This window comes from Variovorax paradoxus (assembly GCF_030811855.1).
GTDB classification, from domain to species: Bacteria; Pseudomonadota; Gammaproteobacteria; order Burkholderiales; family Burkholderiaceae_C; genus Variovorax; species Variovorax paradoxus_L.
Genome location: NZ_JAUSRN010000019.1, coordinates 56,146 through 112,442, shown reverse-complemented (window position 1 = coordinate 112,442; position 56,297 = coordinate 56,146). Strand labels below are relative to the sequence as shown.

The following is a 56,297-nucleotide window of genomic DNA, read 5'->3' as shown; positions in this document are numbered from 1 at the left end:
TCCTGCGCGAGCGCAGCGGGTGCGGCAACGGCCAGCATGGCCAGCAGCACGCTGGCGGCCAGCGGTTTCAGGGACGGGGCAGGGATAGCAGCACGCTTCACATCAACTCCTAAGGAAAGGACGGGCCAGGGCCCGAAGACGAAGGCCAAGGGGCCAAGGGAAGCGGTCAAGCACGACATGTGCCAGCCGCTGTTCCGGGCCCCCGATGCGACAATCGCCTTCTCATGACAGATACCCTCACCATCACCCGCCCGGACGACTGGCACCTGCACGTGCGCGATGGCGCAGCCCTCGAAGCCGTGGTGCCGCACAGCGCGCGCCAGTTCGGCCGCGCGCTGGTCATGCCCAACCTGCGTCCTCCCGTGACCACCGCGTCGCAGGCCATGGCCTACCGCGACCGCATCCTCGCCGCGGTGCCCGAAGGCACGGCCTTCGAGCCCGTGATGTCGCTCTACCTGACCGACAAGCTGCCGCCCGAAGAGATTGCGTTGGCCGCCCAGGCCGGCGTGCGCGCGCTCAAGCTCTACCCGGCCGGCGCCACCACCAACAGCGATGCCGGCGTGACCGACATCCGCCATACCTACAAGACGCTCGAAGCGATGCAGAAGCACGGCCTGCTGTTGCTGGTGCACGGCGAGGTGACCGATCCGGCCGTCGACCTGTTCGACCGCGAGGCCGTTTTCATCGACCGCGTGATGATTCCGCTGCGCCGGGACTTCCCCGAACTCAAGGTGGTGTTCGAGCACCTCACCACGAAAGAGGGCGCTCACTACGTGCGCGATGCCAACCGCTTCACGGCCGCCACCATCACCGCGCACCACCTGCTCTACAACCGCAACGCCATCTTCACCGGCGGCATCCGCCCGCACTACTACTGCCTGCCCGTGCTCAAGCGCGAGACGCACCGCGTGGCGCTGGTCGAGGCGGCCACCAGCGGCAGCGACCGGTTCTTCCTGGGCACCGACAGCGCGCCGCACCCGGCCCACCTGAAAGAGCATGCGCTCGGCTGCGCCGGCTGCTACACCGCGCTCACCGCCATCGAGCTCTATGCCGAAGCCTTCGACAGCGTGGATGCGCTCGACAAGCTCGAGGGCTTTGCCAGCTTCCACGGCCCCGACTTCTACGGCCTGCCGCGCAATACCGGCACCATCACGCTGAGGCGCGAAAGCTGGACCGTGCCCGAGACGGTGCCTTATGGCGACGCCACGCTAAAGCCGCTGCGCGGCGGCGAAACCGTGAACTGGAAACTTCTATGAGTTTTCCGTCACGCGATCAGTCGCCTAACGCGCGACATCTGAAGTTGGCACGATCCAGTCGAGGGACACCACGGTACCGGCTTTGCCGGGCCGTTGGTGTCGCCCCCGGTAAGGGGGAGGGAGAAGCGACACGAAGTGCGCGCAGCCTGGGGGTGGGCCAATGATTCGCGTGATGCTGCTGATCGATGCCGACAACGTCTCGGCCGACGTGATCGAGCAGGCCGTGCAGCGGACCATGGCCGAGCATGGCGCCATCCACGTGCGGCGTGCTTACTGCAATGCCGAAACCGCGCTCAAGCAGCAGACGCTCTTCAAGCGCCTGTCGGTGCGGCCGATGGTCAATCTCTCGGCCGGCAAGAACAGCACCGACATCGCGCTCGCGGTCGATGCCATCGACCTCGTGATTGCCGAGCGTCCCGACGTGGTGGTACTGGTGTCGTCCGATTCCGACTTTGCGCCGCTCGTGATCCGACTGCGCGAAAAGGGCTGCCGCGTGTGTGGCCTCGGCCAGCAGGGCAAGACCGGCGAAGAGACCGTGGCGGTGTACGACGAGTTCACCGACCTGCGGCACCATGGCGCACCGGTTGCGCCGGCCGCTACGCCGGCCAGGAAAGCTGCGACCAAGGTGGCCGCGAAGCGCGCACCTGCCGCCAAGACCGCCAAGAGCACCGCCACGCCAGCGCGTAAGACCGCAGCAGCTAAGACACGGGCTCGTAAAACGGCCAAGACAACGCCCAAGCCGGCGCAGCCGCCTTCCGAGGCGGCCGAGTTCATCCTGCAGGCAGCACCCGCATTGCGCAGCGGCGCCGACGTGCCGCTCAACGATGTGGCCCAGGCCTTGCGCGCGGCCGGGCTGCTCGGCAAGCACGGCAGTTCACTCAAACTGTTCGACAAGCTCCCGGCGGAGTTCGCCGTGCTGCAGCACCCCGACCGCATCCGCTGGACCGGAGCCCCTGCGCCTTGAGCCTGGAGGCGATCGACTGGGCACAGCCCTGGCTCGCGCCTTATCGCGTCATTGGCGAAGCGGCGGCGCACACCGCGCTCTGCACCTCCGTTGCAGCGGCGCTCGAACAGGGCGCCAAGCCGGCTTCCGCGCCCACCTTCGTGCCGCAACTGGACCTGCCCGCGGGCCGTGCCTACGAAGCCCACATCTTCCAGACCGGCACCGTGCCGACGCGTGACAACCTGCACGACTTCTTCAACGGGCTGGTCTGGCTGGCGTTCCCCGAAACCAAGCGCCGCCTCAATGAATTGCAAGCCGCGGAGATCGCCCGCAACGGCGTCACCTCCACGCGCGGCCCCGTGCGCGATGCGCTCACGCTCTTCGATGAGAACGGCGCGCTGCTTGATGCACCCGCTGCGTTGTGGAAGGCGCTGGCCGCGCGCGACTGGCACACGCTCTTCGTGACGCGGCGCGCTCTGTGGTCCGAGGCGCGCCTGATTGTGTTCGGGCACGCGCTGCTCGAGAAACTCACCGCTCCGCGCAAGGCGCACACCGCGCACGTGCTGCTGACGCCACCGTCTTCATCGAATGGCGGAGGACCCGAGGCGTTCGACGATCCGATGCTGGCGCGCAGCCTCGATGCGGAATACCTCGCGCAAAAACCTTTCGTCCCGCTGCCGGTGCTCGGCGTGCCGGGCTGGTGCGTGGACAACTCCGCAGCGGATTTCTACAACGATCCCAAGGTCTTCAGGCCCGGTCCGTAGAACTTTTGCTCCTATCATCGCTCTACCCGCCAGCCGCGGTGCGGCTCATCCAGAATCCAAACAACACAGGAAGAGCGTCATTTTCTGTACGGCTTGAAGAGGGCTATCCGGTCCTCATCTATGCGGCAGCATTCCCCACGGAGAATTCAACTTGAAACGTATCCTTCTGTTCGTTTTGACCAATGTGATGGTCGTTGCAGTGCTTGGCATCGTTGCCAGCTTGCTCGGCGTCAACCGCTTTCTGACGGCCAACGGGCTGAACCTTACGGCGCTGCTCGGCTTTGCGCTGATCATGGGCTTTGGCGGCGCGATCATTTCGCTGCTGATCAGCAAGCCCATGGCCAAGTGGACGACCAAGCTGCACATGATCGACAACCCCCAGACGCCCGACGAGGCCTGGATCGTCGGCACGGTGCGCAAGTTCGCCGACAAGGCCGGCATCGGCATGCCCGAGGTCGGCATCTTCGAGGGCGAGCCCAATGCCTTCGCCACCGGCGCGTTCAAGAACTCGTCGCTGGTGGCGGTGTCCACCGGCCTGCTGCAGGGCATGACGCGCGAAGAGGTCGAGGCCGTCATCGGCCACGAGGTGGCGCACATCGCCAACGGCGACATGGTCACCATGACGCTGATCCAGGGCGTGATGAACACTTTCGTCGTCTTCCTGTCGCGCGTGATCGGCTACGCGGTCGACAGCTTCCTGCGCCGCGGCGACGACCGTTCGTCGGGCCCCGGCATCGGCTACTACGTGAGCACCATCGTGCTGGACATCGTGCTGGGTTTTGCCGCCGCCATCGTGGTGGCCTGGTTCTCGCGCCAGCGCGAGTTCCGCGCCGACGCCGGCTCGGCCGCGCTCATGGGCCAGAAGCAGCCGATGATGAATGCGCTCGCGCGCCTCGGCGGCCTGCCCGCCGGCGAGCTGCCCAAGGCGGTGGAAGCCATGGGCATCACGGGCAGCATCGGCAAGCTCTTTGCCACGCACCCGCCGATCGAAGAGCGCATCGCGGCGCTGCAGAACGCGCGCGGCTGATCGATCCGCGCTAACAGCAAAAAAGCCGCCACGGTTTGGCCGTGGCGGCTTTTTTATTTGTGCGCGTTGCCGCGCTTCAGTACGAACGCGCTAGCAGGCCCTGTCAGGCCGCCGGAGGAACCTGCGGCCGCTCGGCGCGTGCGCGTGCGAGCGTGCGCGCCACCTCGTCGGTGTTCATGCCGTACATATCGGCAAATTCATGCTCGCTGCTGCGGCCGCTGGCCTCGAAGGCGCGCAACAGCGCTTCGCGCTTGGCGGCTTCGCGGGCCAGTTCGGCCAGCGCTTCATCGAGCACGGCATTGGTTTCTTCGTCGCGCGAGCGCACCAGCACGGCATAGGCTTCGCGGTCGAGGCCCGAGGCTTCCACTGCGCGGGCGATGCGCGCCACCAGCTGCGGGCGCAGGTCTTCGCCGGAACGCTGGGCGCGGCGGCGGTGCAGTTCGAGGATGGCGTGGTGCACGTGCTCCGGTGCCACGGCTTCGACCACGTTGCCGTCAAGGTCGTGGCGTGGATGGCCCGCTGCCACCGCTTCGAGGTAGCGCGTTGAGCGTGCGTGTAGGCCGAGCGCAACCTTGAGATCGTCCTTCTTGAAATCGTCGGGGTGCTTTTCGAGCAGGTCCTGGAACACGCCCAGCTTGAGCGGCAGGAAGCGCGCGCCGAACATGTTCGGGTAGAGCTCGAACAGTTTCTCCAGCGCGGGATGCACCTTGCGCGAGCGCGCAGGTTGTTGCGGCTGCTGGGCTGCCTGCTTCGGCTTCTGTTTTTGCTGCTGCTGCCGTGGCTGGCGCGGCGGGCGCGGCGACCGGGGCGGGCGACCGTCGGCGGCCGGCTGCTGCTGGGCGGCGCCCTCGGCTTCCGTCGGCTGGACTTCCTGGATTTCTTCTTGAGGCGTGGCAGTGTCGGTCATCGGTCGGTTCTTGTCAGGTTGGCAGCGGCGGAAAAAATGGAACTCGCTCGCTCAGCGCGGGCGGAACATCTTGAAGAGATTGTCGGGGCTGATCTCGAAGTAGTCGGCGGGGCCGCCTCCGCGCAGGATGGGCTGCGCCGCGGCGGTGTCGTAGATGCCGTCCTTCAGCAGGTGCCGTGCAATGTGCACGCCCACCACTTCGCCGAGGATGAGCCACGTGGGCACCGGCACGCCGTCCATGCCTTCGAGCTGCAGCACCTGCGTGAGCCGGCACTCGAAGGACACCGGGCTCTCGGCCACGCGCGGCACCGCGATGTGGCGCGACGCCGCGGGCGTGAGGCCGACGAGTTCGAACTCGTTCACCTCGGGCGGCACGGCCGCGCACGACTGGTTCATCTGCTCGGCCAGCGGCCGGGTGGCCAGGTTCCAGCCAAACTCGCGCGTCTGGCGGATGTTGTGCAGGCTGTCCTTGGCGCCAATGCTCGCAAAGCCGACGATCGGCGGCGTGTAGTTGAAGGCGTTGAAAAAGCTGTAGGGCGCGAGGTTGAGCGCGCCGTTCTCGTCCTGCGACGAGATCCATCCGATCGGCCGCGGACCGACCATCGCATTGAACGGATCGTGCGGCAGGCCATGGCCTTTGGCGGGCTCGTAGAAGTGGAAGTCGTCGTTGTTATTGCTGGACACCGCACTAGCTCCTTATGTTCCCGCGACGCTGCGCGCCACGGCTTCGGCCACCTTGATGCCGTCCACGCCGGCCGACAGGATGCCGCCCGCGTAGCTCGCACCTTCGCCGGCTGGGTACAGCCCACGCACGTTGAGGCTCTGGAAGTCGTCGCCGCGCGTGATGCGGATCGGCGACGAGGTGCGCGTTTCCACGCCGGTGAGCACCGCATCGTGCAGGTCGAAGCCCTTGATCTTGCGGCCGAAGGCGGGAAAGGCTTCGCGCATCGCCTCGATGGCGTAGGCGGGCAGCGCCTGGTGCAGGTCAGTGGGCGTGACGCCGGGCTTGTATGAAGGCAGCACGCTGCCGAGCGCGGTCGAGGGCTTGCCCGCGATGAAGTCGCCCACCAACTGGCCGGGCGCGCGGTAATCGCCGCCGCCAAGCACAAAGGCGTTCGATTCGAGCTCGCGCTGCAGCGCGATGCCTGCCAGCGCGTCGCCCGCGGTCTCGGCCGTCCAGCCGGGAAAGTCGCGCGGATCGATGCCAACGACGATGCCCGCGTTGGCGTTGCGCTCGTTGCGCGAATACTGGCTCATGCCGTTGGTGACCACGCGGCCCGGCTCGCTGGTGGCAGCCACCACGGTGCCGCCCGGGCACATGCAAAAACTGTAGACCGAGCGGCCGTTGCTGGCGTGGTGCACCAGCTTGTAGTCGGCGGCGCCGAGCAGCGGGTGGCCCGCGTGGCGGCCCCAGCGCGCCCGGTCGATCAGGCCCTGTGGATGCTCGACGCGAAAGCCGATGGAGAAGGGCTTGGCGTCGATGTGCACGCCGCGCGCGTGCAGCATCTCGAAGGTGTCGCGCGAACTGTGCCCGAGCGCCATCACCACGTGGTCGGCGCGCAGTTCGCTCGTCTGGCCGGTGGCCTGGTCGAGCACGGTCAGGCCGCGAAGCTGGCCGTTTTCGATCTGCACGTCGGTCACGCGTTGTTCGAAGCGGATCTCACCGCCCAGCGACACGATCTGCTCGCGGATGTTCTCCACCACCTTCACCAGCTTGAAGGTGCCGATGTGCGGATGCGCCACGTAGAGAATTTCGGGCGGTGCGCCGGCCTTCACGAACTCTTCCATCACCTTGCGGCCGAGGAAGCGCGGGTCCTTGATCTGGCTGTAGAGCTTGCCGTCGGAGAACGTGCCGGCACCGCCTTCGCCGAACTGCACGTTCGACTCGGGGTTGAGCACGCTCTTGCGCCACAGGCCCCAAGTGTCGCGGGTGCGCTGACGAACGGTCTTGCCGCGTTCGAGCACGATGGGCTTGAAGCCCATCTTCGCGAGCATCAGCGCCGCGAAGATGCCACAGGGGCCGAAGCCGATCACCACGGGCCGGGGCGCGCCTTTGGGCGCCTGTGCCGGCGGCGTGTAGCGCATGTCGGGCGCGGGCTGGATGTGCGGATGGCCGGCATGCTTTGCGAGCAGCGCGGCCTCGAGCTTCGCATCGGTGAGCTGCACGTCGACGATGTAGACCTGCAGCAGCTGCGGCTTGCGCGCATCGAAGCTGCGCTTGAACACCTTGAACTCGCGCACGCTGGAAACCGGCGTGTCGAGGGCGGTGGCAATGGCTTGGGGAAGAGCCGCGTCGTCGTGGTCGAGCGGCAGTTTGATTTCTGAAATTCGCAGCATGTCCTGGGGCTTGTGGTTATCAAGCAGACCGACGATTTTACGCGCCTGCGGCGCTATGAAAGAGATAGCTGGTCAGGCTGGGAGGAAGCCTTCTACTGAAAGGTAGCGCTCACCCGTGTCGTAGTTGAAGCCCAGCACCACCGCATCGGGCGGCAGCGTAGGCAGCTTCTGCGCAATGGCCGTGAGCGTGGCGCCGGAAGAAATGCCCACGAGGATGCCTTCTTCCACGGCGCAGCGGCGTGCCATTTCGCGTGCCGGTTCGGCGTCGACCTGCAAGACGCCGTCCAGCAGCGAGGTGTCGAGGTTCTTCGGAATGAAGCCCGCGCCAATGCCCTGGATCGGGTGCGGCGAGGGCGCGCCGCCCGAGATCACCGGCGATGCCACCGGCTCCACCGCGAACACCTGCAGCTTCGGCCACTTCTTCTTGAGCACCTTCGCCACGCCCGTGATGTGGCCGCCGGTGCCCACGCCCGTGATCAGGACGTCGATGCCGTCCGGAAAATCGGCCGCGATCTCCTCGGCCGTGGTGCGCATGTGCACCTCGACATTGGCCGGGTTGTTGAACTGCTGCGGCATCCACGCGCCCGGCGTGCCGGCCACGATTTCTTCGGCGCGGGCAATGGAGGCCTTCATGCCGCCGGCGCGCGGCGTCAGGTCGAAGGTGGCGCCATAGGCCAACATGAGGCGGCGGCGTTCCATCGACATGCTGTCGGGCATCACGAGGATCAGCTTGTAGCCCTTCACGGCCGCCACCATTGCCAAGCCGATGCCCGTGTTGCCGGAGGTGGGCTCGACGATGGTGCCGCCGGCCTTCAGCGCGCCCGATCTCTCAGCGTCTTCGACCATCGACAGCGCGATGCGGTCCTTGATGGAGCCGCCCGGATTGGCGCGCTCGGACTTGATCCACACCTGCTGCTTCGCATTGCCGAACAGGCGGTTGATGCGAATGTGCGGCGTGTTGCCGATGGTCTGGAGGATGTTCTGGGCTTTCACGGGATCTCCTTGGGCTTTGTTGGGGTCAGGGCAAGTCGGTCGAGGTGCCATTGTGGAACGGGCCGCCAGCGGATGCGAGGGGATCAGGCGATAATTGCGCCCGTGAAGCACGCCAGACCGCCGCTGGTGCAAGCCCGAAAGGGGCGACGCCGCAAGGCGCCGCGTCGAAAGACCGCACTGGAGGAACGTCCGGACTGCACAGGACAGCGCAGGAGTTAACGACTCTCCACCGTGAGGTGAGGATCAGAGCAACAGAGACGAGCCGATTCAGTTCGGGTGAAACGGGCAATCTCTGCGCGCAGCAACACCAAGTAGGCCAGTATCGAGGTGGTTCCGCTGAGCTGGCGGGTAGGTGGCATCGAGCCGTTTGGCGACAAGCGGCCCAGAGTAATGGCGGTCACGTTGGGGGCAACCTCAACGCACAGAATCCGGCTTATCGGCGGGCTTCACACTTTTTTCATTCGTTGGCGGCACGCGCAGCCGCCAGCGAAATCAGCGCGTGAACAGCCATCCTCCCTGCGGCTGGCGCATCAGCTCGTGCCGCCTGATGGAGCGCTCTTCGCCGTCGTCGCCCACGTACACCACGTCAAAGCGCAGCAGCTTCGGCGACACCATCTTCCAGTTCTGGATGCGCTTGACGGTCACGCAGGACGTCTTGTCGTGGTACTGCATTTCGGCCATGGGACCGCCCTGGAAACTGCTGCTGTCGAACAGCCGGCCTGGCGCCGCGAAGGGATTGAGCACGGCGCCGTTGCGCGCGGTGATGCAGCTTTCGGTGCGCAAGAAAGACTCGATGGTCGGCGCCGCGCTTCGCACGATCTTTGCCACGCCCGGCGTCGGCGGGTTGGTGGCGATTTCCTCGAGGATGCGCTCCACCTGTTCGTCGGTGATCGGCGCGAGCCCGCTGGGCGAGACCACCGGTGGCGGCGCAGCAGGCGGCGGCTGCATGGATGCGGGCAAGAGCGGTGCCAGATAACTGCAACCCGCAAGCGCCAGGGAGACGGTGCAGGCGAGTGCTGCTGCGGTCCTGGGTCCTCGGAACTTCATGGCTTTTTGCCTCCTTGTCGTCAATAGCCTCTTTGTTGTTCTTTCGTCAGAAGCGTTCGTGCGGCGAAAGATAGCGCCACTGCCCGGGCTCCAGCCCCGCCAGCGGCACACGGCCGATGCGTATGCGCCGCATCGCAAGAATGCGCAGGCCCGCTTCGTCGCACAGGTGCGCGATCTGCCCGGGCCGCGCACCCTTGAGCGCAAAGCGCAGGCCGGTCTGGTCCTCGGACTGGCGGCCGATGCTCACACGCGCGGGCGAGCGCTCGAAGCGCACCATCTGCTCGGGGCTGACCGTGCCCGTCACGTCGACCATGACTTCGTGCTCGATAACGCCCGCGTCTTCATGCAGCTTGCGCTCGATGCGCCAGTCTTGCGTGTAGACGACGAGTCCGCTGGCGCCGGTTTCCAGAGACGTCATGCAGTTCTGGCCCTTGGCGTGCGCCGGCAAGAAGCGCATGCCCGCGCGTTCGGGCTCGTGGTGGTTGGCGGCCACCAGCAGCCGGTGCGCGGTGTCGGTCGGCATGCCGGCGGGCTTGTGCAGCAGCAGCGTGACGGGCACCACCGGCTCGGGCTTGGCGCCGGGCTCGATCTCGACCTTCTGGTGGTCTTGCACGCGCGATTGCGGCAGCAACGCCGGCACGCCATCGACGCGCACCGCGCCGTTCTCGATGAGCAGTTCGGCCTCGCGCCGCGAGCAGCCGGCGAGGGCGGCCACGCGCTTGGCAAGGCGGATGCCTTCTTCGCTGGAACCGTTCATTGGGTGGATGCCAGTTGGCGGATGCGCGCCACGTGCGCCGCCAGCGAGCGGGCCGCCACCGGCCACATGCGCTGGGGCACGTCGTCGTAGGCAAGGGCCAGCCAGTCTTCGGGCGTGCCGTCGGGGAGTTTCTTCATGGCGGATGCAATCTTGGCTTCGCGTTTCAGGCGATGCGCTTTGAGCTGGGCGATGGCGGCGCGGGCGCTGCCGATCACGTAGCCGTGCGCGGGAAGGATGAAATCGATGCCGCCCGCTTCGCAGGCCGCATCGAGCTTGTCGAGCGAATCGAGATACGCATTCATGTCGCCGTCAGGCGGATCGACCACGGTGGTACTGCCGTTCAAAATGTGGTCGCCGGAGAACAGCAGCCCATCTTCTTCCAGCAGCAGGCACACATGATTGGCGGCGTGGCCGGGCGTATGGATGGCGCGCAACGTGTGGGTGACGCGCTCGCCTTGGGACGTGGTGCCCGAGAGTACCAGCCGCTCGCCATCGACCAGTTCGCGTTCGGCCGCAAAGCGTGCCGACGAGCGCGCCGTGGGCGCCGAAGACAGCCCGAGTATCGGCGGCTTCGTCTCCCTGCACAGCGCCTGCAGCGGCGCAGCGCCGGGCGAATGGTCGGCGTGCGAATGGGTGCACACGATCATGCGAATGTCGCCTTGGGTGGCGCGCCAGAGCCGGCCGATGTGTTCGGCATCGTTCGGCCCCGGGTCGATCACGAGGTAGCCCGTGGCCGCGTCGCCCACGATATAGCTGTTGGTGCCCGGACCGGTCATTGCGCCGGGGTTGGGTGCTGTGAGGCGTTGCACGTTCCCAAGCAGCGGCACAGGGCGCTCGCTTTGCCAGTCGAGCGCGTGCAGCATCTGGCCATCGGGGCACACCAGCGCGAGCTCGCCATAGGGCGACTCGGTTTCCATGTAGCGTGCTTCTTGCCCGCGCAGCAGCCCGGCGCGCGGGCAGCTGGTCCACAGCGGCTTCTCGGCGCCATCCTTGGGCGCGCAGGCCTGCAGCACCGCATCGACACTGGCATAGGTCGCCAGCCGCTGCAGCGTGCGAACGGTCGGAAAGATCATGAAGAAACTGCCGGCGTCGTGGCGTGCGAGTGCATCGGCCGGCCGCACCCAGCAGGGCTCGAACTGCTCGCTCTCGTCGGCGGTGGGCACCTGCCCCTCGGGCATGCGCGCAACGAGGAAGGGCACGTCGAATCGCTTGGGCAGGTCGCGGTCGGTGATCCAGTGCGCCAGGCTGAACACCTGGTCGGCCGCAAGAACCAACTGGCGCTCTTCGCATTGCGCAACAAACGAGATGGGCGACGTAGTGCTGCGGTCCATCGATGCGATGTCTTCCGTGCGCACGGGGCTGCCATCGGCATGGCGCGCGAGCAGCACGCCGAGCTCCTCGAAGCCTTCGCGAATGGCGGTGAGGGCCTGTGTCAGCTGGATGCCGCTTTGCGTAGGCCGGCGCGCGGCGATGCGCTTGGCGGCCTCGTCGGCTTCATCGATATGGCCGCCGGGGAATACATAGGCGCCTGGCGCGAAGCTTGCAGTGTCAGAGCGGCGCGTCATCAGCACTTCGACGCCGGCCTCGGAATCGCGCAGCAGCAGCACGGTGGCTGCCGCGCGCACGGGCACGGGCTCACGTGCGGGGTGTAGTTGTTGGGTGGGGCGGACCATGCGGCGATTATGGAGAGGTGGTGCGGTGCGCTTCTGCCGTGCATAAGCTCATTCCCGCTTTGGCATGAGCCGCGCGCCACAATCCGGGGCTGCAACGCCCGCATCGAGGAAAGACAGTCATGACCCATTCTCCCTTTTCGCACTCCTTCAAGCAGACCCTGCTGTTGGCCGGTGCCGCCCTGTGCGCAGCCTTGTCGTCCAGCGCCTTTGCACAGGCCGACTGGCCGCAGCAGCCGGTCACGCTGATCATGGGTTTTCCGGCCGGCTCGGGCGTCGACGTGGTGGCCCGCGCCATCCAGGAGCCGCTGTCCAGGCAGCTCGGCAAGCCGGTCATCATCGACTACAAGTCGGGCGCGGCCGGCAACATTGCCAGCGAATACGTCGCGCATGCCAAGCCCGACGGCTATACGCTCTCGTTTGGCACCGCCGCCACGCACGGCAGCAACGCCGCGCTCTACAAGAAGCTGCCGTTTGACGTGGAGGCCGACTTCGTTCCCGTGGCGCCAGTGCTCGACGTTTCGAACGTGCTCACCATCAACCCGGACGTGATCAACGCGCGGACATTGAAGGAGTTCGTCGATCTCGTCAAGGCCAACCCCGGCAAGTACAACTATGCCTCTACAGGGAACGGCGCGGGCACGCACATGGCCTTTGCCGAATTCAATTCGCGCCTCGGGTTGAGCATGGTGCACGTGCCTTACAAGGGCGGGCCTGAGGCCATCACGTCGGTGGTGCGCGGCGAGACCTGCTGCATCATGAACCAGGTGCAGACGGTGCTGCCGCACTACAAGGCCGGCAAAGTGCGTCTTCTGGGCGTGACCACCGCCGCGCCGGTGGCCGCCGTGAAAGAGGTGCCTACCATCGCGTCCAGCGGTCTCGCAGGCACCAAGGGTTTCGACAGCTCGATCTGGTTCGGCATCTTCGCGCCCAAGGGCACCGATGCGCACATCGTCGAGAAGCTCAACGCCGCCGTGAAGACGGTGCTCGAGCAGCCCGAAATCCGCGAGCGCTTCGAAAGCCAGGGCAACACCGTGCGCATCGAGTCGCCCGCCCAGTTCAAGAAGACCGTGCATGAGAACCGCGTGAAGTGGGCCGAGGTGGCCAAGGCCGCGAACATCAGCATCGACTGAGGACGGGAAGTTCGGGCTGCCTCTCTGCTGGCGCCGGGAGAGCTCCGGGCAAACAACAAAGCCGTTGACAGAAAGGTCTTGGGGCGCATTCCCGCCTCCAGGACGTATGCTGGCATGGCCGTCCGGACGAACGGGACGGCGAAAGGGCTTGATTTGGACGCAGACCTGGGTCGGGAGTGCAACCCGACGCTACCCGTGGGCTGGGCCTTCGAGCTTCGCCTGCACCGCGACACGGCTGGCGACTTCATCGGCACCGGGCTGCTCCGGTTGCGCGGGGTGGACATGTGCTATCTCACGTTGGCCAGCCTGGACAACGAGCGCGCAGAGGCCCTGCGGCGCATCAAGAGCCGCGTCGAAACGTGGCTGGACGAATGGCATTCCCGCTAAACCGGCGCCGAGCGTGAAAAACGGCCCTTTCGGGCCGTTGGGTTCTTCTTCTCCTGTACCGCTCGCGGCTCAGAGCCCGTCGCGGTCAGAGTCGCCCGGTACGGCGCGTTCCACGGTGTCGCTCACGCGCTGCCAGGCGTCGCGCGTTGCGTGCTTGGCGCGCTCCCATTCCAGCGACGAGCGTCCGCGGGCCGTGCCCCAATCGCGGCTCAACTCGGACTCGACGTCCTCGAACCTGCGATTCGGGTAGCGCGAATAGGCATCGACACCGTAACGGTACGCCGGTGCATAGTCGTCATAGCTCGATCCGCCCGTCACGTAGGAACGTCCGGCGTAGTTGTCGCGCCAGTAGGCATCCTCGGCATCGGGATCGATCTTTGCCATGCGCCTGCCGGCCAGGGCCCCGGCCGCTGCGCCCACGGCGGCACCTACGGCAGCACCCACGGGGCCGGTCATGCCGCCAACAGCCGCGCCTGCGGCCGCGCCGCCCGCCACACCACCGATGGTGCCGCCGATCACTGCCCCGGCGCCCGTTGCGGCGGGATGCGAATCTTCCTTGTCACTGGTCTTGCGGGTGTCTTTGAGATCAACCATTGAGTGTCTCCTTATCACGTTGAGGGGAGAACCAAAGTTGTACCGAGCGCCCCGCAGCCGACAGCGCCGATGCGCTTGTCGGCATGAAGGGGGCGGGCGGTACGGCGTGACAGCGCGCACCTACAGTTGCGTGGGTCGCGGGCGCGTCGGGCTGTGCTTACTACACTGGCCGCAATGAGCCCTCCCACTCCACCGCAGCGCGTGCGGGACCACCTCGTCTCCTGTTTCTGGAGCAGCAATGCCATGCGCAGCCGGAGCGTGAGCGAGGTGGTGCTGTCGGGCCGGGTCGATGTGCCCGTGCCTCCCGCGCGGCTGGTTGCCGATTGGGAACGGGAGATCTCGTCGCACCTGGGCCTGGAACCCGGCGACGTCGAGGCATTGCCCCTGGTCCGGGCGCAAGCACGTTGGCCGGACTACAAGCGCTGCGTGCAGGCGGTGGCGGACTGGACGCGAACGCTCGGTCTGGGCGACGTGCTTGGCTCCAGCGACGTTGCCCTCATGGCCTGCCGCGGTGCAAGGTACCACCACGACGGGGCGCAATATGGCGCCAAGGCGTTCTGCAATCTTTTCGTGAGCGAAGACAAGGGACTGGACGTGCACTTTCCCTGCACCGGCCACCGGATCCCTCTTGAGCGGGGCACGGTTCTCGTCTTCGACACGGGCCAGCCTCATGCCGTGGTCCGGCGCGGCAGCAGCGGTTTTCATGCGGCCGACTTCGGACCCGAGCAGGACTGCAGCCAGCTGTTCCTGACCTGGGAGCTTCCCATCGAAGACACCCGCGTTGCGCGCGCGCTTCAGGTTGGCTTCGATGTCGACGCGCCAACGCCGGCGCAGATGAATGAAGAGCAGGTGTGGGTGAACGGCGAGCAGGCCAGCGTGTGCCCGGAGTCCGGCCGGTGGTGCCGGGCCGGTTGAGCGTCCGTCCACAACGAGGTACGGCGTCGCTTGGTTGGAACAGGAAGCATAAAGACTTCTGCCTAAAACCCCATCTTGACAACGGATTGGCCTGCGCCCACTGTCGCGCCCAGTTGCCATCTTCCGGATTTGCCAAGCGCGACGCGTCGCCACGCCACGAACCTGATGAACACCTGGACCATACGACAGCGCATTCTTGCCAGCTTCGCGGCCGTGCTGGCACTGTTGATCGTCATGGGCGTTGTGGCTTACGCCTGCCTCGCGCGCGTGGCGGAGGACGCCACTGCCATCCAGAAGGATGCCGTGCCGGGGATGGCAGTCAGCGGACAGCTGAACGCCGCCTGGCTCGACAATTTCGCGCTCACGCAGAAGCACGTTCTCGAAACCGAAGATGCCGAGATGCGCAGTGTCGACACCCAGCTGCAGGCCAGCCGGGCCAATATAGAGAAGCTGTCCCGCAGCTATGAAGCCACCATCTTTACGGCCAAGGACCGGGAGAACTTCGACGCATTCCTGAGCCTTCGTGCCGCCTACCTGCGCGCTCAGGAGGACGTTCTGCGATTGAGCAGGGAAAACAAGAACCCGGAGGCTCGCGCGCTGCTGCACAGCCAGCTCGATTCGCAGTACGCAAAAATCCGCACCGCCCTTCAGGCCGTTGCCGACCTCAACACCTCGAGTGGCGAGGACGCGGCCCAACAGATCATGGTGGCGGTGAAGACCGCCATTGTGTCCATCGTGATCAGTGTTGCTGCAGCCCTGTTGCTCGCGCTGGTGCTCGGCTACGCGCTGCTGCAGTCGATCACCCGGCCGCTGGGCCGCTTGCTCACAACCGCCGATGCAATCAGCACCGGCGACTTCACCCAGCGCCTGGACCTGGAGCGGCGCGACGAGTTCGGCACCCTGGCGCAGGGCTTCAATCGCATGACGGAGCAACTGACTGTGCTGTTCGGCCAGGTGCAGAAGTCCGGCATCCAGGTGAACACCTCCGCGACCGAGATCGCCGCCACGTCCAAGGAGCAGCAAGCCACCGCCAGCGAGATTGCCGCCACCACCACCGAGATCGGCGCCACGTCGCGGGAGATTTCCGCCACCTCGCGCGAGCTGGTGAGGACCATGAGCGAGGTGTCGGAGGTCGCCGAAGAGACGGCCACGCTGGCGGGCGGTGGGCAGGAAGGTCTGCTGCGCATGGGCGAGACCATGCACAAGGTGATGGAAGCCGTCGGGTCGATCAACGCCAAGCTTGCGGTGCTGAGCGAAAAGGCCGGCAACATCAACCAGGTCGTCACCACCATCACCAAGGTGGCGGACCAGACCAACCTGCTGTCGCTCAATGCGGCCATCGAGGCCGAGAAGGCCGGCGAATTCGGGCGTGGCTTTGGCGTGGTCGCGACGGAGATCCGCCGGCTTGCCGACCAGACGGCCGTGGCCACCTACGACATCGAGCAGATGGTCAAGGAGATCCAGTCGGCCGTGTCGGCTGGCGTCATGGGGATGGACAAGTTTTCGGAGGAGGTGCGCCGCGGCATGCAGGAGGTGCAGCAGGTCGGCACGCAGCTGTCGCAGATCATCGCGCAGGTTCAGGCGCTGGCGCCGCGTTTCGTGGCGGTCAGCGAGGGCGTACAGGCGCAGGCGACCGGCGCCGAGCAGATCAGCCAGGCGCTCACGCAGTTGAGCGAAGCGGCCCAGCAGACCGTCGATTCGCTGCGCCAGTCCGGCCAGGCGATCGACGGCCTGCACCTGGCCGCTGGTGGCCTGCGCAGCGGCGTCTCGCGCTTCAAACTGGCGGAGGCGTGAGGCAAGCGAGGGCCGGCCAGATGCTGTTCCTCCTTTTTCAACTCGGCACTGAACGCTACGCGCTCGACGCGGGCCAGGTCGTCGCCGTGCTGCCGCGGCTCGGCGTGAAAGAGATCCCCCACGCGCCCCCGGCGGTGGCCGGCTTGTGCCACTACCGCGGGAGCCCGGCGCCGGTGATCGACCTCGGCCAACTGGCGCTCAACCGCCCCTGTGCAAACCGCCTGAGCACGCGCATCGTGCTCGTGCATTTTCCCGACCCGACCCACGGGCCCCATCTGTTGGGCCTCTTGGCCGAACGCGCGACCGAAACGCTGCGGCGCGATGAGGGCGACTTCGTTCCCGCAGGCGTCAGCATCGATGCGGCTTCCTACCTGGGTCCGGTCACGGCCGACGCGCGCGGTTTGATCCAGCGCATCGAGGTGCAGCACCTGCTGCCGCCGGCACTGCAGGCGCTGCTGTTCAAAAACGAGGCGATGCCCGCGTGATCGACGTCGCTCCGTTCGAGCAGCTGCTGAAGCAGGCGATGGGGCTTGACGCCGCCTCGATCGGCTCGGCGGTCGTCCGGCGCGCGGTGCAGGAGCGGTTGGCCGCCTGCCAGCTGCCGGACGCACAGGCCTACTGGGAGCGGCTCGGCAGTTCTGCGCCCGAGATGCAGGAACTCATCGAGGCTGTGGTCGTTCCGGAGACATGGTTCTTTCGCGATCCGGCGTCCTTCGCGGCGCTGGCGCGCCTGGCTGGCGAAGGCGAGCGCGCCGCGCAGGGGTCGATGGATCTGCGCCTGCTGAGCGTGCCGTGCGCGACGGGCGAAGAGCCTTACTCGATGGCCATGGCTCTGCTGGATGCCGGCTTTCCGGAAAGTGCGCTGCGCATCGACGCCGTCGACATCAGCACCCGCGCGCTGGAGCGGGCGCAGCGTGCGGTGTACGGCCGCAACTCGTTTCGCGGCAGCGACCTGTCGTTTCGCGATCGCTACTTCGTCGAAACCGCGGGCGGCCAGAACCCTGTGGATGCGGTGCGCCGGCCGGTGCGATTCCGGCACGGCAACCTGCTGGACGGCCTCATGGCCGAGGCGGAACTCTACGACGTCATCTTTTGCCGCAACGTGCTGATCTACTTCGATCGCGCCACGCAGGATCGTGCCATCGCGGTGCTGAAGCGGCTACTCAAGCCGCGCGGCTGGCTGTTCGTCGGTCCATCGGAGACGGCCTTGCTGTCGGACCACGGCTTCATCTCCGCGAAGCTTCCGCTTGCGTTCGCCTTTCACAAGGGGCCGGCGGATGTCGGCGACACGAAGATGCTGCGCGCGGTGCATGCGCCAGACACGCCCGTGCGCAGGCCGATGCCGGTGGCCGCGGCCCCATTTCCATCCGCCGCTCGGCCCCGATTGGTCCCCACGTCTGCCGCGATGCCGCGGGCTGCGGCGCCGGCCGAAGCGCCGACAGGCATCGACCGCGCGCGGCGTCTGGCCGACCAGGGGCATCTGGCCGAAGCTGCGGCACATTGCGAGGCGCACCTGCGCCAGCACGGCCCTTCGGCCGAGGTGTTCCACCTGCTCGGCCTGGTGCGCGACGCAAGCGGCAACGCGGAAGATGCCGCCGAGCAGTACCGCAAGGCGCTCTACCTGGAGCCCGACCATCACGAGGCACTGATCCATCTCGCGCTGCTGCTGCGCAAGCGCGGCGACGAGGCAGGTGCGCAGCGCCTGCAGCGTCGCGCGAGCCGGCAGCACCAGGCGGCGGGGCCTGACCGATGACAGCCGCACCGATGCTTGCCGAAGGCGCCGGGCATGCCGCCATCGACGATTGCTGGAATCGCATCGGCGTGCAGGGCGATGGCACCTGCCCGCAACTCAGGCAGCACGTGCACTGCAACCGGTGTCCCGTCCATGGCGCCGCCGCACTGGCCCTGCTGGACCGGGAGGCGCCGCCCGACTACCTTGCCGAGTGCACGCGCCACATGGCCCAGGCGCCCAAGGCCGGCCAGTCCGATGTGGAGTCGGCCATCGTCTTTCGCATCGGGACCGAATGGCTGGCCCTGCCGACGCAGGTCTTGCTGGAAGTTGCGGCCCTGCCTGCGATCCATTCGCTGCCCGGGCGGCGCGGAGGGATCGTGCAGGGCGTGGCCAACGTGCGCGGCGAACTGCTGGTCTGTGTGCTGCTCGGCAGCATGCTGGGTTTGGCGCGCGCCGCGGAGACGGGGCACGCACGGCAGCGCGAGGCGTTGCGGCGCCTGGTGGTGATCGGCCTCGACGGTCAGCGGCTCGGCTTTGCGGTCGACGAGATGCACGGCATCGCGCGCTTCGATCCCGGCACGCTGAAGGAGGTGCCGGCCACCATCGCCCGCGCCACCGCTCCTTATTCGAAGGCGATCCTAGCGTGGCATGAGCATTCGGTCGGCCTGCTCGACGAGCAATTGCTGTTCTACACACTTCACCGGAGCCTGGCGTGACCGCCAAGGATCTCAGCGAACTGTCGATGCTGGAGCTGTTCCGCGTCGAGGTGGAGAACCAGGCGCCCCTGCTGACGGCGGGGCTGCTCGCCCTGGAGCGGGACCCGGAGGCCGCCGATCAGCTGGAGGCCTGCATGCGCGCCGCCCATTCGCTCAAGGGCGCCGCACGCATCGTCGACATCGCCGCCGCGGTCGGCGTGGCCCACGCCATGGAAGACTGCTTCGTCGCCGCGCAAGATGGCAGGCTGCGATTGCGCCAAAGTCACATCGACCTGCTGCTCGGCGGCGTGGACCTGCTCGCGCGCTTTGCCCAATCCCCGGAGATGGAGCCCCTCGACTCGCCGCAAGTGAAGGCATTCGCCCTGGCGCTGGAAAGCGCGATGCAGGACGACGGCAAGAGCGATCCGGGGCCGGACGCAGCGATGCCCGCATCTGAGGAAGCTCTCATGAGGTCGCCTGCCGCCACGGCCGAAAGCACCGCCCAGGACCGCGTGGTGCGCGTCAGTGCCGACAACCTGAACCGGCTGCTCGGCCTGGCCGGCGAATCGCTGGTGGCCGCTCGCTGGCTTCGGCCCTTCGCCGACTCGCTGCTGCGGCTCAAGCGGCTGCAGCACGAGACCGTGCAAAGGCTCGACGCGCTGCACGATCACGCCGCCGTGCCGACCGCATCTCCGGAAGAGCGCACCCGGATAGCACTGGATGAGATCAAGCGGCGCGTTGCCGAGTGCGAGCAGTTGCTGGCGGAGGGGCTCGCCGACATGGAGACTTTCGAGCGGCGCTCGGCCGACCTGTCGCGCCGGCTGTACGACGAGGCGGTGGCCTGCCGCATGCGGCCGTTCGCCGACGGCGTCCATGCCACGCCGCGCATGCTGCGCGACCTCGGCCGCTCGCTTGGCAAGCAGGTCCGGCTCGAGATCGTCGGTGCCGCGACGCCGGTGGACCGCGACGTGCTCGAGCGGCTGGATGCTCCGCTCGGCCACCTGTTGCGCAATGCAATCGACCACGGCATCGAGTCGCCCGAGCAGCGCCGTGTCGCGGGCAAGCCCGCGGAAGGCGTCGTGCGGCTTGAAGCGCGCCACAGCGCCGGTGCACTGGAAATCTCCGTCTCCGACGATGGGCGAGGCATTTCGCTCGACGCCATGCGCCGCGCCGTGGTCGAACGCAATCACACCAAGGCGGAGCTTGCGGCCGAGCTCTCAGAGGCCGAGCTGCTGGAGTTCCTGTTCCTGCCAGGCTTCACGCTCAGCAACCGCGTCACCGACATGTCGGGCCGCGGCGTCGGGCTGGACGCCGTGCAGGACATGGTGAAGCAGGTGCGCGGCAGCGTGCGCGTGTCGACAGAGGCCGGGCAGGGCACGCGCTTCCAGCTGCAATTGCCGCTCACGCTCTCGGTCGTGCGCACCTTGCTCGCGGACGTCGGCGGCGAGCCCTATGCCTTTCCGCTGGCCCGCATCGTCCGCGCCGCGAGGGTCGCGCCCGGGCAGGTCGAACTGCTCGAAGGCCGGCAGCACATCGAGGTCGACGGGCGGCGCATCGGACTCGTGACCGCACATCAGATCCTGCAGGCGGAAGAGCCCCAGGCCGCCGGCGGCGACCTGGCGGTGGTCGTCATCGGCGACCACGACGACACCTATGGTGTGGTGGTGGACCGCTTCCTCGGCGAGCGCGAGCTCGTGGTGCACGCGCTCGATCCGCGCCTGGGCAAGATCAAGGACATCAGCGCCGGTGCGTTGATGGAAGACGGCTCGCCGGTGCTCATCATCGACGTCGAGGACATGATCCGCTCGGTGCAGAAGCTCATCGCATCCGGCCATCTGAGCCAGGCCCAGCCGGGCCATGCCGCCGTCGATGGAAGAAGGCCCAAGCGCGTGCTGGTGGTCGACGACTCGCTGACGGTGCGCGAGCTCGAACGCAAGCTGCTTGCGCAGCACGGCTACGAGGTCGAGGTGGCCGTCGACGGCATGGACGGCTGGAACGCCGTGCGCACCGGCCACTTCGACCTGCTGGTGACCGACGTCGACATGCCGCGCATGGACGGCATCGAACTGGTGGCCCTGGTCAAGAAGAACCCCAACCTGAAGTCCCTGCCGGTCATGATCATGTCGTACAAGGACCGCGCCGAAGATCACCGCCGCGGGTTGGAGGCCGGCGCCGACCACTACTTGACCAAGGGCAGCTTTCACGACGAGACGCTACTCCAGGCGGTGGTCGACCTGATCGGCGAGGCCGTCGCATGAAGATCGCCATCGTCAACGACCTGCCGATGGCGGTGGAGGCCCTGCGACGCGTGCTGGCGCTGCGGCCCGAGCACCACTTGGTCTGGGTGGCCGAGAACGGCGCAGAGGCCGTGCAGCGCTGCGCTGAACTGAGGCCGGACCTCATCCTCATGGATCTGCTGATGCCTGAAATGGACGGCGTCGAGGCCACGCGGCGCATCATGTCCGCGACGCCGTGCGCCATCCTGCTCGTGACCGCCGACATGGGCGCCAACACCTCCCGCATCTTCGAGGCGATGGGCCACGGGGCGCTCGATGTGGTCGATGCGCCGGCCATCGGCAACGGTAACCCGCGGGCCGGCGCCGCGGCCGTGCTGGCAAAGATCGAGATCATCGCCCGGCTGATCGGCGACCGCAGCGCGTCCACCGCGACCGGCGGCGCGCGAGTCGCGGCGGAACCTGGAGGCCGCCGGCCGGAACGCCTGGTCGCCATTGGCGCGTCGGCGGGCGGGCCGGCGGCGCTGGCGACGCTGCTTCGGGGCTTGCCGGCCGACTTTCCGGTGGCCATCGTCATCGTCCAGCACGTCGACGAGCAGTTTGCCGCCGGCATGGCGCACTGGCTGGCGCAGCATTCGGCGCTGCCGGTCGAGCTGGCCCGGGAGGGCGATCGGCCATCGCCGGGCAGGGTGCTGCTGGCGGCGACCAACGACCATCTGCGGCTGGTCGCGCGCGAGCGGCTCGCCTACACGCGCGCCCCGCAGAGCTACGTGTACCGCCCCTCGGTCGACGTGTTCTTTCACAGCGCCTGCACGCTGTGGCGCGGCGAGGTCGTCGGAGTGCTGCTGACCGGCATGGGGCGCGACGGTGCGCATGGCCTGAAAGCCTTGCGCGACAAGGGCCACCACACCATCGCGCAAGACGAGGCCAGCAGCGCTGTCTATGGCATGCCCAAGGCGGCCGTCGCGATGGATGCGGCGGTCGACGTGCTGCCGATCGAAGCGATTGCGGCGCAACTTTGCAATGTTCTTTCCACCCAGACCGAACCCGGGGGGCCACCATGATCGGAACCGAATCGCAGGAGGGAGGCGTGCCAAGACCGCCCGCTGGCAAGGCCTACCGGGTCATGGTGCTGCTGGTGGACGACCAGGCGATGGTGGGCGAGGCGGTGCGCCGCGCGCTGCTGAATCAGCCGAACATCGATTTTCACTACTGCTCCGATCCGGCCGAAGCGCTCACGGTGGCCGAGCAGGTCGGGGCGACGGTGATCCTGCAGGACCTGGTCATGCCCACCATCGACGGCTTGACGCTGGTTCGCCGGTACCGCGCCAATCCGGCCACCGCAGAGATACCGATCGTGGTGCTGTCGACCAAGGAAGACCCGGCGGCCAAGGGCGACGCCTTTGCGGCCGGCGCCAACGACTATCTCGTCAAGCTGCCGAGCCAGGTCGAACTGATCGCGCGCATCCGCTACCACTCGAAGGCTTACCTGAACCAACTGGAGCGCGACGAAGCCTATCGCGCACTGCGCGAGAGCCAGCGGCAGCTGATGGAAAAGAACATCGAACTTCAGCGAATGTCCCATTCGGACGGGCTCACCGGCGTCTGCAACCGGCGCCGTTTCGATGAATACATCCAGGACGAATGGAGCCGGGCGCTGCGCGACCAGAGCGCACTCTCCGTGCTCATGATCGACATCGACGACTTCAAGCAATACAACGACACCTATGGCCACCTGGCCGGCGACGAGGTCTTGAAGAAGGTGGCGAATACCTTGCAGCTGAATGTCAGCCGATCGACCGATCTCGTCGCCCGCTTCGGCGGCGAGGAGTTCGCGCTCATCATGAGGACCACGCCCCAGGAGGGGGCTCTTGCCGTGGCCCGGAGGCTTCGCATGTCGGTGGAGGGCATGGCGCTGGTGCATAGCCGTTCTTCCGTGGCCGGGTACCTGACCGTGAGCATCGGCGGCGCATCGATGGTTCCTTCGCGCGACGGCTCCTTTCTCGATCTCATCGAAGCCGCCGACAAGGCGCTCTACGAGGCCAAGCGAGCCGGCAAGAACCAGGAGGCGATGTACGAGGGCGCGGCCGCAGGGTGACCGATCGGCTACGTGAGCTATGGCAGCAGCTTGGCGACGGCGTCCGTGAACGACGGGATATCGGTTTGCGTGTGAGTTGACGAGTACGTCAATTCCGTGACCGTCAATCCCTGGTACCCGCGCGCCAGCAGCCGCATGTACATCCCATCGACTGGCGTGAAGTTGCACTCTTTCGGGTTGCCGCAGCGCGTGAGGATGAGGGTTGCAGGCAGGGGCTTGCCAGACAGCGCGTCGTGCATTTCCTGCTCGAGGTTCTGGTATTCGGCCTCTTGGAAGGCGAAAGCGCCTTCGAACGAGAGGAAGTGCGAGAACGTCAGGTTGCCCGCCGCTCCTTCGAGAAAAAGTGCGATTCCGGCCATGCTCCCGCTCAGCGAGAGACCAGTCAGCAAACGCTTTTTTACATCGGCGCGGTATCTTGTTTCGATGAAAGGCACCAGCTCGAGCGTCAAAAATTCGTGATATGGCCTTGCGCCAGGCAAGGTGTAGTCCTGCTCGCGGCGCGCCGAACCGCCGATGCCGACCAGGATCGCTTGCGTGCCGCGCTCGTCGAGGATGTCCTTGAAGTTGGCAAATCGCGAGCCGGGCGGATTGAAGATCGCATCGCCGTCCATCGCATAAATGACCGGATAACTCGCCGAACCGCCGTCGTAGGAGGCGGGCAGGTAGATGTCGATCGGATAGGTGGCGCCCGTCTTGGCGGAGGTGATGGTGTCCGAGATGACGCGGCTGGTTGCGGGAGGCGGCTGTTCAGCCGGAGGCGCCGGCTCGGCGGGCGCGGGCGGAGCGGCCGCAGGAGGTGCGGGCGGTGCATCGGCCGGTGGCGCGGTTGCCGGCACTACCGCAACAGGCAGCAGGGCGCCGCCACCACCTCCCCCACCCCCGCCGCCGCAACTCGACATGACCAGCACGAGTGCCCAGCTTCCAACAAATACGACAAATGCACGCCCAAGCTGCATCGGAGTTCCTCGAACCTTGCGGTGTGAGAAGAGGCTCATCGACGCCTCGCCAAAAAAGCTGCGCCGGCCGGGTGCGGCCTCCCTTCTTTTCAGGATGCCATGGCACACCGGAATTCCGGCGCTGATCGAGGTAGATTGAAAGCGCAAAAATCGTATCAGTCGCAAGCCAGCGAGAACCCGGCCGGATCGATCAGCCTCTTGCCCCGCCAGCGGGCGCGCATCGAGCGGCTACCCTGCGCAGGACACTTTCTTTTCTCCACGACAAACCGATGCCAGCCGTTGCCAACAACAAGCCCGACGCCGCCGTTCCCACCGCCTGGGCCCGCCTGCGCGACATGGTCGCGGCCCGAACTCCTGCGGACGGCCGTACCGATGCGCTGTATCCGGGCCTGCGCTGCTATCGGTTCTCGCACCCGATCCGTTACGAGAAAACCCAGCGCCTCACGCCGGGCGTGGTGGTGGTCTTGCAGGGCCGCAAGACGGCGCACCTTGGCGGCGACCGTCGCTCGCTCGACTACGGCGCCACGCAGTGCCTGGTGCTCGGGGCCGAGGTCGCGTGCCTTGGTACGGTCGTCGCGGCGAGCGCCGAAGAGCCGTACCTCGCCATTCATCTCGACCTGCCGCCCGACGTGCTGGTCAAGTCTTTCGTCGCGTTGGCGGAAAGCGGCACGCTAATGGCCGAGCGGGCGCGTGTGACCGAGAACTTCACGGCGCCGGTGGCGCCGGAAGTGGTCGAGGCCTTCGCCCGCCTGCTGCTTTCGGCCGACGACCCGGTGGACCGCCGCACGCTCGCGCCCCTGGTCGTCGAAGAGATCGTGCTGCGGCTGCTGCGCTCCGAGGCCGCTGCCGCCATCCGCAGCGCGAGCGCGGTCACCAAGGCCGGCGCACGCATACAAACAGCCATTGCCTTCATGCGCCGCCATCTGGGCCGGCCGCTGTCGGTGGCCGAGATCGCTGGCCACGTGCACATGAGCCCTTCGCACTTCGCGCACAGTTTTCGCGAGGTGGCCGGGGTCACGCCGATGCGCTGCATTCGAGACTTGCGCCTGGAAGAGGCGCGCACGCTGATGCTGGGCGCCGGGCTGAGGCCGGGAGATGCGGCTGCGAAGGTCGGGTTCGAGAGCGCTGCGCATTTCAACCGCGCGTTCCGCAGGCGGTTCGAGGCGACGCCTGCGGAGTACGTAAGGCGCGTGCAGTCGGTTTGATGCCAACGCGCGGCTGCCTTCTTCTTTCGCAGCCATGGTCAATTTCTTCGCAGCTTCGCGCCTTGGCGCGGGGAAGGTCGCTGGCTAACCTGCCTGCTTCCCTTTTTCTTTTCAAGCTAACGCGAAATCTCCATGGACCCGATCAACGTCATCATTACTTTCGAAGCCAAGCCCGAGGGCGCCTCCGCCTTCGCCGAGCTCATGCATCAGGTCAAGCAGTCGCTCCCATCGGCGGATGGCTGCCGGGGCGTGCAGCTGTTCGGGCGCAGCGACAACGCCTGCGTGTTCACGCTGGTCGAGTCGTGGGAATCGCAGAGCCATCATCAGGCCCATATTGCGAGTGCGGTGGCGTCGGGGGCCTGGGATGCGCTGGCGGCGAAGCTGGCTTGTGCGCCCGTCAGTTGCTACTGCAGGGCGCTTTGAGACCGTGGAAGGCGTCACGTCGGCAGCTGCACAGAGTAGCCGCCCGCGAGCAGGCCCTTGGCGATGCCGTGCACGATAGTTAGACAGCAAGCCGGCCGACAAAATCTCGCAAGTTGCCAACGATGCACGAAAGCGGCGCTCGCGCGCCAAAGCATCGCGAATGCGGCGCTACGATGCACTGCATCTGTCGACAAGGAAGGGAAGACACCATGCGCATTGACCAGCAGCACCCAGGTTTTATCTGCACGCATATGCGTTGCGTCATGACGGCGGCGCTTTGCGCAGCGTCGCTCTTCGTTGCCGGCTGCCAAACAAAACCGCAATTCCGCCCTCTCACCTCAGAAGCCCCGCCGCCGCCGGTTTTCGTGGCCATGACCGGTGACGCCGACTGCCAGGTCAACCAGGCGCGCTACGCAATGGGTCGGGCCATCGATGCGCCGCTGCTGGAAGAGATGCGAAACCGCACCGCTTCCAAAACTGCGCGCACCTCTGCGGCCGGTGCCCCGTTGCCGGCGCCGGCCGATCCGGGTCGGCTCACTGTCGACGTCGATCCTCAGGGTCGAATAATCGGCGCTCGCTGCGGCTGACGTTCTTCACAATAATTGCGGGATGACGAAGAAGACGACCACCTCCGCCACCCCCATTGCGCTCGACTGCTACTACAGCCTTTCCTCGCCCTGGGCCTACCTGGGCGGCCCGCAGCTGCAAGACATCGTGCGCCGCCACCATGTGCGGCTCACGCTCAAGCCCTACGACTTTCAAGCGGTGGTGCCGCAAACCGGCGGCATTCCGCTGAAGACGCGGCCTGAGCCGCGCCGCACGTACCACGCGCTCGAGCTGGCGCGTTGGCGCGACTACCTCGGCATGCCGCTGAACCTGGAGCCGGCGTACTACCCCAAGGGCGCGCCAATCGATCCGAACTGGAACAAGTACCCGGGCTGGATGGTGATCGCCGCTCAGCTGCAGGGACTCGATGCGCAGCCGCTCTCGCATGCACTGCTGCGCGCGTTGTGGGCGGAGGAGCGCGACACCTCCGAGGCCGAGGTCCGCATTGCGGTGGCCGAAGAAAACGGCTACGACGGTGCGTCGCTGCAGGCGCTGGAGCAGGCGGCCGAGACGCTGGCGGTGTACCGCGCCAACAGCGCGGAGGCCATCGAGGCGGGGGTGTTCGGTGCGCCTACCTTTATCCTGAACGACGAGCGTTTCTGGGGACAGGACCGGCTGGCTTTTCTGGACAGGGCCTTGGACAGGCTGCGCCACTCCCGCGGCGGATAATCCCCCAATGCGAATTCGCTTCACCAAGATGCAGGGGGCCGGCAACGATTTTGTCGTGCTCGACGAAACGCGCGGCTCGCTGGGCCTCACGGCCGCGCAATACCGCTTTCTGGCCGACCGCCACTTCGGTGTCGGCGCCGACCAGATCCTTACGGTGCGGCCTCCCTCCAAGGACGCGGCCGAGGGCGTCGACTTTCAGTACGTGATCCACAACGCCGACGGCGGCGAGGTGGAGCAGTGCGGCAATGGCGCGCGCTGCTTCATGCGCTTCGTGCGCGAGCAGCACCTGACCGAGAAGGACGCGGTGCGCGTCGAAACGCTGGCCGGCATCATCGAGCCGCGCATGGGCGAAGACGGCCGGGTTACGGTCGACATGGGCCCGCCGATCTTCGAGCCGGCCCGCGTGCCCTTCGACACCGCCGGACTCAGTCCGCAGCCTATGGGTTCTTGGCACACCTGGCACCTGGCGCTTGGCACGCATGCCGACTCGGCCATTGTTTCCGTCGCGGTGCTGTCGATGGGCAACCCGCACGCGGTGCAGGTGGTCGACAACGTCGACACGGCGCCGGTGGCCCGGCAGGGCCCGCAGATCGAGCACCATCCGCGCTTTCCGCAGCGGGTGAATGCCGGCTTCATGCAGGTGGGCGACCGCACGCACGTCAAGCTGCGGGTGTTCGAGCGCGGCGCCGGCGAAACGCTGGCCTGCGGCACCGGCGCCTGCGCGGCAGTGGTGGCGGGCATCCGGCTCGGCCTGCTGGACAGCAGGGTCGACGTGCAGACGCACGGCGGCGTGCTCACCATCGGCTGGGAGGGCGAGGGGAACCCGGTGCTCATGACCGGGCCGGCCACCACGGTTTTCGAGGGAGACATCGAGGTGCCCGAGCTGCCATGACCACCAACATCAGAAACAACAAAGACGACGCCATGAACCCGATCACCGAAGACGACATCGCCAACTACCTGGCGAACACGCCCGACTTTTTTGAGCGGCATGCGCAGCTGCTGGCACAGGTGCAGCTCACCAGCCCGCACGGCAACCGCGCCGTGAGCCTGCAGGAGCGCCAGGCCGAAATGCTGCGCGAGAAGATCAAGGCGCTGGAGCATCGCCTGATGGACATGGTGCGCCATGGCACTGAAAACGTGGTCATTGCCGACCGTCTGCAGCGCTGGACCAAGGGCCTCTTGACCGCGCGCGACCCGCGCAGCCTGCCGTACCGCATCGCGGTCGATCTGCAGTCGCTGTTCCTGGTGCCGCAGACGGCCATCAAGGTGTGGGACTGCGGCGCCGACTACCTCAACGAAGCCTATGCCCAGTGGGTGAGCGACGACGTGAAGGCGTTGGCCACCTCGCTCACTTCACCTTATTGCGGGCTCAATTCGGGCTTCGAGGCAGCCAACTGGCTGCCCGAGCCGACCGGCGCCGCATCGATTGCGCTGATCCCGCTGCGGCCGAATGCCGAATCGCCGGCCTTCGGCCTCCTGGTGCTGGCCTCGCCGGACGCCCAGCGCTTCAACGCCGAAATGGGCACCGACTTTCTCGAGCGCATCGCCGAACTGGCGTCGGGCGCGCTGTCGCGGCTGCGTCCTTGAGCGGGCAGCGCCGGTCCTGGCGGGCCGCAGCGCGGCCCATGCTGTGGGCGGCGCTGCTTGCCGGGACGCTGGTCTACCTGGCCATTGCCGCGGTTGTCTGGCGGCATGCGTCGGTGGCGCTGGCCCATCCACCGCAACAGCCGGCCGATGCCGCGCTGATCCTGGGCAACCGCGCCTACCTCAAGGGCAAGCCCAACCCTTGCCTCACGGGCCGCGTCGACACTGGCATTGCGCTGGCCAACGCGGGCCGCGTGAAGCAGCTGGTGCTCTCGGGCGGCGTCGACAAGGAAGACGGCCGCATCGAAGCCGAGGTGATGGAGCACCATGCGCGCGCCCAGGGCTATGCCGGACCGCTGCTGCTGGAGCCGGCCTCCACCTCGACCCGGCTGAACCTGGCTATGTCGGGCCCGATGCTGAAGGCGGCAGGAGTGCGCAGCGTCATCGTGGTGTCGGAGCCCTATCACCTCTGGCGCGTGGAGCGCCTCGTGGGGGCGAGCGGTTTCGACAAGGAATTCGACGTTCAATATGCGGCCGCCGACACGAGCTGCTGGCGCCGCTGGGGCATGCTTTTCAAGGGCGCGTTGCGCGAGCCGCTGGCTGTCGTGAACAATGCATTCAATGGCTACCTCTACTGAGACGGCTGGCACGGCCGCCGCGCCGCCCTGGGTCGAAAAATACCTCGAGCACGTGCGCGTGGAGCGCCGGCTGGCGCCGCGCACGGTCGAGCTCTACGCCATTCACCTCCAGGCGCTTGCGGCCAACGCCGCCGACGCCGGGCTTTCGCTCGACCGCGTGCAAACGGCCCACATTCGGCGCTGGATGGCGCAGCTGCACGGCGCCGGGCGCGAGCCGCGCGGCATTGCGCTGGTGCTCTCATGTTGGCGCAGCTTCTACCGCTGGCTCGGCAACGAGGGGCTGGTGGGCTTCAACCCGGTGAAGGACGTGCATGCGCCCAAGGCCGCGCGGCCGCTGCCCAAGGCGCTGGCGGTCGACGACGCGGTGCGGCTCGCCGAAATGTACGACCCCGAGGCCGACCCCTGGACCGAAGCGCGCGACGGCGCCATCGTCGAAGTGCTCTACGGCTGCGGCCTGCGGGTGAGCGAACTCACCGGCCTCGATGCACAGGCCAGCAATACGGCGCGCGGCTGGGTCGATCTGGATGCGCTGGAAGCCAACGTGCTCGGCAAGGGCGGCAAGCGGCGCCTGGTGCCGATCGGCGGCAAGGCGGCCGAGGCGCTGCGCGACTGGCTCGCGGTGCGCGGCGAATGCCCGGCGCTGGCAACGGCCGGCCTGCGGGATCCGGCTGGCGCAGGGGCACTCTTCATCAGCAACAAGGGCGTGCGGATGTCGTCGCAGGCGGTATGGAAGCTGTTGCGCGAGCGCAGCCTCAAGGCGGGCCTTGCGGCGCCGGTGCATCCGCACATGCTGCGGCACTCGTTTGCGAGCCACGTGCTCCAGTCGAGCAGCGACCTGCGCGCCGTGCAGGAGCTGCTTGGCCACGCCAACATTTCGACCACGCAGATCTATACCCGGCTGGATTTCCAGCACCTGGCCAAGGCCTATGACGCGGCCCATCCGCGCGCGCAGGCGCGACCCGAGGGCGCGCGCGCCAAGCCCAGAAAAGACGACACCGACAAATGAAAACCCTCCGCCTCAAACCCGGCAAGGAGCGCTCGCTGGCGCGCCGCCACCCCTGGATCTTCGAATCCGCCATTGCGCGCGGCGGTGCCGATTCGGGCGAGACGGTGCGCGTCGAATCTCATGACGGCGCCTTCCTGGCCTGGGCCGCCTTCAGCCCGATTTCCAAGATCCGCGCGCGGGCCTGGAGCTTTGTCGAAACGCAGCGGATCGACGCAGCTTTTCTTGCTTCGGTGTGCGCCCGCGCGGTGGCGGCCCGGTCGCTTTTCGACCTGCAGAGCGACGGTGTCCGGCTGGTCCACGGCGAGGCCGACGGGCTTCCGGGCCTCATCGTCGACCGCTACGGCGACACGCTGGTCGCGCAGTTCCTGTCAGCCGGCGTCGAGCGCTGGAAAGCCGCCATTGCCGATGCGCTGCTCGAAGCCACCGGCCTGCAGAAGCTTTACGAGCGTTCGGACGCCAGCGGCCGCGAGCGCGAAGGCCTGATGCCCGTCACGGGCTGGCTGCGCGGGGAGGGCGCCACCGAAATCACGATCCGCGAGCACGGCTGGAAGCTTTCGCTCGATATTGCGACCGGCCACAAGACCGGTTTCTACCTCGACCAGCGCGACAGCCGCCAGCGCTTTGCCGAGTTGGCGCAGCATCGGCGCTTTCGGCGCGTGCTTAACTGCTTTTGCTACACCGGCGGCTTCACGGTGGCCGCCCTCGCGGGGCTGCAGGCAGCGGGCGCGATGGATGGCGCCGAACTGGTGTCAGTCGATTCGTCGCAGCCGGCGCTCGAAAAGGCACGGGCCAACCTGGCGCTGAACGGCTTCGGCGGTGAGGGCTCGGGCGTGAAGGCCGAGTTTCTGGACGCCAACGTCAACACCGTGCTGCGTGAGTTCATCGAACAGGGCCGCACCTTCGACGCGATCGTGCTCGACCCGCCCAAGTTTGCGCCCACGGCGGCCCATGCCGACCGCGCGGCCCGCGCCTACAAAGACATCAACCGCCTTGCGCTCAAGCTGCTGGAGCCCGGCGGCGTGCTGCTGACTTTTTCTTGCTCGGGCGGCATCAGCGCCGACCTTTTCCACAAGATCGTGGCTTCGGCCGGCATCGACGCCCAAGTGGACGGTTACATCAGCGAACGTTTGGGCGCAGCCCCCGACCATCCGATGACCATCGAGTTTCCGGAAGGCGAATACCTGAAGGGCCTGGTGGTGGTGCGAAAGCCCGCTTGACCCCGCGCCAACGCAACTGAGTGGCATTGGCTAAACTGCCGGCCAATCCTTTTTCTTCCTGTTTTCCGCCCTTCGGAGCACACCATGGCCCTTATTCCCGCCACCATCCTCACCGGCTTTCTGGGCTCGGGCAAAACCACGCTGCTCAAGCGCATCCTGACGGAAGCCCATGGCCAGAAGATTGCGGTGATCGAGAACGAGTTTGGCGAAGAGAACATCGACAGCGACATTCTCGTGACCGAATCGAAAGAGCAGATCATCCAGATGAGCAACGGCTGCGTCTGCTGCACCATCCGCGAAGACCTGCGCGAAGCCCTGCAGCTCTTGGCCGCCAAGAAGCGCCAGGGCCTGCTCGATTTCGACCGCGTGGTGATCGAGACCACGGGCCTCGCCGACCCCGGACCCGTGGCGCAGACCTTCTTCATGGACGACGAGATTGCCGAGAGCTACCTGCTGGACTCGATCCTGACGCTGGTCGATGCCAAGCATGCGCCGCAACAGCTCAACGACCGCCAGGAGGCGCGCCGCCAGGTGGGCTTTGCCGACCAGATCTTCATCAGCAAGAGCGAGCTGGTGTCGGCCGAAGAGACCGAGGCGCTGATTCACCGCCTGAAGCACATGAACCCGCGCGCGCCGCAGCAGAAGGCGCATTTTGGCGATGTGCCGCTGAAGGACATCTTCGATCTGCGCGGCTTCAACCTGAATGCCAAGCTGGACATCGACCCCGACTTCCTGAAGGAAGAAGAGGCGCACGACCATGACCACGCGCATGGCGAAAATTGCGACCATCCCTCGCACAAGCACGAGGGGCACGGCCACCATCACCACACCGATGACGACGTGAAGAGCTTCGTCTACAAGGCCGACCGGCCCTTCGACCCGGCCAAGCTCGAAGACTTCCTGGGCGCCATCGTCAACATCTACGGCCCGCGCATGCTGCGCTACAAGGGCGTGTTGAGCATGAAGGGCACCGAGCGCAAGGTGATCTTCCAGGGCGTGCACCAGCTGATGGGTAGCGACCTGGGCCCCGAGTGGGGCAAGGACGAAGCACGCCAGAGCCGCATGGTGTTCATCGGCATCGAGCTGCCGCGCGAGATCCTGGAGCAGGGGCTCGAGCAGTGCCTGGTCTGAGCCCCTGACTTGCTCCTTCCCCCGCTGGGGGAAGGTTGGGATGGGGGCAGGCCCTCGATCGGGCGCCGCCCCTTTTTCGGAGGCCGTCGTGCCCCCACCCCTGCCCTCCCCCAGAGGGGGAGGGAGGAACACTCCGGGGCTTACTTGCCCATGCCGCCCAGCGGCTTGCCGTTGATCTTCAGGCTGCCTTCGCTGTATTCGAGCTGGCTCGTGATGTCGGTGCCGTCGCGCTTGACGAAGTTCATGGCTTCGCCTTGCTCGACCAGCCCCGCCACCATCTCGGGTGGCGGCGTCTGGCCGCTTTCGGCGCCGGTGGCGGCAATCTGCTCGAGCCATTGCATCGGCAGGCGCGCGTTGGCCTTGACCACGCCGCGCTTCATCAAGAGCGCCATGCCCGGCGCCTGCAGGTCTTCGTCGGTCACGCCGACCATGCCGGCCGTGTAGCTGATCTCGCCGCGCTTGCCGCCGATTTCGACCAGCAACTTGTCCAGGCCCATTTCCGGGTTGTACTTGGCCATGGCCTTCAGGTCGGGCGCCAGCTGGTCCATCAGCGTCTGCATGGCCGCTTGCGACGCCTTGGCGCCGCCCTTGCCGCAGCCGTTGATGGCGCTCGACTGCAGCCAGGCATCGGCCAGCTTCTTGTAGCCGGCGGCGTGGATGCGGCGCCCGCCGCTGCTCATCTCGAACTTGTCGATCTTGGTTTCGCCGATCTTGCCGGCGCCCTTGATGGTGCCGGTCGATGCGTAGAGCCCGTCCTTGATGCTGGCATCGGCAAGCATGTCGATGTTCTGCAGCAGCACCGTCGGCAATGCTTTGCCCTCGGCGCCTTCGGCGGTGCCCAGGCCCTTGGGCGCGGCAAATTCGAAGCTTTCGAGTCGTGCTTCGGTCTTGCCGGTGGCCAGGATCCAGCCCGCGCTTTTGTCCATGTCGGCCTTGCCGGTCAGCTTGCCCATCTTCATGGTCGCGCCGGTGCGCGTGTCGCTCACGTCCATCCCCGGCATGGTCAGGTCGTAGTGCACCTGGGTGCGGGCGCCGTTCATCTCGATGCGCGCTTGCGCGCCCTGCCAGGCGAACTGGCCCTTGCCTTCGTCGACCACCTTGACGGGCGCCACGGTCAGGTCGCTGGTGTAGCCGCCGTCGAAGCCCACCTTGGTGTAGGCCGTGAGTGGCTTGGCCTTGCCGAAGAGCTGTTCGGCCTTGGCCTGGCTCTTTACATCGAGCACCAGTTCGCTGTCGATGGTGGCTGCGGCCAGCGTGCCACCGGCGAGCGGGCCGTGGCGGATGGTGTCGCGGAAGGTGAGCCGCACAGGCTTGAATGGCGCGGCGGACTCACCGTCTTCTTCTTCTTCGTCACCTTCGGCCGGCTTGATGGCGGGTACCTGCGCCGCGGTTTGTGCCGCGCATCCGATCTCGATCGTCACGGTGCTGACCGCGCCGAAGAAGCCCTTTTCATAGCTGCGATCGACCACGCGCACCAGCGCGGTCTGCTTCGGCAACTCGTCCAGCGCGGTGTCGAAGACGGACTTGATTTTTGTGCCCGCCCACCACGTGCTGCCGCCATAGGCAAGCGCAATGGCGGCTGCCAGCGCGCCCAAAACTGCTTTTTTGCTCACGATTTCTTCTCTTGTATGAATTGTTGGTCGACCCGCACCGTCCCTCGCCGGCTTTGGCAGGCCTTCGTTGCCCCCTCCGGCAACGGTGGCGATGCTACCGGAGGCAGCCCGGTTGCAGGCACATCCCCCTTCATTTCGAGTTCTCTATACAATCGCGCGCCTGTTCCGGCAGCCACGCCCTCGTCCGAACGACAGGATGTGGCTTCCGATACGGGGCGCCGCACGTTTCTGGCGGGCTTTCGGGGGTATAACCCCGGGGTTCGTCACTGCGAGCACTCCGACGAGTGGAGCCCAGGCGGCTTGAAACCCGCAAAAGCTCCCTTGGGAGGAGACACCCAGTGAAAGCGCGTTCCAGTTCGTTCAAGGAGCCAGTCACCGTGAAGAAACCCGCCGCCAAGGCTACGCCAGCAACCAAGCCCGCCGCTAAAAAAGCGGTGGCTGCAAAGCCGGCTGTATCCGCGGCGAAAAAAACTTCTTCCGCTGCAAAAGCTCCGGCCACGAAACAACAAAGCGCTCCAAAGAAGCCAGCAACGCCAACGGCCAAGGCCGCCACCGTTGCAAAGCCCGTCAAGCCTGCAAAGTCCGTTGTTGCGACGCCGGTGGCATCCGCCCCCGCCAAGAGTGCAACCAAGACCGCAGTCGCGGGTCTACCGCCATCCAAAACCGTCGGCCGCACTGCTGCCGTTCTTTCTGCCCCTCCGATCCCAATGAAAAAAACGGCTGCCGCCTCTTCTTCCGCCACGGCGACACCTTCGATGCCCACTCAGACCGCTGCACCCGCCCCCGCGCGTGGTGGCCGCGTGTCCCGGCTGTCGCAGCTGACCGTGCCCTCCATGCCGCAATCGGTGGCTTCCACCGCGGCCAAGTCCTCGTTTTCGCAGGCGCCTTCCAATGCGCTGGTGCCGCCGCCTCCCGTGGCGGTGAAAAAAGACCCTAAGCTCGCCAACAACTGGAAAACCAAATCGGTTGACGAGTTGACGGACGCCGAAGTCATCGCAATGCCCGACACCGAGTACATGAATGAAAAGCAGATGGCGTTCTTCCGCCTGAAGCTGGTCGAACTCAAGCGCGGCATTCTCGAAAACGCCGGCGAAACCACCGAGCACCTGCGTGAAGACACCGTGGTGGTGCCCGATCCGGCCGACCGCGCCACCATCGAGGAAGAGCACGCACTCGAGCTGCGCACGCGCGACCGCGAGCGCAAGCTGCTGAAGAAGATCGAGCAGTCGATCCAGCGCATCGACGCGGGCGACTACGGCTACTGCGACGAAACCGGCGAACCCATCGGTGTCGGCCGCCTGCTGGCCCGTCCCACGGCCACGCTGTCGCTCGAGGCGCAGCAGCGCCGCGAACTCAAGCAGAAGATGTTTGGGGACTGATCCGGCCCTGCAAGACTACAGAAAAGAGAACCTGATCGCCTCGAAGTTTTTGTCGATGCCAAAGGAAGAGTCGGGCCGCCTGTTCTCCAAGGTGGCGAAGTTCGTCCGCAATCCGCTCAAGGATTGGTCGGAACTCAATGCGACCCCCGATTCCACGCTGCCCGCGGACCAGGCCTACAGCCGGGAAATGCTCAAGGAGATGATCGAGCGGCGCCAGCGCAACGATTTCGTTCGCCGGCGCGAGTTCGACATGCTCCGCAAGCTGCGCCAGCGTGAAGCGGCCGCCCATGCCTTCGAAGGAACGGTCACGCCGTCTTCCTTCAACCTGAACAGCACCACTGAAAAATCGGAGGGCCGCGCCCTCACGCTCAAGAAGATCGACGAGATCGAAGAGCAGATGTCCCAGCAGTGGTGGAAGGGCCGCGGCCCCAATGGCGAGGTTCTAGGCAATGCGCCCCCCGACGCCGGTGCCGAAACCCTGCCGCCGCCCGTGAGCGCGGCCGAATTGGCCACCTTGCTCGCACCGCCGGCGGGCCGCGCCGCGCCTGCGCCTTCACCCGCGGCTGTTTCTGCTCCTGTTTCTACGCCTGTGTCCGCCGCCGTTGCAGCTTCGGCTCCCACCGCCGCCGAGCCGGCCAGTGCCGAGGTCAGTGGCCCGTCGCTGCTGTCCGCGCGGCTCGCGCGAGACGGCGCACTCGAAGAAGCGGTGATCCGCTTCGCGCACGGTGACGATGCCGGTGCCGAGGCCATTCTTCTGCAGGCGCTGGCTTCGGATACGGCGGCCGTCGATAGCGAAAGCGACCACGCCACCGTCGAGCGCGACGACGCGCGTTGGCACGCCTTGTTCGACCTGTATCGCGCCACTGGCGACGCCACCCGCTTTGCCACCGCCCGCATGCGCTACGCACAGCGCATGAAGCGCATGGGCCCCGATTGGGTGCCGCTCGACGAGCTTGCGCGCAACGTGAAGACAGTGGCCGCCAGCGACTACGCCGAACTGGCGCCCGCTGGCGCCGACTGGACCAGCCCGCCACGCTTGGCGCGCGAGGGGTTGGTGAACCTCACGCGTGCGCTGTCCAAAGCCGGTTCGGTGTGGACGCTCGACTGGCGCGCGCTGACAGCCATCGAACGCGATGCCGCTGCGCCCCTGCGCGTGCTGTTCGCGCACTGGGCCGATTCGCCGGTGCAGCTGCGCTTCATCGGCGCCGCCAAGCTGCAGGCCGTGCTGGCCGAGGCCACGCCCAACAACGAGCGCAGCACCGAAGACCTCTGGTGGCAACTGCACCTGGCGGCGCTGCGCATGATGAACATGCCCGACGACTTCGAACTGGTGGCGCTCAACTACTGCATCACCTACGAAGTCTCGCCGCCCGCCTGGGCGGACCCGAAGGGTGAATGCGCCTTGCTGGCCTCCCCCGAGGGAAGCCGCTCGGGCTCCGGCTCCGTGTGGTCGCTGTTGTCGGTCAACGGCGAATCGGAGAGCTTTCCGACCACAGACAGCGGCTTTGCGGCGCTGGCCGGCGATCTGCGCGGAGAAGCGCATTCGAGCCTGCACCGGCTCGACACCGACCTGCGCAACACGACCGCACCCGTCATCTCGTGCGCTGCGCTGCTGCGCATGGACCTTGCCGCAGCCGGCACGCTGCTCGGCTGGGTGCGGGCGCGGGACGCCCAGGGCGACCGGGTCCAGTTCGTCGATGCCCATCGCCTGATTGCGGCACTGTTCGACATCGTCGGCATCGCCGACCATGCGACGGTGACCACAAGAAAGAACTAGCGCCACATTCGGTCACAGGCGTGGGGTTGCATTGCCTTGCGGCATCCCCAGATGGCTTCGATGGAACAGTTTCACGGCACCACCATCGTGAGCGTGCGCCGCAAGACCCCCCAGGGCGACCAAGTCGCCATTGGCGGGGACGGGCAGGTCACTCTCGGCAATATCGTCATCAAGGGCACGGCGCGCAAGGTGCGGCGGCTCTATCACGGCAAGGTGCTGGCTGGCTTTGCCGGCGCTACGGCCGACGCCTTTACGCTCTTCGAGCGCTTCGAGGCCAAGCTTGAAAAGCACCAGGGGCACCTGACCCGTGCCGCGGTCGAGCTCACCAAAGACTGGCGGACCGACCGCGTGCTGCGCAAGCTCGAAGCCATGCTGGCCGTGGCCGACGCCACCACCTCGCTCATCATCACCGGCAACGGCGACGTGCTGGAACCTGAAGACGGCGTGATCGCCATTGGTTCTGGCGGCGCCTACGCACAGTCGGCGGCCAAGGCGCTGATCGACAACACCGAGCTCACGGCGGAGCAGATTGTGCGCAAATCGCTCGCAATCGCCGGCGAAATCTGCATTTACACGAACATGAACCACACGGTGGAAGCGCTCTGACCATGTCCATGACCCCGCAGGAGATCGTCTCCGAGCTCGACAACCACATCGTCGGCCAGCCCGCCGCCAAGCGCGCCGTGGCCATTGCGCTGCGCAACCGCTGGCGCCGCCAGCAGGTCGAGGAAAAGCTTCGCACCGAGATCACGCCCAAAAACATTCTCATGATTGGCCCCACGGGCGTGGGCAAGACCGAAATCGCGCGCCGCCTTGCACGGCTCGCCGACGCACCTTTCATCAAGGTCGAGGCGACCAAGTTCACCGAGGTGGGCTACGTCGGCAAGGATGTCGATTCGATCATCCGCGACCTGGCCGAAATTGCCGTCAAACAGACGCGCGAAGCCGAAAGCGCCAAGGTGCGCGCCCGTGCCGAGGACGCCGCCGAAGACCGCATCCTCGACGTGCTGCTGCCCCCCGCGCGCGGCGCCGACGGCAGCACCCCGGCGCTCGACGGCCCCAACCCCACCCGGCAAGCCTTCCGCAAGAAGCTGCGCGAGCACCAGCTCGACGAGAAGGAAATCGAACTCGACCTGGCCGAGACCCGTGCCCCGCTCGAGATCATGGGCCCGGCCGGCATGGAGGAAATGACCGAGCAGCTGCGCGGCATGTTCGGCCAATTGGGCGGCGGCAAGCGCAAGACGCGCAAGCTCAAGATTGCCGAGGCCCTTCGCCTCCTCATCGACGAGGAAGCGGCCAAGCTGGTCAACGAGGACGAGATCCGCACGCAAGCCATCACCAATGCCGAGCAGAACGGCATCGTCTTCATCGACGAGATCGACAAGGTCGCCACGCGCAGCGAAGCGCAGGGCTCCGACGTGTCGCGCCAAGGCGTGCAGCGCGACCTGCTGCCGCTGGTCGAGGGCACGGCCGTGACCACCAAGTACGGCGTGGTGCGCACCGACCACATGCTCTTCATTGCGAGCGGGGCGTTCCATCTCAGCAAGCCGAGCGACCTCATTCCCGAACTGCAGGGGCGTTTTCCTATTCGCGTGGAGCTGCAGTCGCTCTCGGTGTCGGACTTTGAGAGCATCCTCACGCAGACCCGCGCGTCGCTCGTGAAGCAGTACCAGGCGCTCCTCGCCACCGAAGGCGTGACGCTCGAGTTCACGCCCGAGGGCGTCAATCGCCTGGCGGCCATTGCCTTCGAGGTGAACGAGCGCACCGAGAACATCGGTGCCCGCCGTTTGTCGACGGTGATGGAGCGTCTGCTCGATGAGGTAAGCTTCGACGCAGCGCGCATCGAAGGACAGACCATCCGCATCGATGCCGCCTACGTCGACGAGCGCCTTGCTGCACTAAGTCACGACGAAGACCTTTCGCGCTTCATCCTCTGAAGCCGCTTTGCGGCCCCTGTAACGGCGGCCGCGCTTCACGCATCACATTCACTGCGTGAGCTAAGTACTTCATTCTCAACGAAATTCGCCGGTTTCCAGGTTTGGAAATCGGCGCTAAGTCGTTGATTCCATTACAAAAAATACCACCAACGGCCAGTTGCGCTTGAAGTGTTTCCTGCTACAGTGCAAAAAAGTGCAGTTAAGTGGGAAAAAGTGCGGGTGGTGCCTCTTTCAGGTGCCGCGGTGCTCCCAACACAGGGGTTCTGGTCGTGTTTCAAGGCGCTTCATCGCTCAGTCTGGATGCCAAGGGGCGGCTCTCCGTGCCGACCCGGCATCGTGACGTCCTGAGCGCGACGGCGAACGGCCAACTCACGATCACCAAGCATCCGCACGGCTGCCTCATGGTGTTCCCGCGTCCCGAGTGGGAGAAATTTCGCGAGCGCATCGCCGCGCTCCCAATGTCGGCACAGTGGTGGAAGCGCGTGTTCCTCGGCAACGCAATGGACGTAGAGATGGACGGGACCGGCCGCATCCTGGTTTCGCCCGAATTGCGTGCGGCCACCGGTATCACGCGCGAGACATTGTTGCTGGGCATGGGCAATCATTTCGAACTCTGGGACAAGGCCAGCTACGAAGCCAAGGAGGCCGAGGCCACCCAGGGCGAGATGCCCGATGTGTTTCAGGACTTCGCGTTCTGAGGACTCGCGTGAACACTCCATGGATCCATACCACCGTGTTGCTGAACGAAGCGGTGGAAGCCCTTCTTTCAGGCAGCACGGCGGCCACGGGCACCTACGTGGATGCGACATTCGGGCGCGGCGGGCATGCGCGAGCGATTCTCGCAAGGCTGGCACCGGAAGGCAGGCTGATCGCATTCGACAAGGATGCGGAAGCGGTGGCCGAAGCAGCGCGCATCTCGGATGCGCGTTTTTCCATCCGGCACCAGGGATTCCGTTCGCTGGGCGAATTGCCCGATGCCAGCGTGGCGGGTGTGCTGATGGATCTGGGCGTGAGTTCGCCGCAAATCGACAACCCGGTGCGCGGTTTCAGTTTTCGTTTCGACGGCCCGCTCGACATGCGCATGGACACCACGCGCGGCGAGAGCGTGGCCGAATGGCTGGCAACAGCCGAACTCCAGCAGATTGCAGAGGTGATCCGTGACTATGGCGAAGAACGGTTTGCTGTTCAGATTGCAAAGGCGATTGTTGCTCGCCGACAAGAACGGGGCGCAATTTCAACCACCACCGAACTGGCCGAGCTCGTGGCTGGCACGGTCAAAACCCGCGAGCAGGGCCAGAACCCTGCAACGCGCACATTTCAGGCTTTTCGGATTTTCATCAACGCCGAGCTTGAAGAGCTGCAACAGGCGCTAGAGGCGAGCCTTTCCGTGCTGCAGCCCGGCGGCCGGCTCGCGGTAATCAGCTTCCACTCGCTGGAAGACCGCATCGTGAAGCAGTTCATCGCCAAGCATTCGAAGGAGGTGTACGACCGCCGCGCGCCGTTCGCCGCCCCGAAGGTGATGAAGCTGCGCGCGCTCGAGCGCATCAAGCCTTCGGCCGAAGAGGTGAAAGGCAACCCGCGCTCGCGCAGCGCGATCTTGCGCGTGGCAGAGCGCACCGAGGCCGTATGACACGCCCCCACGCTCATCGCTTCGCGTATCGCTCCCCCCCGAGGGGGCGCTCAGTGCCCTTCGGGCGGCCGGGCGGGCACTGACATGGCACGCCTCAACCTGCTCCTGATGCTCGCGGTGGTCGCCTCCGCGCTTTACCTCGTGCACACGCAGTACCTGTCGCGCCAGCTCTATACAGAGCTCGACCGGACGCAGCAGGAGGCACGCCGCCTCGAGCTCGACCGCGACCGCCTGCAGGTGGAGAAGCGCGCGCAGGCGACGCCGCTTCGAGTGGAAAAGCTCGCCAAGGAGCAGCTGCAGATGCGCACCACCACGCCGGCCATCACGCAGTACGTGCGGCCCGACGGTTCGGTGATTCCGGCCGTGGTGGCGCCGCCGCCCGCGCCCCCGGCCGCCGCGGCGACCAAGCCTGCCGCGAGGGTCCAGCGATGAGCCGCCGCAGCGTCCGCTACACCACCAGCCCCTTGCTCGCGAGCAAGACGCCGGTGTGGCGCAGCAAGTTCATCGTCGCGGGCATTGCCTTCGGCTTCGTCGTGCTGGCGGGCCGCGCTGCCTACGTGCAGGTCTTCAACAACAGCTTCTTCCAGCGGCAGGGCGAGGTGCGCTTTGCCCGCACCCTTGAACTGCCGGCCAACCGCGGACGCATCCTCGACCGCAACGGGCTGATCCTGGCGTCGAGCGTGGTAGCGCCGAGCATCTGGGCCATTCCGGAAGACATCGAGCGCGACGACCCCGAAGTGCGGGCCAAGCTCAAGCAGGTGGCCAAGCTGCTCGAAATGCCGCAGAAGGACTTCGACAAGAAGCTCGAGGACGAGGACAAGACTTTCGTCTGGATCAAGCGGCAGGTCGACGAGCCCATTGCCAAGCAGATTGCCGCACTCAATCTCAAGGGCATCTACCAGCGCAAGGAATACAAGCGCCAGTACCCCGAGGGAGAGGCGGCGGCGCACGTGGTGGGCTTCACCAATGTCGAGGACAACGGCCAGGAAGGCATCGAGCTGTCCTTCAACAAGGACCTGGCCGGGAAGGCCGGGTCGCGCCGCGTCATCAAGGACCGCCTGGGCCGCGTGGTCGAGGGCGTGGGCGAACAGGTGCCGCCGCTCGACGGCAAGGACATCCAGCTCAGCGTCGACAGCAAGGTGCAATTCTTCGCCTACCAGAAGCTGCGCGACGCCGTGACCGCGCGCAAGGCCAAGGCCGGCAGCGTGGTGGTCCTCGATGCGGTCACCGGCGAGGTGCTGGCGCTGGCCAACTACCCGAGCTACGTGCCCGACAAGCGCCAGAACCTCACCGGCGAGCAGCTGCGCAACCGCGCGCTCACCGACACCTTCGAGCCCGGCTCCACGATGAAGCCGATCACCGTCGGCATGGCGCTGGAAGCTGGCCGCGTGAAGCCATCCACCCTGATCGAAACCGGCCCCGGCCGCTTCCAGATTGGCGGCTTCACCATCAGCGACACCCACAACTACGGCACGCTGACGGTCGAGGGCGTGATCCAGAAGTCGAGCAACGTGGGCGCGCTCAAGATCGCGCAGAAGATGACCCCGCACGAGATGTGGGACACCTACACCGCCCTCGGCTACGGCCAGAAACCGCAAATCCAGTTCCCCGGTGCCGTGAGCGGCCGGCTGCGTCCCTGGAAGACCTGGAAGCCGGTGGAGCAGGCCACCATGGCCTACGGCTACGGCCTGTCGGCATCCCTGTTTCAAATGGCGCATTCGTACACAGCGTTTGCGCACGACGGCGCCATCATTCCCGTCACCATTCTCAAGAACGCCGAGCCGCCAGCCGGCGTGCAGGTGTTCTCGGCCGCGAATGCGCTGGCGGTGCGCAAGATGCTGCAGATGGCCGCCGGGCCGGGCGGCACCGGCACGCGCGCGCAGACCATCGGCTACTCGGTCGGCGGCAAGTCGGGCACGGCGCACAAGCAAGTTGGCAAGGGCTACGCGAGCAACAAGTACCGGGCCTGGTTCACCGGCATGGCACCGATCGAGAAGCCGCGGATCATCGTGGCCGTGATGATCGACGAGCCGAGCGACGGCCAGTATTTCGGCGGCGTGGCCGCCGCGCCCGTTTTCAGCGAAGTCGTGCAGCAGACCCTGCGCATGATGAACGTTCCGCCTGATCTGGCGGTCAAACCTCTGGTGATGACGCAAGGCGTCGACGAGAGCTTCTGAGCATGCTGACACTCACTTCCCCCCAACTCGCCGCGCTCTGGCTCAAGGAGCGCGTGCAGGGTGCGCTGCATGCGGACAGCCGGCCGGTGGGCGCCGGCGACGGCTTCATCGCGTGGCCCGGTGCCGCGACCGACGGCCGCAAGCACGTGGCCTCCGCGCTGGCGCAGGGCGCCGCGGCCTGCCTGGTCGAGCACGACGGCGTCGAGGCTTTCGAATTTCAGGGCGACGATCGCATCGCCAGCTACCCCGGCCTCAAGGCGGCGACGGGCCCGATTGCCTCGGCCTTCTACGACGACCCCTCGGCCGCGCTCGAACTGCTGGCCGTGACCGGCACCAACGGCAAGACCTCCACCGCCTGGTGGCTCGCCGAATCGCTTTCCACGCTGGCCGTACCCGGCGGCGTCCGCGCGCTGCGGCCCGACGGGTCCACCGAACACGTCGTGCCGTCGCCCTGCGCGGTCATGGGCACGCTGGGCATCGGCGTGCCGCCGGAGCTCACCTACACCGGCCTCACTACGCCCGACCCGGTGATGATGCAGCGCGAGCTGCGCGCCTTGGTCGAGCGCGGCTTCGGTGCCTGCGCCATCGAGGCCTCGTCGATCGGCATCGCCGAACGCCGGCTCGACGGCGCGCGCATCGCTGTGGCCGTGTTCACCAATTTCACGCAGGACCACCTCGACTACCACGGCAGCATGGAAGCCTACTGGCAAGCCAAGGCCGAGCTGTTCCGCTGGCCCGGCCAGCGGGCCGCGGTGATCAACATCGACGACGTGCACGGCGCCAGCCTGTGCGCGAACCTCATTGAAGGCGGCATCGGCGCACTCGACGTGTGGACCGTCTCGGCCGCTGGCAGCCCGGCGCGGCTGATGGCGCGGGACGTCGGCTATGGCGCGCAGGGCCTGCAGTTCTCCGTGGCCGAACACGGCATCCCTGGCGTCGAGCGCATCTCGACCAGCCTGATCGGACAGTACAACGTGGCCAACCTGCTGGGCGTGCTCGGCACACTGCGGGCGCTGGGACTTTCGCTGGCGCGCGCCGTGGCGGCCTGTGCCAATCTCACCAGCGTGCCGGGCCGCATGGAGCGCGTGGGCACCGGCATCGGTATGCCGCTGGCGGTGGTCGACTACGCCCACACCCCCGACGCGATCGACAAGGCGCTGGCGGGCCTGCGTCCCCTGGCGCGGCAGCGTGGCGGCGCGCTCTGGTGCCTGTTCGGCTGCGGCGGTGACCGCGACCCGATCAAGCGCCCGATGATGGCTGCCGTGGCCGAGCGCCAGTCCGATCGCATCATTGTGACAAGCGACAACCCGCGCAGCGAGAACCCCGACGCGATCATCAGCCAAGTGCTGCTCGGCCTCTCGCGGCCGGAGGCGGCGCAGGTGCAGCCCGACCGCGGCGCGGCCATCGGCGACGCCATTGCGCAGGCTGCGCCCGAAGACATCGTGCTCATCGCCGGCAAGGGCCATGAAGCCTGGCAGGAAATTGCAGGCCAGCGCATCCCGTTCTCCGACCGAACCCATGCGCTCGAGGCGCTCGCGAAGCGGGGTGGCGCATGAGCGAGTCGACGCCACTCACGCTCACGCTGGCCCAGGTGCAGCAGTGGATTCCCGGCGCGCGACTGGTGGGCGAGCCCACCACGCTCATCACCCGCGTCCATACCGATACCCGCACGCTCGCCAACGGCGACCTGTTTGTGGCGCTCAAGGGCGAACGCTTCGACGCCAACGAGTTCCTGGCCGACGCCAAGGCGCGCGGCGCGGTGGCGGCCATTGCGCACCACGGCTTGCAGGAAGCGGGCCTTGCGGGGCTCGAAGTGCCCGACTCGCTGGCCGCGCTCGGCGCGTTGGCGGCCGGCTGGCGCGCGCAGTTCGATCTGCCGCTGATCGCGGTCACGGGCAGCAACGGCAAGACCACCGTCACGCAGATGATCGCGGCCATTCTGGTTGCGTTCCGGGCCGACCGCGCACTGGCGACCGCCGGCAACTTCAACAACGAGATAGGCGTTCCGCTCACCCTGCTGCGCCTGCGTGCCAAGCACCAGCATGCGGTGGTCGAGCTGGGCATGAACCACCCTGGCGAGATTGCCCGGCTGGCCGCCATTGCATGCCCGACCATTGCGCTGGTCAACAACGCGCAGCGCGAGCACCTGGAGTTCATGGACACCGTGGAGGCGGTGGCGCGCGAGAACGGCGCGGTGTTCGCCTCGCTGCCCGAGGACGGCACGGCCGTGTTCCCACACGGCGACGTTTTCACTTCGCTGTGGAACGACATGGCCCATTCCGGCGCGATGCGCCGCTGCATGACCTTCGGCGAGCAGGAAGACGCCGACATTTCGCTGGTCCGGGCCGAATGGCAGCAGGGCGCGTGGCAGGTCCGCATCCGCACGCCGCTGGGCGACTTCGATGCGCGCCTGCACATCGCGGGCCGGCACAACGTCGTCAATGCATTGGCGGCCACCGCGTGCGCGCTCGCAGCGGGCGTATCGATCGAAACCATCGGCGCGGGCCTCACGGCTTTCGAGCCGGTGAAAGGCCGCTCGAAGGCGAGCGAGGTGGTGCTGGCGGGCGGGCATGCGCTCACGCTGGTGGACGACAGCTACAACGCCAACCCCGATTCCGTGCGCGCCGCCATCGACGTGCTCGCGGCCTTGCCCGGCCCGCGCCTGCTGGTGCTCGGCGACATGGGCGAGGTCGGCAATCGCGGGCCCGAATTCCATGCCGAGGTCGGCGACTGGGCGCGCCAACGCGGCATCGAAACCCTGTACGGCCTGGGCAGCGAAACCGCGCACGGCGTGGCAGCTTTCAACGGCGCCAATCAAGGCGGCGGCAGCGGCCGCCATTTCGACAATGTGGACGCGCTCGACGCCGCCGTGCTGGCGCGGCTGCCGCAGGTTGCCAGCGTGCTGGTCAAGGGATCGCGCTTCATGAAGATGGAGCGGGTGGTGCAAGCCATCGAGCAATCACGACAACAACAAAAGGAGGCCGGTCATGACGCATGAGCCGTGCAAGACGACATGCTGATGAGCCTGGCCCAATGGCTGCAAACACTTTCGCCCGAATTCGGGTTCCTGCGCGTTTTTCAGTACCTCACGTTCCGTGCGCTGATGGCCGCTCTCACTGCGCTGGTGGTCGGCCTGGTGGCCGGTCCCTACGTGATCCGCCGTCTGGCTGCGCTCAAGATCGGTCAGCCGGTGCGCGGCTACGGCATGGAAACGCATCTGACCAAGAGCGGCACGCCCACCATGGGCGGCGTGCTGGTGCTGTTTGCCATCGCGCTCGCAACCGTGCTGTGGTTCGACGCTTCGAACCGCTTCGTGTGGATCGTGCTGTGGGTGACGCTGGGCTTCGGCGCCATTGGCTGGGTCGACGACTGGCGCAAGGTGGTGCGCAAGGACCCGGAAGGCATGCGCTCGCGCGAGAAGTATTTCTGGCAGTCGGTGGTCGGGCTGATCGCTGGCTTCTACCTGCTCTTCAGTATTTCGGAAAGCTCGAACTGGCGTGTGCTGCAGCTGTTCTTCGCCTGGGTGCAGTCGGGCTTCGATCTCGACTTTCCGCCCAAGATCAACCTGCTGGTGCCTTTCTTCAAGGAAGTGAGCTATCCGCTCGGCGGCATCGGCTTCGTGATCCTGACCTACCTCGTGATCGTCGGCGCGAGCAATGCCGTCAACCTGACCGACGGCCTGGATGGCCTGGCGATCATGCCGGTGGTGATGGTGGGCTCGGCGCTGGGCGTGTTCGCCTACGTTACGGGCAGTGCCGTGTATTCCAAGTACCTGCTCTTCCCCAACATCCCGGGCTCGGGCGAACTGCTGGTGTTCTGCTCGGCCATGGCGGGCGCGGGCCTGGCCTTTCTCTGGTTCAACACCCATCCGGCGCAGGTCTTCATGGGCGACGTGGGCGCGCTCGCGCTGGGCGGCGCGCTGGGCACCATCGCGGTCATCGTGCGCCAGGAGATCGTGTTCTTCATCATGGGCGGCATCTTCGTGGTCGAGGCGATCTCGGTGATGGCGCAGGTCATGTACTTCAAGTACACCAAGAAGCGCTACGGCGAAGGCCGCCGCGTGCTCAAGATGGCACCGCTGCACCACCACTTCGAGAAAAGCGGATGGCGCGAGACGCAGGTCGTGGTGCGCTTTTGGATCATCACGATGCTGCTGTGCCTCGTGGGCCTTTCAACGCTGAAGCTGCGGTAACAGGCACATGCGGCATCTGAAAGACCTCCCCGTCCTCGTCCTCGGCCTTGGTGCGTCCGGGCTGGCGATGGCGCGCTGGTGCGCACGCCACGGCGCGCAGGTGACCGTGGCCGACACGCGTGAGGCGCCCCCGGCCCTTGCCACGCTGCAAGCCGAGCTGCCCGAGGTCGCCTTCATCGGCGGTCCGTTCTCGGCCGCGCTGATCGAAGGCACACCGATCCGTGCGGTGTACCGCTCGCCCGGCCTTTCGCCCGCGACCATCGCGCCGGTCGTCGATGCGGCACGGGCCGTGGGCTTGGCGGTCGGCGGCGAACTCGATCTCTTCGCGCATGCGCTGCGCGACTTGCAGACCGTCGAGCTGCCTGTGGTGGACGTGGAGCCGGAGGCAGAAGCCCCGGCCGTTGCGGAGGCTGTGGAGCCACAGGCCGAGTTGGACCTGGAGATCGAAGCTGCTGCTGAATCCGCGCCGGTCCAGAGTGATCAAGCTGAAGCCGGCGTGCCGGACGAATCGTCCGAATCGACGGAAGCTGCCGTGCCGGCCTCCGCGATCGAAGCAACCGAAACGGTCGAAGCGCCGCCAACGGCCGAACCGACCGCAGCCGAGCCTGCGCCCACCGCCATGGCAGAAGCTGTGCCGCGCGATCCTTCGTTGAGCGTTCCTGTGGCGCAGCCTGCGGAAGAAGCATCGGAGGCACAGGCGCCAGCAAATCCTGCAGCCGCAGAGCCCGCGCCCGCCACCGTTTCACGGCTGCCGAGCACCGGCAAGCCCTACGTCCCTACCGCGGCCAGGGAAGCGGCCGAGTTCGTCGCCAAGATTGCCGAGTTCGCGGCCTCCAACCCAGCCTCCGCGGCCGTCGAGGAAGAGCCCACGCCCCAGCTCCCGCTGGTGCCGATCGAGGAACCCCCAGCACCGAAGGGCTACACCCCCGCGGTGCTCGCCGTCACGGGCACCAATGGCAAGACCACCGTCACCTCGCTGACCGGTCAGCTGGTCGAGCGCGCGGGCAAGAGCGTGGCCGTGGCGGGGAACATCGGCCCCACGCTGCTCGATACGCTGGCCGCGCACATCGACGCCCAGACGCTTCCGGATGTCTGGGTGCTCGAACTCTCGAGCTTCCAGCTCGACGGCGTGCAGGGCTTCGAGCCGACCGCCGCGACGGTGCTCAACCTCACGCAGGACCATCTCGACTGGCATGGCGACATGCCGTCGTACGCATCGGCCAAGTCGCGCATCTTCGGCTCGAAGGGCCTCATGGTGCTCAACCGCGACGACTCAGGCGTGATGGCGATGTTGCCTGCGCCCATCAAGGTGAAGCTGCAGCGCCCGCAGATCCGCACCCACGTCACCTTCGGCAGCGCGATGCCACTGCGTCCTGGTGACTATGGCATCGAGCGTGTCAACGGCATGACCTGGCTGGTGCGCGCGCTGGAAGCCGACGAGACGCAGAAGCGCAAGCGCGGCGCCGTGGTCGAAGAGGAGATCTTCCTGCAGCGCCTGTTGCCCGCCGATGCGCTGCGCATCCGCGGACGCCACAACGCCATGAACGCATTGGCGGCGCTCGCGCTGGCCTGCGCCGCCGATTGCCCGCTCGGCCCGATGCTCTACGGCCTGCGCGAATACCGCGGCGAGCCGCATCGCGTCGAGCCGATCGCGCTGGTGGACGATGTCGAATACTTCGATGACAGCAAGGGCACCAACGTGGGCGCCACGGTGGCCGCATTGAGCGGCCTTGGCGAAGACCGCCGGGTGGTCGTCATCCTCGGCGGGGAAGGCAAGGGGCAAGATTTCGCGCCGCTCGCCGAGCCCGTGCACCGCTGCGCGCGCGCCGTGGTGCTCATCGGCCGCGATGCACCGCTGATCGAACAGGCCCTGGCCGCCACCGGCGTCTCGCTGATGCATGCCGGCTCGATGGAAGAGGCCGTCAAGCTCGCGGCCACGCGCGCCAACCCCGGCGATGCCGTGCTGCTGTCACCGGCCTGTGCGAGCTTCGACATGTTCAAGGACTACGAACATCGCGCGGCGGTGTTCCGCGAGGCCGTGCAAGCGCTTGCGGACGAGCCGCGCGAAGCGGCCTCGTCCAACGAGGCCGACTTTTCTTCGGGAGACCCGGTTTGAACACTGCAGCCGCCGGCGCCACGCCCAACGCAAAGACCAGTCGCTTCGGTGGCTGGTTCAAGCGCGCGCGCAGCGGCATCGATTCGCTGCCCGTGCATCTGCCGGTGCGGCTGGGCGGCGCGGGCATCACGCAGACCAAGGCCGCGCCGATGCGCGTGCTGGGCTTCGACCAGGCGCTGGTGTGGGTCACCGTCGCGCTCCTCACCTGGGGCCTCGTCATGGTGTATTCGGCCTCGATCGCGCTGCCCGACAACCCGCGCTTCGCGCGTGCCGGCTACAGCGCCTCGTTCTTCCTCACTCGGCATGCGGCCTCGGTGGTGTTCGCGTTCATCGCGGCGCTGCTCGCCTTCCAGATCCCGATGAAGACATGGGAGCGCGCCGCGCCCTGGCTCTTCGTCGCCTCGCTGCTGCTCTTGGTGGCGGTGCTCATTCCGCACGTCGGCGTCAACGTGAATGGTGCGCGGCGCTGGCTGCCGCTCGGTTTCATGCGCTTCCAGCCGTCGGAACTGGCCAAGCTCGCGATGGTGCTCTACGCCGCCAGCTACATGGTGCGCAAGATGGAGATCAAGGAGCGCTTCTTCCGCGCCGTGCTGCCGATGGGCATCGCAGTGGTGGTGGTGGGCATGCTGGTGATGGCCGAGCCCGACATGGGCGCCTTCATGGTGATTGCCGTGATCGCCATGGGCATCTTGTTCCTGGGCGGCGTGAACGCGCGCATGTTCTTCGTGATTGCCGCGCTGGTGGTGGTGGCCTTCGGCACCATCGTCGCGACCAGCCCATGGCGGCGCGAGCGCATCTTTGCGTATCTCGATCCGTGGAGCGAAGAGCATGCGCTGGGCAAGGGCTACCAGCTCTCGCACTCGCTGATTGCCATCGGCCGCGGCGAGATCTTCGGCGTGGGCCTGGGCGGCAGTGTCGAGAAGCTGCACTGGCTGCCCGAGGCGCACACCGACTTCCTGCTGGCCGTGATCGGCGAAGAGTTCGGCCTTGTCGGCGTGCTGCTGATCATCGGCATGTTCCTCTGGCTGACCCGCCGCATCATGCACATCGGCCGCCAGGCGATTGCGCTCGACCGCGTGTTCTCGGGGCTCGTGGCTCAGGGCGTGGGCGTGTGGATCGGTTTCCAGGCTTTCATCAACATGGGCGTGAACCTTGGCGCACTGCCGACCAAGGGGCTGACCTTGCCGCTGATGAGCTTCGGCGGTTCGGCCATCCTGATGAACCTGGTGGCGCTCGCTGTGGTGCTGCGGATCGACTATGAGAACCGCGTGCTCATGCGCGGAGGCCGCGTATGACCGGGCGCACCGCACTCGTCATGGCCGGCGGCACGGGCGGCCACATCTTTCCGGGGCTCGCGGTCGCCGAGGCGCTGCGCGAACGCGGCTGGCGCGTGCACTGGCTGGGCGCGCCCGGCAGCATGGAAGAAAAGCTGGTGCCGCCGCGCGGCTTCGCGTTCGAGCCGGTCCAGTTCGGCGGCGTGCGCGGCAAGGGTCCGCTCACGCTGTTCCTGCTTCCGCTGCGCCTCTTGCGCGCCTTCTGGCAGAGCATGGGCGTGGTGCGCCGCGTCAAGCCCGACGTGGTGGTGGGCCTGGGCGGCTACATCACCTTTCCGGGCGGGATGATGGGCGTGCTGCTCAACAAGCCGCTGGTGCTGCACGAGCAGAACTCGGTGGCCGGGCTTGCCAACAAGGTGCTGGCGGGCGTGGCCGATCGCGTGTTCACGGCCTTCCCCAACGTGCTCAAGAAGGCGCAGTGGGTGGGCAATCCACTGCGCACGGCGTTCACCTCGCAACCCGATCCGGCGGTGCGTTTTGCGGGCCGCAGCGGCCCGCTCCGGCTGCTGGTGGTCGGCGGCAGCCTCGGTGCCAAGGCGCTCAACGCCGTCGTGCCGCAGGCGCTCGCGCGCATCTCACCCGATACGCGACCACAGGTGCTGCACCAGAGCGGCGCCAAGCAGATCGACGAGCTGCGCGCCAATTACGCGGCGGCCGGCGTCGAGGGCGAGCTCACGCCGTTCATCGAAGACACCGCGCAGGCCTACGCCGACGCCGACATCATCGTCGCGCGCGCCGGGGCCAGCACCGTCACAGAAATCGCGGCCGTCGGCGCAGCAGCGCTGTTCGTGCCTTTTCCATCGGCGGTCGACGACCACCAGACCACCAACGCGCGCTTCCTCGTCGACGCGGGCGGCGGCTGGCTGGTGCAGCAGACCGACCTCACACCTGAATTGCTGGCTGACTTGCTACAGAAAACCGAGCGCACCGCGCTGATCGAACGGGCCACCAAGGCCAAAACCATGCAGAAGACCGAAGCGGTCGAGGCCGTCGTCCGCGCCTGCGAGGAGCTTGCCAAATGAAGCACGCGATTCGTCATATTCACTTCGTCGGCATCGGCGGCTCGGGCATGAGCGGCATTGCCGAGGTCCTGTTCAACCTCGGCTACCGCATCACCGGCTCCGACCTGGCCGACAGCGCGACGCTGCGCCGGCTTGCCGGCCTGGGCATCGGCACCTTCGTGGGCCATGCGGCGGCGCACATCGACGGCGCGGATGCGGTCGTCACGTCCACCGCCGTGCAGTCGGACAACCCCGAAGTGCTGGCTGCGCGCGAGAAGCGCATTCCAGTGGTGCCGCGCGCCATGATGCTGGCCGAGCTGATGCGCCTGAAGCAGGGCATCGCGATTGCGGGCACGCACGGCAAGACCACCACCACGAGCCTCGTGGCCAGCGTGCTCGACGCCGCCGGGCTCGATCCGACCTTCGTCATCGGTGGGCGGCTCAACAGCGCCGGCGCCAATGCGCAACTGGGCAGCGGCGACTACATCGTGGTGGAGGCCGACGAATCGGACGCCTCGTTCCTGAACCTGCTGCCCGTCATGGCGGTGGTCACGAACATCGATGCCGACCACATGGAAACCTACGGGCACGATTTCGAAAAGCTCAAGAAAGCCTTCGTCGATTTCCTGCACCGCATGCCGTTCTATGGCGTGGCCATCTTGTGCACCGACGATCCCGCGGTGCGCGACATCATGGGCCACGTCACCTGCCCGGTCACCAGCTACGGCTTCGACGAAGGCGCCCAGGTACGCGCGGTCGACGTTCGTGCCGTGGGCGGGCAGATGCATTTCACGGCGCAGCGGCGCAACGGCGTCACGCTGCCCGACTTGCCCATCGTGCTGAACCTGCCGGGCGAGCACAACGTGCGCAATGCGCTGTCGGTGATCGCCGTGGCGGTGGAGCTGGGCGTTCCCGACGAGGCAGTGCAGCGCGGGCTGGCCGGCTTCAAGGGCGTGGGCCGCCGCTTCCAGAGCTATGGCGAGGTGGCGGTGCAGGGGGCTCAGCCCGGCAGCTTCACCGTGATCGACGACTACGGCCATCACCCGGTGGAAATGGCCGCGACCATCGCCGCCGCGCGCGGCGCGTTCCCAGGACGCCGGCTGGTGCTGGCTTTCCAGCCGCACCGCTACACCCGAACGCGCGACTGCTTCGAGGACTTCGTCAAGGTCATCGGCAATGCCGACGCGGTGCTGCTGGGCGAGGTGTACGCCGCCGGCGAGCCGCCCATCGTGGCCGCCAACGGCCGCACGCTGGCGCGCGCACTGCGCGTGGCCGGCAAGGTGGAGCCGGTGTTCGTCGACGACATCAACGCGATGCCGCAAGCCATTCTGGACAACGCGCGCGACGGCGACGTGGTGCTTTGCATGGGCGCCGGCTCCATTGGTGCGGTGCCGGGCAGGGTCGTTGAAATTGCGGCCGCGGCGAGCGGCGCGGGGGTTACGCCATGAGCCTTCAGGATCCAAAACTTTTCGGCAAGGTGGCCGTGCTGTTCGGTGGAAGCTCCGCCGAACGCGAAATCTCCATCATGTCCGGCACGGGCGTGCTCGAGGCGCTGCGTTCGCGCGGCGTTGATGCGCATGCCTTCGATCCGTCGGAGCGCGACTTGGTCGAGCTTCGGCGCGACGGCTTCGCGCGCTGCTTCATCGCCCTGCATGGGCGGCATGGCGAGGACGGCACGGTGCAGGGCGCGCTCGAACTGCTGGGCATTCCCTACACCGGCTCGGGCGTGATGGCGTCGAGCGTGGCGATGGACAAGGTCATGACCAAGCGCATCTGGCAGGCCGACGGCTTGCCGACGCCCAAGTACGTGCGCCTGGCTTTCGACCAGCAGAGCCGCGAGCAGGTGAGGGCGGTGCCCGACGTGCTGGGCCTCCCTCTGATCGTGAAGCCGCCGCGCGAGGGTTCGTCGATCGGCGTGACCAAGGTCGAGGGCTACTCGCAGATGCAGGACGCGGTGGCGCTTTCGGCCAAGTACGACGCCGACGTGCTGTGCGAGGAATTCATCGAAGGCGAGGAAGTGACCTGCGCCGTGCTCGGCCAGGGGCTCGAAGCGCGCGCGCTGCCCGTGGTGCGCATCGCCGCGCCCCAAGGTGCCTACGACTACCAGAACAAGTACTTCACCGACGACGTGAAGTACCAATGCCCGAGCGGTTTGCCCGAAGCCGAGGAGCATGAGATCCAGCGCATCACCCTGGCTGCGTACCACACGCTCGGCTGCCGCGGCTGGGGCCGCGCCGACGTGATGATCCGCGCCAGCGACCGCAAGCCCTTCCTGCTCGAGATGAACACCTCGCCCGGCATGACCGGCCATTCGCTGGTGCCGATGTCGGCGCGCGCGGCGGGCATTGCCTACGAAGACTTGTGCCTGAGCGTGCTGGCCTCGGCTTCGCTGGATGCCACGGGGGGAGCGCAATAGCCATGGCCGAAAGCATTCCAGTGCCCTTTGACGTCAAGCTGATGAACATCGTCTCGAACCTGGCGTTCGTGGTGGTGGCGCTCATGCTGCTGGCGGCAGGCGCATGGTGGGTGCTGCGCCAGCCTTTCTTTCCGATAGGCGGTATCAAGGTCGACGGCGACGTGACGCACAACAACGCCGTGACGCTGCGCGCCAATGTTGCGCCGCAACTGGCCGGCAACTTCTTCACGGTCGACTTGGCGCGTGCGCGCACGGCCTTCGAGTCGGTGCCGTGGGTGCGCAAGGCGGTGGTGCGGCGCGAGTTTCCGAACAAGCTGCGCGTCACGCTGACCGAACAGGTGCCCGTAGCCACCTGGGGCGACGAGGCCGGCTCCAAGCTGATCAACGGCTTTGGCGAGGTGTTCGACGCCAACGTGGCCGAAATCGACGACCGGCTGCCGCGCCTCGACGGTCCCATTGAGCAGGCCGGGCAGGTGCTGGGCATGTACCGCGTACTGGCGCCGATCTTCCAGCCCTACGACTTCGGCGTGGAAGAGCTCACGCTGTCGAGCCGGGGCAGCTGGAAAGTCGAGCTCGACACCGGTGCCGAGATCGAGCTTGGCCGAGGCCAGCCCGAAGAGGTGGCGGCCCGCGCGCAGCGTTTCCTGAAAACCGTGACCCAGGTCGCGGGCCAATACCACCGCACCGCGGCGGACGTCGAAGGGGCCGACCTGCGCCACAACGACGCCTATGCGCTGCGTCTTCGCGGCGTCACCACGGTCGTGACCGAGCCTAAGGCCAAGAAGAAATAAATAGCGAATACCGAGGACATTCAATGCCCAAAGAATACAAAGACCTGGTTGTCGGACTCGACATCGGCACTGCCAAGGTGATGGTCGTGGTGGCCGAGGTGCTGCCCGGCGGCGAACTCAAGCTGGCCGGGCTCGGCATTGCTCCGAGCAACGGCCTGAAGCGCGGCGTGGTGGTGAACATCGACGCCACGGTTCAGAGCATCCAGCAAGCCTTGAAGGAGGCCGAGCTGATGGCCGACTGCAAGATCAGCCGCGTCTACACGGGCATTACCGGCAGCCACATCCGCGGCATCAACTCGAGCGGCATGGTGGCGGTGAAGGACAAGGAAGTCACGCCGGCCGACGTGGCCCGCGTGGTGGAAACCGCGCGCGCCATCAACATCTCGAGCGACCAGCGCTTGCTGCTGGTGGAGCCGCAGGAGTTCGTGATCGACGGCCAGGACGTGAAGGAGCCGATCGGCATGAGCGGCATGCGGCTGGAGGCCAAGGTGCACATCGTGACCGGTGCGCAGAGCGCGGCCGAGAACATCATCAAGTGCGTGCGCCGCTGCGGGCTGGAGGTCGATCAGCTGATGCTCAACCCGCTGGCTTCCAGCCAGGCGGTGCTCACCGAAGACGAGCGCGAGCTTGGCGTGGTGCTGGTCGACATCGGCGCGGGCACCACCGACGTGGCCATCTTCACCAACGGTGCGATCCGCCACACGGCCGTGATCCCGATCGCGGGCGACCTGATCACCAGCGACATTGCGATGGCGCTGCGCACGCCCACCAAGGACGCGGAGGACATCAAGGTCGAGAACGGCTATGCCAAGCAGCTGCTGGCCGACCCCGACACGCAGGTGGAAGTGCCCGGCCTCGGCGACCGCGGCCCGCGCATGCTGAGCAAGCAGGCGCTCGCGGGCGTGATCGAGCCGCGCATCGAAGAGATCTTTTCGCTGGTGCAGCAGGTGGTGCGCGAGTCGGGCTACGAAGAGGTGCTGTCCTCGGGCGTGGTGCTCACAGGCGGCAGTGCCGTGATGCCCGGCATGGTCGAACTCGGCGAGGACATCTTCCTGAAGCCGGTGCGGCGAGGTATTCCGAAGTATTCGAGCGCGCTCTCCGACATGGTGGCGCAGCCGCGCGCGGCCACCGTGATGGGCTTGCTCGAAGAAGCACGCTTCGCACGCATGCGCGGCTTCAAGGTCGCGCAGAAGAACGGATCCGTAAAGACTGC

53 protein-coding genes and 1 other RNA gene (2 of these 54 only partly in view) are annotated in these 56,297 nt (G+C 66.7%); 43 read left to right on the top strand and 11 right to left on the bottom strand.

Annotated features, from left to right (window positions below; all coding sequences use genetic code 11):
* On the bottom strand, window positions 1–38 hold the 5' portion of the coding sequence (locus J2X92_RS26715; protein WP_373424883.1) for an ABC transporter substrate-binding protein. 1,564 nt of this gene lie to the left of the window's left edge; the window shows 38 of its 1,602 coding nt (coding positions 1–38); its start codon is at window positions 36–38; its stop codon lies off the left edge, out of view.
* Window positions 39–224: 186 nt separating this feature from the next.
* Between J2X92_RS26715 and pyrC the strand changes: the two genes are divergently transcribed.
* From pyrC to htpX, 4 genes are all read left to right on the top strand, one after another.
* Window positions 225–1,256, top strand: coding sequence for a dihydroorotase (gene pyrC, locus J2X92_RS26710; protein ID WP_307580411.1), 1,032 nt, complete (start codon window positions 225–227; stop codon window positions 1,254–1,256).
* Between the two features lie 160 nt (window positions 1,257–1,416).
* Window positions 1,417–2,220 (top strand): NYN domain-containing protein, encoded by an 804-nt coding sequence (locus J2X92_RS26705; protein ID WP_307580409.1) that lies wholly within the window; start codon window positions 1,417–1,419, stop codon window positions 2,218–2,220.
* A complete protein-coding gene (locus J2X92_RS26700; RefSeq protein ID WP_307580406.1) occupies window positions 2,217–2,963 on the top strand; it encodes a DUF3025 domain-containing protein in 747 nt (248 codons plus the stop codon). The genes J2X92_RS26705 and J2X92_RS26700 overlap by 4 nt, the downstream gene beginning before the upstream one ends.
* A gap of 151 nt (window positions 2,964–3,114) precedes the next feature.
* The gene (htpX, locus tag J2X92_RS26695; protein ID WP_307580404.1) at window positions 3,115–3,990 is read left to right on the top strand and encodes a protease HtpX; all 876 of its coding nucleotides are present in this window, start codon (window positions 3,115–3,117) and stop codon (window positions 3,988–3,990) included.
* A gap of 103 nt (window positions 3,991–4,093) precedes the next feature.
* Here htpX and J2X92_RS26690 read toward each other — a convergent pair whose 3' ends face one another.
* From J2X92_RS26690 to cysK, 4 genes are all read right to left on the bottom strand, one after another.
* Window positions 4,094–4,897 (bottom strand): ProQ/FINO family protein, encoded by an 804-nt coding sequence (locus tag J2X92_RS26690; RefSeq protein WP_307580402.1) that lies wholly within the window; start codon window positions 4,895–4,897, stop codon window positions 4,094–4,096.
* A 51-nt stretch (window positions 4,898–4,948) separates the two neighbouring features.
* Window positions 4,949–5,500 (bottom strand): flavin reductase family protein, encoded by a 552-nt coding sequence (locus J2X92_RS26685; RefSeq protein ID WP_373424882.1) that lies wholly within the window; start codon window positions 5,498–5,500, stop codon window positions 4,949–4,951.
* A gap of 93 nt (window positions 5,501–5,593) precedes the next feature.
* Complete coding sequence (locus J2X92_RS26680) at window positions 5,594–7,234, bottom strand: NAD(P)/FAD-dependent oxidoreductase (protein WP_307580399.1); 1,641 nt, start codon at window positions 7,232–7,234, stop codon at window positions 5,594–5,596.
* A gap of 72 nt (window positions 7,235–7,306) precedes the next feature.
* Window positions 7,307–8,227, bottom strand: coding sequence for a cysteine synthase A (gene cysK / locus J2X92_RS26675; protein WP_307580397.1), 921 nt, complete (start codon window positions 8,225–8,227; stop codon window positions 7,307–7,309).
* Window positions 8,228–8,331: 104 nt separating this feature from the next.
* Between cysK and rnpB the strand changes: the two genes are divergently transcribed.
* Window positions 8,332–8,679, top strand: an RNA gene (gene rnpB / locus J2X92_RS26670) — RNase P RNA component class A.
* A gap of 40 nt (window positions 8,680–8,719) precedes the next feature.
* Here the strand turns inward: rnpB and J2X92_RS26665 are convergent.
* From J2X92_RS26665 to J2X92_RS26655, 3 genes are read right to left on the bottom strand one after another with little or no spacing between them, the layout of a single operon-like run.
* Window positions 8,720–9,274 (bottom strand): hypothetical protein, encoded by a 555-nt coding sequence (locus J2X92_RS26665; RefSeq protein WP_307580395.1) that lies wholly within the window; start codon window positions 9,272–9,274, stop codon window positions 8,720–8,722.
* A gap of 46 nt (window positions 9,275–9,320) precedes the next feature.
* Window positions 9,321–10,031: an RNA pseudouridine synthase gene (locus tag J2X92_RS26660; RefSeq protein ID WP_307580393.1), complete on the bottom strand. Its 711-nt coding sequence runs from the start codon at window positions 10,029–10,031 to the stop codon at window positions 9,321–9,323.
* Complete coding sequence (locus J2X92_RS26655) at window positions 10,028–11,704, bottom strand: MBL fold metallo-hydrolase (protein ID WP_307580392.1); 1,677 nt, start codon at window positions 11,702–11,704, stop codon at window positions 10,028–10,030. Before J2X92_RS26655 ends, J2X92_RS26660 begins: the two co-directional genes overlap by 4 nt.
* 119 nt (window positions 11,705–11,823) lie before the next feature.
* Here J2X92_RS26655 and J2X92_RS26650 point away from each other — a divergent pair, with 119 nt between their 5' ends.
* Together J2X92_RS26650 and J2X92_RS26645 are read left to right on the top strand one after the other, a co-directional pair.
* Window positions 11,824–12,834 (top strand): Bug family tripartite tricarboxylate transporter substrate binding protein, encoded by a 1,011-nt coding sequence (locus tag J2X92_RS26650; protein WP_307580390.1) that lies wholly within the window; start codon window positions 11,824–11,826, stop codon window positions 12,832–12,834.
* Between the two features lie 153 nt (window positions 12,835–12,987).
* On the top strand, window positions 12,988–13,221 hold the full coding sequence (locus tag J2X92_RS26645; protein WP_307580388.1) for a hypothetical protein: 234 nt from the start codon (window positions 12,988–12,990) through the stop codon (window positions 13,219–13,221).
* Between the two features lie 69 nt (window positions 13,222–13,290).
* Here the strand turns inward: J2X92_RS26645 and J2X92_RS26640 are convergent, their stop codons facing one another.
* Complete coding sequence (locus tag J2X92_RS26640) at window positions 13,291–13,815, bottom strand: glycine zipper domain-containing protein (RefSeq protein WP_307580386.1); 525 nt, start codon at window positions 13,813–13,815, stop codon at window positions 13,291–13,293.
* A gap of 174 nt (window positions 13,816–13,989) precedes the next feature.
* On the opposite strand from J2X92_RS26640, the gene J2X92_RS26635 reads away from it, so the two are divergent.
* From J2X92_RS26635 to J2X92_RS26600, 8 genes are all read left to right on the top strand, one after another.
* On the top strand, window positions 13,990–14,730 hold the full coding sequence (locus J2X92_RS26635; protein WP_307580384.1) for a hypothetical protein: 741 nt from the start codon (window positions 13,990–13,992) through the stop codon (window positions 14,728–14,730).
* Between the two features lie 165 nt (window positions 14,731–14,895).
* The gene (locus J2X92_RS26630; protein ID WP_307580382.1) at window positions 14,896–16,524 is read left to right on the top strand and encodes a methyl-accepting chemotaxis protein; all 1,629 of its coding nucleotides are present in this window, start codon (window positions 14,896–14,898) and stop codon (window positions 16,522–16,524) included.
* Window positions 16,525–16,544: 20 nt separating this feature from the next.
* Window positions 16,545–17,009 (top strand): chemotaxis protein CheW, encoded by a 465-nt coding sequence (locus tag J2X92_RS26625; RefSeq protein ID WP_307580380.1) that lies wholly within the window; start codon window positions 16,545–16,547, stop codon window positions 17,007–17,009.
* On the top strand, window positions 17,006–18,277 hold the full coding sequence (locus J2X92_RS26620; protein WP_307580379.1) for a CheR family methyltransferase: 1,272 nt from the start codon (window positions 17,006–17,008) through the stop codon (window positions 18,275–18,277). The genes J2X92_RS26625 and J2X92_RS26620 overlap by 4 nt, the downstream gene beginning before the upstream one ends.
* Entirely contained in the window at window positions 18,274–18,972 is a 699-nt protein-coding gene (locus J2X92_RS26615; RefSeq protein ID WP_307580376.1) for a chemotaxis protein CheW, read from the top strand. Before J2X92_RS26620 ends, J2X92_RS26615 begins: the two co-directional genes overlap by 4 nt.
* The gene (locus tag J2X92_RS26610; protein ID WP_307580375.1) at window positions 18,969–21,209 is read left to right on the top strand and encodes a hybrid sensor histidine kinase/response regulator; all 2,241 of its coding nucleotides are present in this window, start codon (window positions 18,969–18,971) and stop codon (window positions 21,207–21,209) included. Before J2X92_RS26615 ends, J2X92_RS26610 begins: the two co-directional genes overlap by 4 nt.
* Window positions 21,206–22,249: a chemotaxis response regulator protein-glutamate methylesterase gene (locus J2X92_RS26605; RefSeq protein WP_307580373.1), complete on the top strand. Its 1,044-nt coding sequence runs from the start codon at window positions 21,206–21,208 to the stop codon at window positions 22,247–22,249. Before J2X92_RS26610 ends, J2X92_RS26605 begins: the two co-directional genes overlap by 4 nt.
* Window positions 22,250–22,275: 26 nt before the next feature.
* A complete protein-coding gene (locus J2X92_RS26600) occupies window positions 22,276–23,283 on the top strand; it encodes a diguanylate cyclase (protein WP_370878295.1) in 1,008 nt (335 codons plus the stop codon).
* 17 nt (window positions 23,284–23,300) lie between these two features.
* Here the strand turns inward: J2X92_RS26600 and J2X92_RS26595 are convergent, their stop codons facing one another.
* Entirely contained in the window at window positions 23,301–24,239 is a 939-nt protein-coding gene (locus J2X92_RS26595; protein WP_307580372.1) for an alpha/beta hydrolase, read from the bottom strand.
* Between the two features lie 269 nt (window positions 24,240–24,508).
* Here J2X92_RS26595 and J2X92_RS26590 point away from each other — a divergent pair, with 269 nt between their 5' ends.
* The 10 genes from J2X92_RS26590 to J2X92_RS26545 all read left to right on the top strand — a co-directional run bounded on the left by J2X92_RS26590 (window position 24,509) and on the right by J2X92_RS26545 (window position 32,721).
* Window positions 24,509–25,444, top strand: coding sequence for an AraC family transcriptional regulator (locus J2X92_RS26590; protein WP_307580370.1), 936 nt, complete (start codon window positions 24,509–24,511; stop codon window positions 25,442–25,444).
* 132 nt (window positions 25,445–25,576) lie between these two features.
* Window positions 25,577–25,867, top strand: a complete 291-nt coding sequence (locus J2X92_RS26585; protein ID WP_307580368.1) for a putative quinol monooxygenase — start codon at window positions 25,577–25,579, stop codon at window positions 25,865–25,867.
* Between the two features lie 209 nt (window positions 25,868–26,076).
* On the top strand, window positions 26,077–26,454 hold the full coding sequence (locus J2X92_RS26580) for a hypothetical protein (RefSeq protein ID WP_307580366.1): 378 nt from the start codon (window positions 26,077–26,079) through the stop codon (window positions 26,452–26,454).
* A 22-nt stretch (window positions 26,455–26,476) separates the two neighbouring features.
* Window positions 26,477–27,142 (top strand): 2-hydroxychromene-2-carboxylate isomerase, encoded by a 666-nt coding sequence (locus J2X92_RS26575; RefSeq protein ID WP_307580365.1) that lies wholly within the window; start codon window positions 26,477–26,479, stop codon window positions 27,140–27,142.
* Between the two features lie 7 nt (window positions 27,143–27,149).
* A complete protein-coding gene (gene dapF, locus J2X92_RS26570) occupies window positions 27,150–28,034 on the top strand; it encodes a diaminopimelate epimerase (protein ID WP_307580363.1) in 885 nt (294 codons plus the stop codon).
* The gene (locus tag J2X92_RS26565; RefSeq protein ID WP_307580361.1) at window positions 28,031–28,732 is read left to right on the top strand and encodes a DUF484 family protein; all 702 of its coding nucleotides are present in this window, start codon (window positions 28,031–28,033) and stop codon (window positions 28,730–28,732) included. Before dapF ends, J2X92_RS26565 begins: the two co-directional genes overlap by 4 nt.
* A 38-nt stretch (window positions 28,733–28,770) precedes the next feature.
* Window positions 28,771–29,367 carry a YdcF family protein gene (locus J2X92_RS26560; RefSeq protein WP_307580359.1) on the top strand — a complete coding sequence of 199 codons (597 nt, stop codon included), beginning with the start codon at window positions 28,771–28,773 and terminating at the stop codon, window positions 29,365–29,367.
* Window positions 29,351–30,373 carry a tyrosine recombinase XerC gene (locus tag J2X92_RS26555; protein WP_307580357.1) on the top strand — a complete coding sequence of 341 codons (1,023 nt, stop codon included), beginning with the start codon at window positions 29,351–29,353 and terminating at the stop codon, window positions 30,371–30,373. Before J2X92_RS26560 ends, J2X92_RS26555 begins: the two co-directional genes overlap by 17 nt.
* Window positions 30,370–31,590, top strand: coding sequence for a class I SAM-dependent rRNA methyltransferase (locus J2X92_RS26550; RefSeq protein ID WP_307580356.1), 1,221 nt, complete (start codon window positions 30,370–30,372; stop codon window positions 31,588–31,590). The genes J2X92_RS26555 and J2X92_RS26550 overlap by 4 nt, the downstream gene beginning before the upstream one ends.
* Before the next feature lie 84 nt (window positions 31,591–31,674).
* Window positions 31,675–32,721, top strand: a complete 1,047-nt coding sequence (locus J2X92_RS26545; protein WP_307580354.1) for a CobW family GTP-binding protein — start codon at window positions 31,675–31,677, stop codon at window positions 32,719–32,721.
* A 140-nt stretch (window positions 32,722–32,861) separates the two neighbouring features.
* Here J2X92_RS26545 and J2X92_RS26540 read toward each other — a convergent pair whose 3' ends face one another.
* Complete coding sequence (locus J2X92_RS26540) at window positions 32,862–34,334, bottom strand: YdgA family protein (protein ID WP_307580352.1); 1,473 nt, start codon at window positions 34,332–34,334, stop codon at window positions 32,862–32,864.
* 434 nt (window positions 34,335–34,768) lie between these two features.
* Between J2X92_RS26540 and dksA the strand changes: the two genes are divergently transcribed.
* The 18 genes from dksA to ftsA form a co-directional block, all read left to right on the top strand.
* Window positions 34,769–35,713, top strand: coding sequence for an RNA polymerase-binding protein DksA (gene dksA / locus J2X92_RS26535; RefSeq protein WP_370878302.1), 945 nt, complete (start codon window positions 34,769–34,771; stop codon window positions 35,711–35,713).
* Between the two features lie 55 nt (window positions 35,714–35,768).
* A complete protein-coding gene (locus tag J2X92_RS26530) occupies window positions 35,769–37,490 on the top strand; it encodes an STAS domain-containing protein (RefSeq protein ID WP_307580350.1) in 1,722 nt (573 codons plus the stop codon).
* A gap of 60 nt (window positions 37,491–37,550) precedes the next feature.
* Window positions 37,551–38,096, top strand: coding sequence for an ATP-dependent protease subunit HslV (gene hslV / locus J2X92_RS26525; protein WP_012746058.1), 546 nt, complete (start codon window positions 37,551–37,553; stop codon window positions 38,094–38,096).
* 2 nt (window positions 38,097–38,098) lie between these two features.
* Entirely contained in the window at window positions 38,099–39,427 is a 1,329-nt protein-coding gene (gene hslU / locus J2X92_RS26520) for an ATP-dependent protease ATPase subunit HslU (RefSeq protein ID WP_307580347.1), read from the top strand.
* Between the two features lie 269 nt (window positions 39,428–39,696).
* Entirely contained in the window at window positions 39,697–40,125 is a 429-nt protein-coding gene (gene mraZ / locus J2X92_RS26515) for a division/cell wall cluster transcriptional repressor MraZ (RefSeq protein ID WP_055801648.1), read from the top strand.
* An 8-nt stretch (window positions 40,126–40,133) separates the two neighbouring features.
* Complete coding sequence (rsmH, locus tag J2X92_RS26510) at window positions 40,134–41,057, top strand: 16S rRNA (cytosine(1402)-N(4))-methyltransferase RsmH (RefSeq protein WP_055801652.1); 924 nt, start codon at window positions 40,134–40,136, stop codon at window positions 41,055–41,057.
* An 84-nt stretch (window positions 41,058–41,141) separates the two neighbouring features.
* Window positions 41,142–41,489, top strand: a complete 348-nt coding sequence (gene ftsL / locus J2X92_RS26505; RefSeq protein ID WP_307580344.1) for a cell division protein FtsL — start codon at window positions 41,142–41,144, stop codon at window positions 41,487–41,489.
* Window positions 41,486–43,234, top strand: coding sequence for a peptidoglycan D,D-transpeptidase FtsI family protein (locus J2X92_RS26500; RefSeq protein WP_307580343.1), 1,749 nt, complete (start codon window positions 41,486–41,488; stop codon window positions 43,232–43,234). Before ftsL ends, J2X92_RS26500 begins: the two co-directional genes overlap by 4 nt.
* A gap of 2 nt (window positions 43,235–43,236) precedes the next feature.
* The gene (locus J2X92_RS26495; RefSeq protein WP_307580341.1) at window positions 43,237–44,790 is read left to right on the top strand and encodes a Mur ligase family protein; all 1,554 of its coding nucleotides are present in this window, start codon (window positions 43,237–43,239) and stop codon (window positions 44,788–44,790) included.
* Window positions 44,787–46,232, top strand: a complete 1,446-nt coding sequence (locus J2X92_RS26490) for a UDP-N-acetylmuramoyl-tripeptide--D-alanyl-D-alanine ligase (protein ID WP_307580339.1) — start codon at window positions 44,787–44,789, stop codon at window positions 46,230–46,232. Before J2X92_RS26495 ends, J2X92_RS26490 begins: the two co-directional genes overlap by 4 nt.
* A 15-nt stretch (window positions 46,233–46,247) precedes the next feature.
* Window positions 46,248–47,426 (top strand): phospho-N-acetylmuramoyl-pentapeptide-transferase, encoded by a 1,179-nt coding sequence (mraY, locus tag J2X92_RS26485; protein ID WP_307580426.1) that lies wholly within the window; start codon window positions 46,248–46,250, stop codon window positions 47,424–47,426.
* Between the two features lie 7 nt (window positions 47,427–47,433).
* Window positions 47,434–49,542 carry a UDP-N-acetylmuramoyl-L-alanine--D-glutamate ligase gene (gene murD / locus J2X92_RS26480; protein WP_307580337.1) on the top strand — a complete coding sequence of 703 codons (2,109 nt, stop codon included), beginning with the start codon at window positions 47,434–47,436 and terminating at the stop codon, window positions 49,540–49,542.
* A complete protein-coding gene (gene ftsW / locus J2X92_RS26475; protein ID WP_307580335.1) occupies window positions 49,539–50,837 on the top strand; it encodes a putative lipid II flippase FtsW in 1,299 nt (432 codons plus the stop codon). Before murD ends, ftsW begins: the two co-directional genes overlap by 4 nt.
* Window positions 50,834–51,898, top strand: a complete 1,065-nt coding sequence (gene murG, locus J2X92_RS26470; protein ID WP_307580333.1) for an undecaprenyldiphospho-muramoylpentapeptide beta-N-acetylglucosaminyltransferase — start codon at window positions 50,834–50,836, stop codon at window positions 51,896–51,898. Before ftsW ends, murG begins: the two co-directional genes overlap by 4 nt.
* Complete coding sequence (gene murC / locus J2X92_RS26465; protein WP_093021897.1) at window positions 51,895–53,325, top strand: UDP-N-acetylmuramate--L-alanine ligase; 1,431 nt, start codon at window positions 51,895–51,897, stop codon at window positions 53,323–53,325. Before murG ends, murC begins: the two co-directional genes overlap by 4 nt.
* The gene (locus J2X92_RS26460; RefSeq protein ID WP_307580331.1) at window positions 53,322–54,293 is read left to right on the top strand and encodes a D-alanine--D-alanine ligase; all 972 of its coding nucleotides are present in this window, start codon (window positions 53,322–53,324) and stop codon (window positions 54,291–54,293) included. The genes murC and J2X92_RS26460 overlap by 4 nt, the downstream gene beginning before the upstream one ends.
* Before the next feature lie 2 nt (window positions 54,294–54,295).
* Window positions 54,296–55,084 (top strand): cell division protein FtsQ/DivIB, encoded by a 789-nt coding sequence (locus J2X92_RS26455; RefSeq protein ID WP_307580329.1) that lies wholly within the window; start codon window positions 54,296–54,298, stop codon window positions 55,082–55,084.
* 23 nt (window positions 55,085–55,107) lie between these two features.
* Window positions 55,108–56,297, top strand: partial view of a cell division protein FtsA gene (gene ftsA, locus J2X92_RS26450; protein WP_007832444.1) — the 5' portion only. It continues 40 nt past the right edge of the window; the window shows 1,190 of its 1,230 coding nt (coding positions 1–1,190); its start codon is at window positions 55,108–55,110; its stop codon lies off the right edge, out of view.

What these genes read in the sequence shown, in the direction of transcription:
- pyrC (WP_307580411.1), top strand. Translation starts at nt 225, where the DNA reads ATGACAGATACCCTCACCATCACCCGCCCGGACGACTGGCACCTGCAC.
- J2X92_RS26705 (WP_307580409.1), top strand. Translation starts at nt 1,417, where the DNA reads ATGATTCGCGTGATGCTGCTGATCGATGCCGACAACGTCTCGGCCGAC.
- J2X92_RS26690 (WP_307580402.1), bottom strand. Translation starts at nt 4,897, where the DNA reads ATGACCGACACTGCCACGCCTCAAGAAGAAATCCAGGAAGTCCAGCCG.
- J2X92_RS26685 (WP_373424882.1), bottom strand. Translation starts at nt 5,500, where the DNA reads ATGGTCGGTCCGCGGCCGATCGGATGGATCTCGTCGCAGGACGAGAAC.
- J2X92_RS26680 (WP_307580399.1), bottom strand. Translation starts at nt 7,234, where the DNA reads ATGCTGCGAATTTCAGAAATCAAACTGCCGCTCGACCACGACGACGCG.
- J2X92_RS26665 (WP_307580395.1), bottom strand. Translation starts at nt 9,274, where the DNA reads ATGAAGTTCCGAGGACCCAGGACCGCAGCAGCACTCGCCTGCACCGTC.
- J2X92_RS26660 (WP_307580393.1), bottom strand. Translation starts at nt 10,031, where the DNA reads ATGAACGGTTCCAGCGAAGAAGGCATCCGCCTTGCCAAGCGCGTGGCC.
- J2X92_RS26655 (WP_307580392.1), bottom strand. Translation starts at nt 11,704, where the DNA reads ATGGTCCGCCCCACCCAACAACTACACCCCGCACGTGAGCCCGTGCCC.
- J2X92_RS26650 (WP_307580390.1), top strand. Translation starts at nt 11,824, where the DNA reads ATGACCCATTCTCCCTTTTCGCACTCCTTCAAGCAGACCCTGCTGTTG.
- J2X92_RS26640 (WP_307580386.1), bottom strand. Translation starts at nt 13,815, where the DNA reads ATGGTTGATCTCAAAGACACCCGCAAGACCAGTGACAAGGAAGATTCG.
- J2X92_RS26635 (WP_307580384.1), top strand. Translation starts at nt 13,990, where the DNA reads ATGAGCCCTCCCACTCCACCGCAGCGCGTGCGGGACCACCTCGTCTCC.
- J2X92_RS26630 (WP_307580382.1), top strand. Translation starts at nt 14,896, where the DNA reads ATGAACACCTGGACCATACGACAGCGCATTCTTGCCAGCTTCGCGGCC.
- J2X92_RS26625 (WP_307580380.1), top strand. Translation starts at nt 16,545, where the DNA reads ATGCTGTTCCTCCTTTTTCAACTCGGCACTGAACGCTACGCGCTCGAC.
- J2X92_RS26615 (WP_307580376.1), top strand. Translation starts at nt 18,274, where the DNA reads ATGACAGCCGCACCGATGCTTGCCGAAGGCGCCGGGCATGCCGCCATC.
- J2X92_RS26605 (WP_307580373.1), top strand. Translation starts at nt 21,206, where the DNA reads ATGAAGATCGCCATCGTCAACGACCTGCCGATGGCGGTGGAGGCCCTG.
- J2X92_RS26595 (WP_307580372.1), bottom strand. Translation starts at nt 24,239, where the DNA reads ATGCAGCTTGGGCGTGCATTTGTCGTATTTGTTGGAAGCTGGGCACTC.
- J2X92_RS26590 (WP_307580370.1), top strand. Translation starts at nt 24,509, where the DNA reads ATGCCAGCCGTTGCCAACAACAAGCCCGACGCCGCCGTTCCCACCGCC.
- J2X92_RS26585 (WP_307580368.1), top strand. Translation starts at nt 25,577, where the DNA reads ATGGACCCGATCAACGTCATCATTACTTTCGAAGCCAAGCCCGAGGGC.
- J2X92_RS26580 (WP_307580366.1), top strand. Translation starts at nt 26,077, where the DNA reads ATGCGCATTGACCAGCAGCACCCAGGTTTTATCTGCACGCATATGCGT.
- J2X92_RS26575 (WP_307580365.1), top strand. Translation starts at nt 26,477, where the DNA reads ATGACGAAGAAGACGACCACCTCCGCCACCCCCATTGCGCTCGACTGC.
- dapF (WP_307580363.1), top strand. Translation starts at nt 27,150, where the DNA reads ATGCGAATTCGCTTCACCAAGATGCAGGGGGCCGGCAACGATTTTGTC.
- J2X92_RS26565 (WP_307580361.1), top strand. Translation starts at nt 28,031, where the DNA reads ATGACCACCAACATCAGAAACAACAAAGACGACGCCATGAACCCGATC.
- J2X92_RS26560 (WP_307580359.1), top strand. Translation starts at nt 28,771, where the DNA reads ATGCTGTGGGCGGCGCTGCTTGCCGGGACGCTGGTCTACCTGGCCATT.
- J2X92_RS26555 (WP_307580357.1), top strand. Translation starts at nt 29,351, where the DNA reads ATGGCTACCTCTACTGAGACGGCTGGCACGGCCGCCGCGCCGCCCTGG.
- J2X92_RS26550 (WP_307580356.1), top strand. Translation starts at nt 30,370, where the DNA reads ATGAAAACCCTCCGCCTCAAACCCGGCAAGGAGCGCTCGCTGGCGCGC.
- J2X92_RS26545 (WP_307580354.1), top strand. Translation starts at nt 31,675, where the DNA reads ATGGCCCTTATTCCCGCCACCATCCTCACCGGCTTTCTGGGCTCGGGC.
- J2X92_RS26530 (WP_307580350.1), top strand. Translation starts at nt 35,769, where the DNA reads ATGCCAAAGGAAGAGTCGGGCCGCCTGTTCTCCAAGGTGGCGAAGTTC.
- hslV (WP_012746058.1), top strand. Translation starts at nt 37,551, where the DNA reads ATGGAACAGTTTCACGGCACCACCATCGTGAGCGTGCGCCGCAAGACC.
- hslU (WP_307580347.1), top strand. Translation starts at nt 38,099, where the DNA reads ATGTCCATGACCCCGCAGGAGATCGTCTCCGAGCTCGACAACCACATC.
- ftsL (WP_307580344.1), top strand. Translation starts at nt 41,142, where the DNA reads ATGGCACGCCTCAACCTGCTCCTGATGCTCGCGGTGGTCGCCTCCGCG.
- J2X92_RS26500 (WP_307580343.1), top strand. Translation starts at nt 41,486, where the DNA reads ATGAGCCGCCGCAGCGTCCGCTACACCACCAGCCCCTTGCTCGCGAGC.
- J2X92_RS26495 (WP_307580341.1), top strand. Translation starts at nt 43,237, where the DNA reads ATGCTGACACTCACTTCCCCCCAACTCGCCGCGCTCTGGCTCAAGGAG.
- J2X92_RS26490 (WP_307580339.1), top strand. Translation starts at nt 44,787, where the DNA reads ATGAGCGAGTCGACGCCACTCACGCTCACGCTGGCCCAGGTGCAGCAG.
- mraY (WP_307580426.1), top strand. Translation starts at nt 46,248, where the DNA reads ATGCTGATGAGCCTGGCCCAATGGCTGCAAACACTTTCGCCCGAATTC.
- murD (WP_307580337.1), top strand. Translation starts at nt 47,434, where the DNA reads ATGCGGCATCTGAAAGACCTCCCCGTCCTCGTCCTCGGCCTTGGTGCG.
- murG (WP_307580333.1), top strand. Translation starts at nt 50,834, where the DNA reads ATGACCGGGCGCACCGCACTCGTCATGGCCGGCGGCACGGGCGGCCAC.
- murC (WP_093021897.1), top strand. Translation starts at nt 51,895, where the DNA reads ATGAAGCACGCGATTCGTCATATTCACTTCGTCGGCATCGGCGGCTCG.
- J2X92_RS26460 (WP_307580331.1), top strand. Translation starts at nt 53,322, where the DNA reads ATGAGCCTTCAGGATCCAAAACTTTTCGGCAAGGTGGCCGTGCTGTTC.
- J2X92_RS26455 (WP_307580329.1), top strand. Translation starts at nt 54,296, where the DNA reads ATGGCCGAAAGCATTCCAGTGCCCTTTGACGTCAAGCTGATGAACATC.